This is a genomic window from Streptomyces sp. Ru73 (assembly GCF_002920575.1).
Lineage (GTDB): Bacteria > Actinomycetota > Actinomycetes > Streptomycetales > Streptomycetaceae > Streptomyces.
This window is the reverse complement of sequence record NZ_PQSQ01000003.1, coordinates 114599-172269: the sequence shown is the minus strand read 5'-3', so window position 1 is coordinate 172269 and position 57671 is coordinate 114599. Positions and strand designations below refer to the sequence as shown.

Genomic DNA, 57671 nt, shown 5'->3' with positions numbered 1-57671 from the left:
GCGGAGGTGACCACGGCCCAGCGGTCGGCGGGGAGGGAATCCAGCAGCTCACGGGTGCCGGGCAGCAGCACCACGCCGTCGGCGTCCTGGGTCTCCAGCTCCTCGATGCGGGCCAGCGCCTCGGGGACCCGCTCGGCGGGCAGCAGGTCGGCGACGATGTCGGCGGCGGGCCGGCCGTGCAGCTCGACCTGCGCGAATGCCTCGGTGACCCGGTACTCCTCGGCCCAGCGGGTCCAGCAGCGGTGCACCGAGTCCATGGAGGAGACGAGGGTGCCGTCGTTGTCGAACAGGAGGGCGTCAACCGAGAGCTTCATGGTCGCCGAGGGTACGGGGTGCGGCGGCGGGCACGCGGAGCAGGGCGCCGGGCCGGGGCCCTGCGGGATGCCGGGCCGGGGCCGCGCGCGGGCGCGCAGCGGGCGGCCATTAAAGTCGGGGGCATGCCCCACAGCCCCACCGCGCGCAGCCGCGCCGCCGTGCGGAGGTCCCGGTGATCGACGCGCTGACGGTCGCGGTCGGCGTGACCGCCCTCGTTCTCGCCGCCTGGTGCGGCTTCGCCGCGTACCGCGACGAACCGACCAAGGACTGGCACTTCATCGGGATGGCCGTCGTCTCGCTGCTCGCCCTCGTGCAGCTGGTGATCGCCTTCGTGAAGCTGGCCGGCGGTGCGCAGCCCGACGACGGTACGGCGATCTTCCTCGCCTACCTGTTCGGCGCCGCGGCCTGCGTGCCCGCCGCCGGGTTCCTGTCGCTCTCGGAGCGGACCCGCTGGGGCTCGCTGACCGTCGCGGCCGGCGGCGTGGTGCTGGCCGTACTGGAAGTGCGGCTGTTCGACATCTGGGGAGGCGGCCATGGCTGAGCCCACCACGACCACCACGGAGCCCGCGCCCGCCAAGGGCGAGCGCCTGTCGCTGGGCTCGGGTCCGGGGCGGCTGCTGGTCTGGCTCTACGGCGTCTTCACCGTCGGCGCCGGCTCGCGGGCCGCGGTCCAGCTGATCGCCCAGTACGACCGGGCACCGCTGTCGTACATCCTGTCCGCGGTCTCCGCCGTGGTGTATGCGGTCATCCTCTTCTCGCTGGTGCGCGGCGGGGAGAAGGCGCGCAGGGTGGGCCAGTTCTGCTGCTGCCTGGAGCTGCTGGGCGTGCTCGGCGTCGGCGCCTGGACGCTGCTGGAGCCGTCCGCCTTCCCGGACGCCACGGTCTGGTCCGGGTTCGGCTACGGCTACCTCTTCATCCCGGTCCTCCTGCCGGTCACCGGGCTGCTGTGGCTGCGCCGCGGCCGCCGCGCCGGCTGACACCCTCCGCTCACGGCCGCGGGCCCCGCACGTGCCGGTGCACGTACGGGGCCCGCGGCGCGTGTACGGGGAGGCTCAGGCGCTCGCGACGTACTCCCCCGGGCTCCGCCCGGGAGGTGTCCCCAGCGCCGTCGCGTCCTTCTCCAGCGTGATCAGGCTGAGCCGGCGGCTGACCTCTTCGGTGCCGACCTGCGCGTACCCGCGGCTGCGGTACAGCCGGAGGTTGCCCTCGCTGCGGTGGCCGGTGAAGAGGCGGAAGCGGGTCACGCCGTGGTCGGCGGCCAGCCGCTCCTCGACGGCGGCCAGCAGCCGGCTGCCGAGTCCGTGCCGCTGCATGCGCGGATGCACGATCAGCTTGTCGATGCTGCCCACGCCGTCCGCGTCGACGGACCCGCGCACGGAGCCGACGACCTCGTCGCCGAGGCGGGCGACCATCACGCACCCGCCGCGCATCTCGGCACGCAACTCATCGAACGTCTGCGTGAGCGGCTCGATGGAGTAGTCGTCGTACAGCGCGGCCTCGGACTGGTAGCACAGGTACTGCAGCTTGAGGATCTGCTCGGCGTCGTTGTCGGTCGCCGCAGAGATGGTCACGCTCATGCCCATGCGTGCTGGCCTCCCCTTTTCGGTTCGGTGAGCCCGGACGCCATGAGGGTGTGGTGCGGCGGCCGGACGGATCTGCCCTGACTTGATGGCACCACGGGATGCGCGGCGCCGCCATGGCGGGGTCAACGCTCCTTTCCCCGGAGTTCAGGAACCCCAACCTCCGCCGTCAGCATTCTGCGCAGACACGCCAGACAACGGGAACGGAGCGGCCCCATGCTCCCCTGTGACATTCCCAACTCAGATGAGATTTCACGGTAGGTCGGATCCGTCCCGGACAACAGGGCGCGTACCAACGCGGGGCACCGTCCCGGCAGTTGCCCGGCCACGCCGAGCAGCGCGCGGCGCCGTTCGGCGTCCAGGACCAGCGGTTCGGCGACCGCGCCGGCCCGCGGCTGGGCGCCGGTCGGGTCATAGGGGATCTCGTGGCGGGACCGCCGCAGCGCGCCGCGGACCTCGGCGCGCACGGCGCGGCGCAGCCAGCGCGCGGGATCGGCCGGCGGACCGGCCATTCGGGTGTACCGGAGCAGGCGCGCCCACACGTCCTGCTCGATGTCCTCGGCGTCGGCCCCGGCGGCGGGCGCCTCGGCCGCCGCCTCGGCGGCGAGGAGCGGGCGCAGCGCGGCGATCAGGGCGCGGTCGCGGTCCGTCATGCCCGCGCTGACAGCGCCGGGCGGTGGCGTGGTTCCGCGCGGTCAACGCGGTGGCGGCGCGCCTCGGTGCACGCCGCGGCACGGGCGGCGCGCGGGTGCGGGGTCACCACCCCGTACCCGCGCGCCGCCGTGGCTTCCGGGCCGGTCAGCCCTTGCGGAACTCGGCCGCGACCAGCAGCGCGGTGTCCGGGTTGTCGGAGAAGAGGCCGTCGATGCCGGTCGCGAAGAGCGCCTTGAAGTAGGCGAGGGAGTCGCCGTACGCGTTCGGGTCGCTGCCCTTGCGCAGGTCCACCGGCAGGAAGGTGTTCTCGTTGCGGACCGTGTACGGGTGCAGGACCAGGCCCGCGTCGTGCGCGTCCTTGACCACCGAGGAGGGCTTGCCGAGCTTGCCGTCCGACGTGCGCGGGATGATCACGGTGAGGTCCGGGCCGATGCCCTGCGCGAAGGAGGCGATCCAGCGCAGCCCCTCGGGCTTCACCAGGTCGGCGACGGTGCGCTTGTCACCGGCCTCCTTGAAGTCCCACGGCTGGTCCTTGAGCGTGCCGAGCAGGACGACCTTCGGGCAGTCGACGAGCTTGTCCAGCCGCTGGATGCTGCTCGGCTCGAAGGACTGCAGGAAGTTCGGGGAGTCCTTCTTGTGCCGGCCGTACTGGCGCAGCAGCCGGGCCAGCCGCTCCTCCAGGCCCAGGCCCAGCTTGCGGAAGTAGGTGGGGTGCTTGGTCTCGATGTGCAGCCAGATGCGGCGGCCGCGCTTGCGGCCCTCGCGCTCGGCCCACTGCAGCACCTCCTCGAACTCCGGCACCTGCCAGCGGCCGTCGTAGAGGGTGTTGTGCTGCCGGGTCTGCGGGATGCGCTCCTTGGCGCGCAGCGTCTTGAGCTCGGCGAGCGTGAAGTCCTCGGTGAACCAGCCGGTGAGCTTCACGCCGTCGACCGTCTTGGTGGTCTTGCGGCCGGCGAACTCCGGGTGGTCGGCGACGTCGGTGGTGGCGGTGATGTCGTTCTCGTGACGGCAGACCAGATGGCCGTCCTTGGTGGGGACGAGGTCCTGCTCGATGACGTCGGCGCCCATGTCCAGCGCGAGCTGATAGGAGCCGAAGGTGTGCTCGGGGCGGTAGCCGCTCGCGCCGCGGTGGCCGACGACCAGCGGGACGGGCAGTTCACCGCCGCCGTGGCCGCCGTGTCCGCGCCCGGCCGCGAGCGCCGTGCCGGCACCGCCGCCGAGCACCGCCGCTCCGGCGCCGAGGGCCGCCACGCTCAGTACGGTCCGCCGCCCGGGTCGCTGCGCCTTGTCCATGTCCCCGACTCCTCGTGGTTCTGTGATGTCCGGCACCTGCCGGTGCCGGGCCGATGTTAGGCCCGTACAGCTTTCCGGTGGGAGACATCCGACCGAACACACGGGTGAACGTGAGTGACGTACGGGAACCTCTGTTTTCTCCGGAGGCACACCTGCCCCATGCGGGGAGCGTTGCACTGTGCGGCATTCCACAGCTCTGAAGTGGTCTTTTCCGGCCAATGACGAACATTCGTACGCATCATCGGTCCCGCAGGCGGTGTAGCCGCGGCCCCTGCGTTCGCCGCATGTCAGGGCGGTTAACCACCTGTGACCCACGGAAAGGGCGTGTCAACTCTGCGTATCGGTCCCATGAAGCCCGATGTGCGATCGAGGCTGAGCCGCGAGTATCGTCCTCACCTGCAGACTCCTGCACTGACCAGTCAACCCGGAGGACCCGTTGTCCCGCTTGCTGCTGAAGGCGATTCTCGGATTCGTCATGCGTGTCCTGTTCCGCCCGAAGGTCGAGGGACTCGAGGGCATCCCGGGCAGCGGACCGGTGATCCTGGCCGGCAACCACGTCACCTTCATCGACTCGCTCTTCCTGTCGCTGATCGTGGAGCAGAAGACCAAGCGCCAGGTGAACTTCATCGCCAAGGACGAGTACGTGAAGGGCAAGGGCGTCAAGGGCCGCCTGATGGCCTGGTTCTTCACGACCGCCGGCATGATCCCGGTCGACCGGGACGGCGGGCACGGCGGCGTCGCGGCGCTGATGACCGGCCGCCGCGTCCTGGAGGAGGGCAAGGTCTTCGGCATCTACCCCGAGGGCACCCGCTCCCCCGACGGCCGGCTGTACCGGGGCCGTACCGGCATCGCCCGGCTCACGCTGATGACCGGCGCTCCGGTCGTCCCGTTCGCGCTGATCGGCACCGACAAGGTCCAGCCCGGCGGCAAGGGCATCCCGCGCGTCGCGCCGGTCACCTGCCGCTTCGGTGAGCCCCTGGACTTCAGCCGGTACGAGGGCATGGACCGCGACCGCTACGTCCTGCGCGCCGTCACCGACGAGGTGATGAGCGAGGTCATGCGCCTCTCGGGCCAGGAGTACGTCGACGTGTACGCCACCAAGGCCAAGGCCGCCTGACGCACCGCCGGTTTCCCGGGCCCCTGTCGCACGCTGCGGCAGGGGCCCGTTGCTCTGTCACCGGCCGCCCGGCGGGGTGGCCTTGGCCGGCGGGTGCCCGGCGGGGCCGTCTTCGTCAGTGGCCGCCCAGCGGGGCGCGGCGCGCGAGCACCTTGCGGTGGCTGATGCGCCAGCCGTCGGCGGCGCGGACGACGGTGTCCTCGTACGTCACCGACCCCGTGGTGCCGTCCGCGTTGACGCCCAGTCCCTTGGACAGCGCGTGCACCCCGCCGCCGTCGGGCAGTTCGACGAGGACGACGTTGGTGACGTGGTGGCCGACCGGAATGGCCTCGCCCAGCGCGCGGGCCGCCTCGCGGATCGCGGTCACGCCCTTGAGCGGCGGCTGCCCGAAGTCGGTGACGTCGTAGACCACGTCCTCGGTGAACAGCTCACCCAGCCGGTGCAGCTCCCCCGCGTCGAACAGATGCCCGTGCAGCGAGAGCAGTTCGGCGATGGCGGCGCGGTCCTCGGCGGCCAGTGCCATGAGGTCCTCCTACGGAAGCGCGGCAAGTCCCGACAGGGCGCAGGCTACCGGCGAAGGCACCCGCACCGGCCGCGAGGCGCGCGCACTGGCCGCGAGGCGCGCGGCCCTGTGGCGCGCGCCGGCTGCGAGGCGTGCCCCGGCCGTAAGGCACGCGCCGACTGTGAAGCGCGCCGTTCCGCCGGCCGGGCCGCCGCGCGGGCTCAGTGGCCGCCCTCCAGCCGCTGGCCGCGCAGCAGGAACCACGCGGCGGCCGCTGCGGCCAGCGAGATGACGCCGCCGAACACGGCGGCCGCCTCCATGCCGTCGGTGAAGGCGCGCTGCGCGGCGTGCAGCAGCGCCTCCCCCGCGCCGTGCGGCAGGCCGTCCGCCGTCTCCACCGCACCGCCCAGCGACTCGCGGGCCGCACCCACCGCGCCGGCCGGCACCCCCTCGGGCGCCGTGAAGTTGCGGTAGACGCCGGTGACGACGGAGCCGAGCAGCGCGATGCCCAGTGCGGAGCCCAGTTCGTACGCCGTCTCGGAGACCGCCGAGGCGGCGCCCGCCTGCTCCTTGGGGACGCTGGAGAGGATCACGTCGGCGGTGACGGTGAAGGAGAAGCCGGCGCCGACACCGACCACGAAGAGGATGGTGCCGAGCACGGGGGTCGCGGTGGTCGCGGTCACCCAGACGCACACGCCGAGGCCCAGCCCCACCAGCACCAGCCCACCGGACACCACGGCCCGCACCGACGACCGGCGCGCGACGTGTCCCGCGGCCAGCCCGGCGCCCATCGCACCCACCGCGGCGGGCAGTTCGACCAGCCCCGCGTTGAGCGGCGACCGGCCCTGCACCATCTGCAGGAACTGGGACAGGAAGAACAGCAGCCCGGCCAGGCCGAGGATGGTCAGCAGGTCGGCCAGTACGGCACCGGAGAAGCCGCGGTTGCCGAAGAGCTTCATGTCCAGCAGCGGCGTGGGCAGCCGCAGCTGGCGGCGCGCGAAGCCGACCAGCGCGAGCACGCCGACGACGCCCGCGACGGCGGCCCCGGCGCCGATGCCGTGCGCGGCCGTCTCCTTCACCGCGTAGACCACGCCGATCATGCCGACCAGCGACAGCCCGACGCTGACCAGGTCCCAGGGGCCCGGCTGCGGATTGCGGGACTCGGGCAGCACCTTGCTGCCGACGGCGACCAGTACGACCATCACCGGCAGGTTGATCAGGAAGACCGAGCCCCACCAGAAGTGGCCGAGCAGGAAGCCGCCCAGCACCGGGCCGACCGCGGTACCGGCAGAGGCGGCGGCGCCCCAGATGCCCACCGCCAGGCTGCGCTCGCGGGGGTCGTGGAAGAGGTTGCGGATCAGCGCCAGGGTGGACGGCATCAGCGTCGCACCGGCCACGCCCTGCAGCGCCCGCGCCGCGATCATCATCTCGGGCGTGGTCGCGTACGCCGCGAGCGCCGACATCCCGCCGAACACCACCGAGCCGGTGAGCAGCAGCTTCTTGCGTCCGATCCGGTCGCCGAGGCTGCCCATCGACACCAGCAGACCGGCGATGACGAAGGAGTAGACGTCGCCGATCCACAGCAGCTGGGTGCCCGACGGGCGCAGGTCCTCGCTGAGGAACGGCGCCGCCAGGCCCAGCACGGTGGCGTCGACGCCGACCAGCAGCACCGCGAGGACCAGCACGCCGAGCGCGAGCCAGCGCCCGGGGCGCGGCTGCTCCGCCGCCCTGTCCTGCGCCGTTCCCACGGCCGTCGCGCCGCTCATCGCGTGCTCTCCCTTCGTACGCCGCCGAGCAGCAGCTCGGCGATGGAGTGGTTGCGGTCGGCGCGGGCCAGCCGGCCCTCGTGCACCGACCAGGCGCCCGCGCAGATCAGCCCGTACAGCGCCTCGGTGAGCCAGGCGGGGGTGAGGTCGATACGGAAGGCGCCGTCTTCCTGGCCGCGCCGGAACAGGGCGTGTATGCGGGCGTCGAGCTCCGTCCAGCCCTCGTTGATCTGCTCGCCCTCGAAGAGCTGGTTCTCCGTGTAGAGGAACGCCAGTACGCCGGCGACCGGCTCGAGCTCCACGATCAGCCGGCGCAGCGCGGCCTCCGCGCCGTCCTCCGCCAGCCGGGCGGCGTCCAGCGCCCGCGCGGTCTCCGCGATGCCCAGCTCCTCCAGCGCCCGGATGAGCGCGTCCCGGCCCGCGAAGTGGCGGTGCAGCGTCGCCCGGCTGATCCCGGCGGCCCGCGCGATGTCGTCCATCGAGGCGGTGCTCTTCCGGGTGAGCAGCGCGGCGGCTTCCTTCAGTACGCGTTCTCGGTCCACGGCCATGAGACAGAGTGTACGCGGATGAGACATCAATGTCTCATCGAGGGCGCTTGCGTCTCAGTACCCCGGGAGGGGCGCGACAGCGATCAGGGCATGGTGCGTCTCCGGGCCCCGGCGGCGCCGGAACCGGCGGCCATCACGGCCGCCGGGCGTCCCGGCGTCACATGCGCGGCAGCTGGCCCACCGGCCCCGACGCGGTCGGGAAGCGCAGCAAGGCCGGGCTGACCTCGCCCGTCGGGCCCTGGGAGATCTGCTGGAGGCTGGCCGAGAGATCCGCCTCCAGCCCGCCGGGGAGCTTGACCCGTATCAGCAGCGGCAACAGGAAGCCCAGCACGATCAGCCCGGCGAACACCGGGGTGAGCGTGCTGACCATCACCGGCGTGACGCGGTCGCCCCACAGGAACTCACCCCACACCGCGGCCAGCACGACCACCGAGACCAGCACCAGGACCGCGCTGCCGAGTCGGCCGCCGCGCGCCACCGCCGCCTCCTGCTCCAGCACCCGCAGCGCGCGTCCCGCCTCCGTCTGCCGCGCACCACCCAGCTTCCGGCACCGCTTGAAGTGGGCCAGGGCGCGCATCCTGTGCAGGGCCCGCAGCCGCACGTCCCCGCTGTCGGCGGCCAAGCGCTGCTCCGCCAGCCCGGCCACGAAACTCGCCTCCGGGTCGTCGGCGCGGAGCCGGAGCGCCTCCGCGGCCTCCTCCACCGCGTCCTCGTACAGCAGCGGCCGCTGGGTGACGTCTCCGCTGTGCACCAGCAGCCGGGCCAGCGCGAGACGGAGCTGATGCCCCTCGGCGCCGTCCGGGTGGTGCTCCAGCGCCGCGCGCAGCACGTCCTCCGCGTCGCCCAGCGCACCGGAGGTCTTCACCAGCGCGAGGGCGAGCCCCAGGGCCGCCCGGGCGCTGCCCGGCTCCAGGCTCAGCGCCCGGCGGAACTCCCCCGCCGCGCGCGCCGCGTCCTGCGCCGCCTCCTCCGGCAGGCCCGCACCGTCCGCCTGCTGGAGGTATACGCCGCCCAGCTCGATCCGGGCGTGCACACTGCGCGGGTCCAGTTCCACGGCCCGCTCCAGCTCGGCGCGCGCCTCGTCGTGGCGGGCCAGGCTCGCCAGCACCGCACCAAGGTCGGCGCGCCAGGCGTCGTACGGGGCGGCGGCGACGGCGCGCCGGAAGTGCTGCTCGGCCTCGGCGGGCCGCCCGGCGCGGAAGGCCGCCATTCCGCGGCCGGCGTGGGCCATCCCCGCCTCCTCGCCCGACGCGTCCGCCAGCACTGCCCGGCACAGCCCGTCCGCCTCCCGCTCATTGGCCTCGCCGCCTTGGCGCAAGAGCGCCCAGGCGCGCAGGATCTGCACGGTCCGCGCGTCGTCGGCTGCCGTCCCCACGGCCTGGGCCTCCGCGTACCGCACGGCGGCCTCCGCATACCGCTCCCGGCCCATCTCGACCCAGCCCAGCAGGCCCAGGCACCGTGCTCGCTCCTCGGCGCCACGGGCCTGCGCGAACAGGTCACGGGCCAGCCCTTCGGCTTCTTCCATCCGCCCGAGGTCCACGAGGACGCAGATCAGTTCATCGGCGAGCGTCAGCTCGGCGGGATCCCGCCGCCAGGCTGCGCGCACCAGCTCCTCCGCCTCGTCGAGGCAGCCCAGCGAGCGCAGCGCCCCGGAAAGCCCGACCACCGGCGAAGTGTCGTACGGAGCCAGCCGCAGGGCGCGTTCCCATTCCACGCGCGCCTCCTCGAACCGGTGCTCCGCGTCGAGCGCCACCGCCAGCAGCGAGACCGCCTCGCGCCAGGCCGGTCTGCGTGCCAAGCACTCCCGGGCCTGGCGAGTGGCCTCCTCCTGACGGCCGAGCGCACGCAGCACGACGGCCCTGCTGCGCAGCGCCCACAGATCGTCGGGATCGAGCCGGAGCGCTTCGTCCAAGCACGCCAGCGCCTCGGCGTCGCGGTTGCGCTGGGCGAACTGCCAGGCTCGCTCCACCCGCAGGTCGACGGAGTCCGGGTGCAGCCGCAGCGCCTCGCGCACGGCGGCTGCCGCCTCGTCCCAGCGCTCCAGTCGGCGCAGCGCCGTGGCCCGGGCCAGCAGCGACTCCTCCTCGAAGGGGTCGGCCGTGCAGGCGCGTTCGGCCCAGGCCAGCCGCTGCTCGCCTTCGCCGCGGCTCGCGTGCAGCAGGGCGATCTGACGGTGAACACCGGCGTCGTCGGGCAGCTCGCGCAGCGCGTCGCGCACCGCCCGGTCGGCGTCCTCCCAGCGGCGCAGGTCATTGAGGACGGCGATGCGCCGGCAGTGTGCCCACGAATACTGCGGCTCCACACGCACCGCCTCGTCCAGGGCGGCGACCCCCTCGTCGTACTCACCCACGGCCACCGCCAGCTGCCCGGCCTGAATGTGCAGTACACCAGCGTCGGGGAGCTCGCGCAGGCCGTCGCGGACGAGGGCGCGCGCCTCATCCCAGCGCCCCAGCCCCGTGAGGCAGTCCGCGGCCCTGGCCCGGGCGAAGTCCCAGTCGGGGGCCAACCTCGCCGCCTCCAGGAATTCGTCCAGGGCCTCCTCGGGGCGCTTGACGTCAGCCAGTACCTCTGCGAGCCCCAGCCGGCACCTGGCGCTGTCCGGGAAGCGGGACACAGCGTCACGGGCGGCAGTCTCCGCCTCCTCCCAACGCCGCAGATCCGACAGCGTGCGCCGGTGGCCGAGATGGGCCCCATGGTGATCGGGGCTACGGGCGAGCACGGCCTCCGTGTGACCGAGCGCCTCCTCCGCCAGGCCTCGGCCGCGCAACGCGTCGGCGGTCGTCAGCCGCACTGCCGATACCGTGGGCCACATGGCGCAGGCCCGCCGCCCCGCCTCCACGGCCTCGTCCCAGCGGCCCAGTGCGCACAGGGCGTCCACCCGCTCGCACAGAGCGTGGACGTTGCCCGGCTCCAGGGCCAGGATGCGGTCGGCGCAGTCCAGGGCTTGGGCATGCCGGCCGGTGTTCTGCCAGGCCCGCAGCGCGGCTCGAAGCGCCGCCTCGTCCCGCGGCTGGTCCGCGACCAGCCGGGTCGCGGCCTCGTCGGCTTCCTGTGCGCGGCCCAGTTCGCACAGGGACTTCAGCCGTACGGAGTGGGCCTGGGTCTCCTTGGGGTCGGCCTGGAGCGCGCGTTCGGCCTGGGCGAGAGCCGCGCCGTACTCCTTGCGGTCGCTGAACACATAGGCCGGCTGGGCCAGCAAAAGCCCGCTTCCAGGGCGATGGCGCAGCGCGTCCTCAATGAGGGCCTGAGCCTCCGCATCGCGGTCGCAGTACCGGAGCCCGTCGAACAGGTCGACGAGCTGGGTCAGCCCGTACGGTCGTCTCTCCGCCGCCCTGCGGTACAGCTCAAGGGCCTCGTCGTCCTTGTCCTGGGCGCTGAGGAGGTCGGCGAGCCGGCCGATCGCCCGTAGGTCGTACGGGTCGGCGTCCATCCAGCGACGCGCCGTCTCCTCCGCGTCCTCGTACCGCTCCAGGCACTGGAGCAGCAGGCTGCGCGTGTGCAGCGCCTTGGCGAACAGCGGGTCCTGCTCCAGCGCCGTGTCGAGGGCCGCCAGCGCGTCGTCCGGCCGCCCGAGCGCGAACAGGAGTCGGCCGAGTCTGGTCCAGGCAGTGGCGAGCGCGGGTCGGCGCGCGCACAGGTCGCGGGCGGCCGCCTCCGCCTCGTCCCAGCGCGCCGCCTCGCACAGCACGTCGACGCGCACGCCCAGCAATTGGTGGGCGTCCGGTACGCGTGCGAGGCCACGATCACAGACGGCGAGCGCAGCCTCCGGGTCGCGCTTTACGAGCAGCTCCGCGAGCGCTCCCGCGCGGCACGGGTCGTCCGGGCACCGGGCGGCCGATTCCCGGGCGGCGTCCTCGGCCTCCTCGGGGCGCTCCAGCTCCAGCAGGACCGCGCTTCTGCTCGCGGCTGCGTCGAAGCAGCGGGGGTGCCGTGCCAGCACCTCTTCGCAGCGGGCCAGGATGCGCTCGCGCAGCGCGACGGCGTCGGCCTGGCGCCCCTGTGCCTCTGCGAGGTCGGCGGCCTCCGCCAGCAAGGGGACGTTGTACGGACGGGCCCGCGCTGCGGCTTCGGCGGACTCACGCGCCTCGTCCCAGCGCGCGGTGAGCCGCAGGATCCGCGTACGGGCCGCGAGGGCGTCCGCGTGCGTGGGGGCCAGGTCCAGCGCCTGGTCGGCCAGCGCGATGATCCGCTCGGCGTCGGTACAGCCGGCGTCGGTGAGCACAGTCGCGCACAGGGCCAGCAGCCCGGGGTCATCAGGATGTCCGGCCGCCGCCTGCAGCGCCCGCTCCTGTATGTCCGCGCGGCGCCCGAGCCGCTCCAGGGCGATGAGCTCCCAGGCAGCGGCCGATGCGTCACCGGTGCCGGCGGTCGCCGCCCGCCCCAAGCACTCAGCCGCCTCCGCGTCGCGGTACCGGCTCAGGTGCAGCCGGCCGAGGGCGACGGGCAGTTCGCGCGCTTCGGGGAAGAGCCGGCCGGCTCGCTCGGCTTCCTCGTGGGCCTCGTCGTACCGGTACAGCAGATCGAGGCAGGCGATACGCCAGGCATGCGGGGTCTCGCCGCCCGTGCCGGCCGCAATCAGCCGGTCGCAGATGGCCAGCGCCTCCTCCTCCCGGCCCTGCTGCAGGCGCAGGCGCACCAGCTCCGCCCACGCCCCGTGGTCGGCGGGGCGCACGGCCAGGTGACGGGAGATCAGCTCCTCGGCGGCCGTGAACTCCCAGTCGTGCCGCAACCGGCGCAGCTCCTGCCGGTCGAGCGGTCCCAGCCGGCGGTGCGCGGTCCGCGCACCCGGCACCGTCGCGCCGTCAGGTGCCCTCCCTGCAGCCGGTGTTACGGTCGGCAGTCCCATGTGTCCCCCCGCAATGCGCCACGTCGTGCGCACACGGTAGCGGGACCCTCCGACAACGGCAGTCCGTCCGCCGGTCCGGGCGGTGCCGGACCGGCGGGCGGGCGGGTGTCACTGCTTCGCCGTGGCCCACGCCTGCTGCGTAGCCAGGTCCGCCTTGACCTCGGCGAGCTGGACGGCGACCGCCGAGGGCGCGGTGCCGCCGCGGCCGCTGCGGGAGGCGAGCGCGCCGGGGACGTTCAGGACGGTGCGCACCTCGGGCGTCAGATGCTCGGAGATCTTGGCGAACTGCTCGTCGGTGAGGTCGTCCAGCTCCTTGCCCTCGGCCTCGGCGACCTTGACGCACTCGCCCGCGACCTCGTGTGCGACCCGGAACGGCACGCCCTGCTTGACCAGCCACTCCGCGATGTCCGTCGCCAGCGAGAAGCCGGCCGGGGCCAGCTCCTCCATGCGCTCGCGGTTGACGGTCAGCGTGGCCATCATGCCGGTGAAGGCGGGCAGCAGGATCTCCAGCTGGTCGCAGGAGTCGAAGACCGGCTCCTTGTCCTCCTGGAGGTCCCGGTTGTACGCGAGCGGCAGCGCCTTGAGGGTCGCCATAAGGCCCGTCAGGTTGCCGATGAGGCGGCCCGACTTGCCCCGCGCCAGCTCGGCGATGTCCGGGTTCTTCTTCTGCGGCATGATCGAGGAGCCGGTGGAGAAGGCGTCGTGCAGGGTCACGAAGGAGAACTCCTTCGTGTTCCAGATGATGACCTCCTCGGCGATCCGGGAGAGGTCCACGCCGATCATCGCGGTGATGAAGGCGAACTCCGCCACGAAGTCGCGGGACGCCGTGCCGTCGATGGAGTTGCCGGCGGAGCCGTGCTCGAAGCCGAGGTCCTTGGCGACGGCCTCAGGGTCGAGGCCCAGCGACGAACCCGCCAGCGCGCCCGAGCCGTACGGCGAGACGGCCGTGCGGTCGTCCCACTGGCGCAGCCGCTCCGCGTTCCGGGACAGGGCCTGAACGTGCGCGAGGACGTGGTGCGCGAAGAGCACCGGCTGGGCGTGCTGGAGGTGCGTACGGCCGGGCATCGCCACGTCCGGGTGCGCCTCGGCCAGCCCGATCAGCGCTTCCTGGAGCTCGGCGAGCAGCCCGCCGATGATCCGCGCGTGATCGCGCAGGTACATCCGGAAGAGCGTGGCCACCTGGTCGTTGCGGGACCGCCCGGCCCGCAGCTTGCCGCCGAGGTCGGGGCCGAGCCGCTCCAGCAGCCCGCGCTCCAGTGCGGTGTGCACGTCCTCGTCGGCGATGGTGCCGGTGAACGAGCCGTCGGCGACGTCCCGTTCGAGCTGGTCGAGCCCGGCGATCATGCGCGTCAGCTCGTCGTCCGTGAGCAGCCCGGCCTTGTTCAGCACGCGCGCGTGGGCTCGCGAACCGGCGATGTCGTACGGGGCCAGCCGCCAGTCGAAGTGGACGGAGGCGGACAGCTTGGCCAGCGCCTCGGCGGGGCCGTCCGCGAACCGGCCGCCCCAGAGGCGCACATCACCGCTGTTGCCGTTGCTCACTTGCTTCGCTCCTCAAAGCTGATGTCTTGTACTGCCGCCTCCCCGCCGGCGGGCGGGGAGGCGGCAGTGCGGTTCGGTCGTTACCGGTCGGGCGGGTCGGGCCGGGCTATGCCCGCAGGTCCCGCCGCGCCGCGATCTTGCTCGACATGCCGAAGATCTCGATGAAGCCCTTCGACAGGGACTGGTCGAAGGTGTCACCCGTGTCGTACGTCGCCAGGTTGAAGTCGTACAGCGACTGGCCGGAGCGGCGGCCCGTGACGACCGCGCGGCCGCCGTGCAGGGTCATCCGGATGTCACCCGAGACGGCCTGGTTGGCCTCGGCGATGAAGCCGTCGAGGGCGCGCTTGAGCGGCGAGAACCACAGGCCGTCGTAGACCAGCTCGCCCCAGCGCTGCTCGACCTGCCGCTTGTAACGGGCCAGCTCGCGCTCGACGGTGACGCTCTCCAGCTCCTGGTGGGCGGTGATCAGGGCGATCGCGCCGGGGGCCTCGTAGACCTCGCGGGACTTGATGCCGACCAGCCGGTCCTCGACCATGTCGATCCGGCCGACGCCCTGCGCACCGGCCCGCTCGTTCAGCTGCTGGATGGCCTGCAGGACCGTCACGGGCTTGCCGTCGATGGCGACCGGCACGCCCGCCTCGAAGGTGATCACGACCTCGTCGGCCTCGCGCGGCGCGGCCGGATCGGCGGTGTACTCGTATACGTCCTCGATCGGCGCGTTCCAGATGTCCTCCAGGAAGCCGGTCTCCACGGCCCGCCCGAAGACGTTCTGGTCGATGGAGTACGGCGACTTCTTGGTCGTCGCGATCGGCAGATCCTTCTCCTCGCAGAAGGCGATCGCCCTGTCCCGCGTCATCGCGTAGTCCCGGACGGGCGCGATGCAGGTCAGGTCGGGCGCGAGGGAGGAGATGCCGGCCTCGAAGCGCACCTGGTCGTTGCCCTTGCCGGTGCAGCCGTGCGCCACGGTCGTCGCGCCGTGCTTCTTCGCGGCGGCGACCAGGTGCTTGACGATCGCGGGCCGGGAGAGCGCGGAGACCAGCGGGTACTTGTCCATGTACAGCGCATTGGCCTTGATCGCCGGGAGGCAGTACTCGTCGGCGAACTCGTCCTTGGCGTCCGCGACCTCGGCCTCGACCGCACCGCAGGCGAGCGCCCGCTTGCGGATGACGTCCAGGTCCTCGCCGCCCTGGCCGACGTCCACCGCGACGGCGATGACCTCGGCGCCCGTCTCCTCGGCGATCCAGCCGATGCAGACAGAGGTGTCCAGACCGCCCGAATAGGCGAGTACGACGCGCTCGGTCACGGGGTGCTCCTTACGATGCATACGCTGATGGGCATAACTATGCAGTACTCCGTATGCTTCGTCAACAATGCAGGTCAGCGGTGGTGCATAAGCAGCTCGGCAGGGCCGCACAAGCCCGTACGGGACGCCTCAGGAGCCGTGGCGCAGCACATCCTTCAGCACCGTCGCATGGCTGAGGTCCAGCTCCTTGGTCGCCGTCAGCAGGGTGACCGGCCCGCCCCCCCGCCAGCTCCCGCAGCCGCTCCAGCGCACCGCTCCCCGGCTCGTCGGCCAGTTCGGCCCGGTACCGCTCGGCGAACTCCTCGTACGCCTCCGCCCGGTGCCCGTACCACTTGCGCAGCTCGTTCGAGGGCGCGACGTCCTTCAGCCACTCGTCCAGCCGCGCCGCCTCCTTCGACAGCCCGCGCGGCCACAGCCGGTCCACCAGCACGCGAGCCCCGTCGTCAGGGTCCACCGCGTCGTACACACGCCGCATTCGTACCGTTACGCGCTTGCTCATGGCCGCATTGAAACACCCCGCACGCCGCCCCGCCCGCACCCCGGACCGCGCCCCGTCACCCCCCGGTTTTGGATTCCGGGCCCCGGACAGGTATTTTTCTTCTGCACGCACCGCCCGGGCCCGGCCCGGAAGCGGCGCAGAGCACCGGGACGTGGCGCAGCTTGGTAGCGCACTTGACTGGGGGTCAAGGGGTCGCAGGTTCAAATCCTGTCGTCCCGACGGTGTTTTCGCAGCTCAGGGGCCACTTTCGAGTGGCCCCTGAGGCGTTTCCGGGGATGTTTCGAGATGCTCCGGCGAATGAGCCGGTCAGCCGCGTACGCGGATGAGGCCCCACACCCCTTCCGACAGTGCCCAGCGCAGCACGCCGCTGCGGTAGGCGTAGTCGCCGGGACCGCCGGCCGTCAGGTCCAGGGTGCGGACGCTGCCGGGGCTGAGCGCGCCGAGGGCACCGACCCGCGGCTGCCGCAGGTGTTCCTCCATCGGCCAGGTCGCACCGTGCACATGAAAGCTGTGGTTGCGCGGCTTGTCCGTGCCGAACACGACGTGCAGCCGGACCCGGTCGCCCGTCCGGCACTCCAGCACCGGTGTCGGGGGCCGCGGATCGGCCAGGGACGGCCGGGACGGCACCAGGTGGGCGCTGCGGTAGTTGATTCCCTTCTGTCCGGCGTCCTCCGGATCGTTCGCCAGGTCGCGCACCGGCTGGTCGGGGTCGCCGTCGTGGTAGTGCCGCATGCCGTCCTGCACGATCAGGACCAGCTCGTGCACCGGCGGCCCGTCCGGGCGGCGCAGCAGGGTCCGCGCCCCGGTCCACCGCTCGGGCGTCACCCCGGGCGGCTCGACGATCAGCGCGCCGACCAGCCCGCGGTGGCGGTGGGTGCGCAGGTCGGCGCGGTCCTGGAGGAGGACGGCGCCGGGCGTGTCGGCGTACCAGCGGTACACGATCTCGTCGCCCGGGCCGACCGTGCCGTCGGGGTTGCGCCCGATGTGCGCCCCGTCGCCGGTCCGTACGTCGTAGCGGACCAGGCCGCCCGCGTGCAGCGACACCCGCTGGGAGATCTCCCGGGTCGCGGGGTCGTCCTTGGCGGGCAGCGGCGGGTCGAACGGGGTGGGCGTCAGCGGCACCGTCAGCTCGTTGCGGAGCCGGACCTCCACCCACTCGCCGACGCGGCAGCGGATGATCAGCGGTTCGCCGTCCGGCTGGCCGTCGGTGCGGTACTCCACGCCGAACGGGTCCGACCGCTGATCGCTGTAGTGGATCTCCGCGCTCCGGGCGCGTACCCGGTAGCGCCGGGCCTGGGAGGCGCGGAACGGCGGCAGTGGGTCGGCGGTGCGGCGGCCGGGCAGCGGGGGCAGGTCCGGCTGTTCCTCCTCGTGCAGCCGGAAGAGTCCCCAGCACCCCATCCAGGTGTCGTCGATGCCGGCGAAGTGCCACAGGTAGTCGCCGGGCCCGCGGTACTCGTCGAGGTGGAAGCTGAACGCCTCGGAGATGCCCAGCGTCTGGTGGTCGCGCAGCGGTGATGCGGGGTCGTCGCGCCAGGCCCGCCAGCGCATGCCGTGCACCATCAGGCCGTGCTGCTCCTCGTGGGAGCCCTGGTACAGGCGCAGCCGGACCGGCTCACCGGGGTAGCCGCGGAGCACCGGCGTGCCGGGGTCGCCGTGCTTGTCGCTGGAGAACCAGTCGGCCGGTTCGTCCCCCCTCTCGTGCAGCGGCTCGCAGCGGTAGCCGACGGCCATCGCGCCGTGGTCCTCCAGCTGGCCGGGGAAGTCCGGCGGGTTGATCGGGTCGTCGCGGCCGTCCTTGCGCTCGAAGAGCGGGACGAAGTCGGCGACGCCCAGGACCTGTTCGCGGAAGGCCGTGCCGTCCGGGAGCCGCACCACCGCCTGGTTGGCGTTGCGCACCTCGCGTCCGTGGTCGTGCGGGTCGACCCACACGGCGCCCTCCGGTTCGGCGATCATGCTGCCGAACAGGCCGTGCCGTTGCCGCTCGTTGGCGAGCAGATGGTCGTGGAAGAAGACGACACCGAACTCCTCGTCGCAGTACCAGCGGTACATCCAGGAGTTGTAGCGGGCGAAGTCCTCCGCGCCCTGGTCGGTGGTGGTCGTACCGGAGAGGTAGTTCCAGCCCACGCTGGCGCCGTCCGACACCAGCGGATCGAACTTGACGAGGTGTACGTGCAGGCCGCACTCGGGCTGGAAGGGCAGGACCTGGTCGAAGGCGGTCTCCTCCTGGCAGCCGACCGGCAGCGCGTTGGTCAGCGTGAACTCCAGTACCTCGCCCTTGCGCCCGCGGATCGCGATCGGCTGGACCTGCCGGTGGCCCTCGGCGAGCTGCCGCCGGAATTCCTCGACGCCGCCGGCCTCGTCGATCTCCTCCTTGAGCGCGAAGAGGACGCCACGGGGGTCGTACCACCGGCTGCCGTGCCCGGCCTCCCCGCCCGGGTGGCCGTTGCCGCCGTCGAAGTACGTGACCGGCGCCTCCAGCACCACCAGGTGGTAGCGGCGCACCGGCGGCGTGGCACCGGCGGGCGTCACCCTGGTGAACGCCTCGCCCGGCTGCGGGTCGTCGACGAACGCCGCGCGCTCCAGCTCTGTGGGCTCGCGCCCCATGCCCTCCGGCATGTGCGGCGTGCGTGGCGGGCGGGGTGACTTCTGCGGGAACTCACCGGGGATGAAGGCGGGGAAGCCGGGCCGCTCGGTGGTCGGCGGCTGCGGCTGGTCCGGGTTGCCGGGCAGCGGCCGCAGTGCCGCGATCGGTGTGCCGTCGGGGTAGCGCCCCGAGCCGTCCTGCAGCTTGTCGAAGATCCGCCAGATCCCCCACATTCCGGAGTGGAAGTGCGGATAGAGGTGGCAGTGGAAGATCGCGTCGCCGGTCGCGCGCTGGACCGAGCCCGCGGTCGTCTCGATGGTGAAGGCCTGCTGCGGGCCGATGGAGATGGAGTCTATCAGCGGCGAGTCGTCGTTGCCGGGGACCGCCCGCCACTGGTGCAGGTGCAGATGGAAGACGTGGGTCTCCTTGACGCCGGCGTGCAGCAGCCGGATCCGCGTACGGTCCCCGCGGTAGGCGCGCAGCAGCGGGGTCGACGGGTCGCCGAACAGCCAGGAGCTGTGGTGCTGCTCCTCGCCGACGATCTGGTCGCGCACCGGGTCCAGCTCCCCGTCGGCGAGCATCCGCTCGTACGCGAACGCGCGCCAGCCCATCGGCTCGGTGCGGTAGCTCATCAGCATCATCGAGGCGGCGTGCGCGTCGTCGTGCCCACCGCCGTGCTCCGGGTCCTGGTCGCCGAAGATGTCCGGCGCCAGCCGTTCGCCGCCCGCTGCGACGGAGTGGGTGTGCGGACGCGGCAGGTCGCAGTGGTACCGCGGGTGCGGCGGCAGGACCGGGTTGTGGTTGTGCGTCTCGTCGTGCATGAAGATCGCGTACTCGCGGAAGCTCGGTGCGCCGGGCACGTGGACGTCGGCGTACAGGCCGGAGGCGAGCGGCCCGCCGGTGACCGGGTCGGTCCAGGTCGCGCCGCGCGGCTCGACGATCAGCGCGCCGAAGAGGCCGTGCGCGTTCGAGCCGTGTTCGGCGCCGCGCAGGTCGGCGAGGTCGCCGAAGAAGAACGTGCCTTCCTCGTCGCACCGCCAGACGTAGGTGCGGCGGCCGCCGTCCGGCTCGGCGGCCGAGTCCGGGTTTCTGCCGACCTTGCCGCCGTCCGCGTCAAGGACGTCGTAACCGACGCCCTGGGCGTGGATGCCGGCGCGCTGCGGCAGTTCGTTGCGGAACCGCACCACGACCTTGTCGCCCACGGTGGCGCGCAGGACGAGCGGCCTGACCAGCGGGTGGGGCTTCGGGAGCCGGTCCGGCTCCTCGAGCGGATTCGGGAACGGGTCGGGGAACTGCTCCCGGACCCTGCGCAGCTCGGGCTCGTCCGCCGCGAGCGCGTAGATCATGCCGTCCGGATCGTGGTCCCCCCACGTGTCGTAGACGATCGGAACTGTCAGCGCCACCACATCGTATGTCCGTAATGCCATGAGGCATCCCCCTGTGACGTGAAGTGCCATATGGAATATGACATGGGGGTAGACGTCCCCTCTCTTCACGCGGGTTGCTCACGGACGGACGGCACCGGGAGCCCCGGAAGCACGACGGCGCACCGTGGCGCGGTCCCCCTCGTTGCGACAAGCCCCCTGCGCAACGGGGTGAGCGGTTCCCCGCCCCTGGACCGCGCCGGCGCGCCCCTCGTCCCTCTCCCCTACTCCCCCGGTTCCCGGTCAGCCCGGTGCAGGGTGGTCGTGGCGCCCGGGAGGTGGTGGGCGGGGTCGCGGCGGCCTACCGTGCCGTGGCCGAGTACGCCGTGGTCGTAGGCGGTCTCGGCGTGGATGGTGAGGTCCAGGCCGGTGCGTTCGTGGTCGGGGGCCGCGCGGAAGCCCATGAGCTTGTCGATGGCCTTGCCGAGGGCGTAGGTGACGAGGAAGGCGTAGGCGCCGGTCGCGAGGACGGCGACGAGCTGCTTGACCAGCTGGCCGGCGCCGCCGCCGGAGAGCAGGCCGGCCGGGCCGTCGGTCATGTCGGAGGTGGCGAAGAAGCCGATGAGCAGGGTGCCGAGGACGCCGGCGACGAAGTGGACGCCCACCACGTCCAGCGAGTCGTCGTAGCCGAAGCGGAACTTCCAGTTGACCGCGTACGAGCAGACCACGCCCGCGATCAGGCCGATGGCGAGGGCGCCCCAGATGCCGACCGAGCCGCAGGACGGGGTGATCGCGACCAGGCCCGCGACCGCGCCGGAGGCCGCGCCGAGGGTGGTGGCGTGCGAGTCCCTGCGCTTCTCCACCAGCAGCCAGCCGAGCAGGCCGGTGCAGCCCGCCGCCTGGGTGTTCAGCAGGACCATGGCGGCCTTGCCGTCGGCGGCGAGCGCCGACCCCGCGTTGAAGCCGAACCAGCCGAACCACAGCAGCCCGGCGCCCAGGACGACCAGCGGCAGGCTGTGCGGCCGCATGGCCTCCTTGCCGAAGCCGAGGCGCGGCCCGAGGACGAGGGCGAGGGCCAGGCCCGAGGCGCCGCAGTTCACCTCGACGACGGTGCCGCCCGCGAAGTCCAGCGCGCCCAGCTGGTCCAGGATCCAGCCGCCGGGCGCGAAGACCCAGTGGGCGACCGGCACGTAGACCAGCAGCGTCCAGAGTGCGGTGAAGGCCACCCATGCGCCGAAGCGGGCGCGGTCCGCGATGGCGCCGCTGATCAGGGAGACGGTGAGGATCGCGAAGGTGAGCTGGAAGGCGGCGAAGAGGGCCGTCGGGACGTGCCCGGTGACGCTCTTCGGGCCGATGCCGTGCATGCCGAGGTGGTCCAGGCCGCCGATCAGCCCCGCGCCGGTGTCCGGCCCGAAGGCCAGGCTGTATCCGATCGCCAGCCAGACGACGGTGACGACGGCGATGGCGGTGAAGCTCATCATCAGCATGTTCAGCACGCTCTTGGCGCGCACCATGCCGCCGTAGAAGAGGGCCAGCCCGGGTGTCATCAGCAGCACCAGCGCGGTCGCGGCCAGCAGCCAGGCGGTGTCCCCGGAGTCGATTCCGGCAGGCATGTGCGTCAACCTTCCCGCCCGGCGGTGGTGGCAGGGGGCGTCGCCGGGCCAGGGAAGAGAGTGACCCGCCGCAATTTCCGGTATCGAACATCGACGTTTCGGCGACGTTTCGCGTTACCGCGGAGTTTCCCCCGCCCGGCGCGGCACGGCCGCCCGGCGCGGCACGGCCGGACGGTGCCGACTGCGGCCGCCCGCGCCACACGCGCCACGCACGCCGCCCGTGACGCACGCGTCACGTGTGCCGCGTACGTCACGGACGGCCGGGGCGCGTCAGGTGCCGGCGTCGTCCCGCAGTTCCCGGCGGAGGATCTTCCCGGTGGCCGTCTTCGGCAGATCATCCAGGAAGGATATGGAACGCGGGTATTTGTACGCGGCCATCTGCTCCCTGCAGTACCCGATCAGCTCCTCCTCCGTCACCGTCTCGCCCCGTTTGAGGGACACGAACGCCTTCACGCTCTCGCCCCGGTACGCGTCCGGCACGCCGACCACCGCCGCCTCCCGGACCGCCGGATGCCCGTACAGGACGTCCTCGACCTCGCGCGGCCACACCTTGTACCCGGCCGCGTTGATCATGTCCTTCTTGCGGTCCACCAGGTAGAACCAGCCGTCGGCGTCCATGAAGCCGACGTCCCCGGTGCGCAGCTCGCCGCCGGGCAGCGCGGCGGCCGTGGCCTCGGGCTTGTTCCAGTACCCGGGCACCACCTGCGGCCCCGACGTGGCGATCTCGCCGATCTCGCCGACCGGCACCTCCGCGCCCTCCTCGTCGAGAATCCGCACGACCGTGTTGAAGACCGGCACGCCCACCGACAGGGCACCCGACTCCGGGTCGACGGGGGCCTGGGCGCCGAGCGGCACGGCGTGCGAGGGCGAGTTGGTCTCCGTCAGCCCGTAGATGTTGTGGATGTACCGGCCCGTCGCCTTCTCGAACTGCTCGTTGACCGCCGGTGCGATGGGCGCGCCGCCGGAGTAGACAACGCGGAGCGAGGCGAAGTCCTCGCGGGTGGCGTCCGGCGCGCCGGCCAGGCTGATGAAGACGGTGATGGCGCCGACCGTGAACGTCGGCCGGTGCTCGCGCAGCGCGTCCAGCACGACGCCCGGGTGGAAGCGGTGCGCGAGGACCAGCGGGCAGGGCAGCAGCAGGGCGAGCGCGAGATGCCCGATCAGCCCCGTGATGTGGAACAGCGGCGCCACACCCAGGATGCTGTCCTCGCTGGTCAGCCGCATCCACTCCCGGTACGTACAGGCGTTGAACAGCATCGTGCCGTGCGTGTTCAGCGCGCCCTTGGGCTCGCCCGTGGTGCCGGAGGTGTAGGTGAGTACGGCGATGTCGCCCGGGGCCGGCGTCGCGGGTGCGGGGGCCCGGCCCGCGTACTGCCCGACGAGGGTGCGGAGGTCGAGGGTGCCGCGCGGCCGGTTCCGCCGCACGCCGTCGAAGAGCCGGGGGTCGTCGCGGGTCTGCCAATCCAGCGGCGAGCAGGTGACGACGGTGGCGACCTGCGTGGTGCCGCCGCCGACGACGCCCTTGGCCACGCTCTCGTACAGCTCGTCCAGGCAGAGCAGCGCGCTCGCGCCGGAGTCGGTGAGCAGGTACGTCAGCTCGCGGGCCTTGTTCATCGGGTTGACGGCGACGGCGGCGCCGCCGGCCTTCCAGGCGGCGAGCAGGCCGATGACGAAGGCGGGGTCGTTCTGGACGTACAGCGCGAGCCGGTCGCCCGGCGCGAAACCGCGCTCGGCGAGCGCCAGGGCGAGCGCGTCGGAGGCGTCGTCGAGGTCGGCGAGGGTGAGGACGCCGTCGAAGTACCGGATCGCCTCGGTGCCGGGGCTGCGCTCGGCCGAGGCCCGGAAGGCGTGCAGGAGGGTGGGGTGCTCGGGCGTGATGTCGGCCGGGGTTCCCTCGGCGTACCGCGCCAGCCAGGGGCGCTCCCGGTACGCGCTCACTTGATCACCACGGGGTTGACGGGGGCGCCGGTCGCGCGGTGCACCTTCAGCGGCGCCGCGGTGTAGAGGAAGGTGTACCGGCCGTCGGCCGCGCAGCTGTCCGCGAGCTTCTCCAGGTCGCAGATCTCGGTGAGGGCGATCCCGAGGTTGCGCATCAGGGCGCAGTGCAGCGGCAGTGCGAAGCCGGTCTCGGGCTCGACGGTCCGCTCGTTGGCGATGGTGTCCGTGACGAGGTTCGGGATCTCCTGCTCCTGGAACCAGCGCACCAGCTCGGGGCTGTACGTGAGCCCCGGCTCGCAGAAGTCCTCGTAGAACGCGTCCCCCTGCTCGTGGAAGAGCTGCAGGAAGTTGGTCCTGATCAGCAGGATGTCGTGCGGCTCGATGGCGGCGCCCTGGGCGGCGGCGCACGCCTCCAGGTCCTCGTGGGTGAAGGTCTCCCCCTTCTCCAGCGCCTTCTTGCCGCGGAAGCGGGCCATGTCGAGGAGGATGCCGCGCCCGGCGACGCCCCGCTCGGCGATCGGCGCCACGCTCGCCCTGTCCAGTCCGCCGACGGTGGTCCGGGCGTCGTACCCGTTCCAGATCTTGCCGCCGTACCAGACGTGGCCGAGGGCGTCGTACTGCGTGGAGCCCTGCAGGAAGGCGTCGATCTTGTCATCGGCGTAGTGCAGGCCGCCGGGGAAGGCGGGCGCGTCGGCGCCGTCCCAGGTCGACTCGTCCATGATCATGGTCCGCTCGGCGGGCGACCGCCCCGGCCACACCGGATCCCCCTTCGGGTCCCCGATCAGCCGCTGGAGGGTGAAGACCTCACCCGAGGAGATGTGGGCGACGCCGCGCAGCACTTCCGACGCGTCGAGGTAGTTCAGCGCGCCCACTTCGTCGTCCGGGCCCCACTTCCCCCAGTTGCTGGGGGCGTCGCGGAGCAGTTCGTCCATGGTCGTGATGTCGGTCATCGCTCGCACCTTCCTCACTCACGGAGCACGCAGGGGGTACCGGCGGCCGGCGTCGGCCGGAACCGGTACCGACCAACCGCTCGGGCTGGCAGTGCGCTGGCCACTGTGAATCACCCTCCAACTCAGCGTCAACGGGTGCGCAGTAGGGTTTTCGCGGAAACTCCTCTGCTGTTCAGCTAGCCTGAACACATGACGCGTGAGCCGTACGGAGGCCCCGCAGGGGAGCCCGACGGGGCCGTACCGGAGTCCGGCGGGGACGTACCGAGGCCCTGCGGGGGCGTGCCGGAGCCCTGCGGGGATGGGGACGGAGGCGGGGACAGGGCCGAGGGCGGGGGCGTGGGCCCGGCCGTCCGGCACGTCCGTCAGGCCCAGCGGCTCTCGCTCCGCGAGCTGGCGCGGCGGCTGGAGGTGAGCCCGGGGACGCTGAGCGCCATCGAGAACGGCAAGGTCGACGTCACGGTCGGCCGCCTCCATCGCATCGCCGACGCACTCGGCACGACGGCCGGCCGCCTCCTGCTCCACGAGGAGCGTACGGACACCGCGGCCCCCGCCCACCGCGCACCGGCGGCGGCCGCGGGCCCGGACTGGCGGGCCTTCGGCCCGATGCGCCTCGACCCCGTCCTCTCGGCGGCCATCGGCCTGTTCGTGGAGACCGGTTACCACGGCGCGACCGTACGCGAGATCGCTGCGCGCGCCGGGATGAGCGTGCCGGGCGTGTACCACCACTACCCCAGCAAGCAGCACCTGCTGGTCGCGACGCTCGACCTCACCATGGACGAACTGCTGTGGCGGGTACGGGCGGCCCGCCGGGAGGGCGCCACCCCGGCGCGCCGCACCGCGCTCGTCGTGGAGGCGCTGGCCCTCTTCCACACGCACCGCCGCGAGCTGGCGTTCATCGGCGCCAGCGAGATGCGCAGCCTGCACCGCGCCAACCGGCGGCGGATCGCCGGCCTGCGCAACGGCGTCCAGCACATGCTGGACGCCGAGATCGAGGACGCGGTGCGCGAGGGCACGTTCACCACCCGGCATCCGCGCCACGCGGCCCGCGCGATCGCCACGATGTGCACGTCCCTCCCCCAGTGGTTCCGCCCCGACGGCCCGTCCACGCCGGAGCACATCGCATCCGAATACGCGGAGTTCGCGCTGGCGTTGTTGGGATGCGTGGGACGCGCGGGGTCCGGGAAACGGTCAAGCTGAGCCGCACCGCGCTCGCCTTCGAAAATGCCCGTGTCAATTGACGACTTCGGAGAGTAACGAGCGGGGCGGCGCGGCTAGCCTCGCCGAATGACGAACGGGACGGGCGAACGGCCCGCCATCTGGGCCGGCTACGGCAAGCTCCTGAAACTCTTCCGCGAGCGGGCCGGCCTGACCCAGCAGCAACTGGCGGAAGCGGTGGGCTACTCGTACGAGCTGGTGGCGTCCGTCGAGCAGGGTCGGCGTCCAGCGAAAAACGTATTCACGGAGGCCGTGGAGGACGTGCTGGAGGCGGCAGGCGCGCTACGGACGCTGCAGCCGCAGGTCGAACTCGCCAAGTTCCCTGAATTCTTCAAGGACTTCGCCCTGTTGGAAGCCGAGGCGTTGAGCCGCTTCTCGTACGACCCGCTGCTCATTCCTGGGCTTCTCCAGACCGAGGAATACGCACGGAACCTGCTCGGCGTCTACTACCCGCCTCTGGACGACGAGACAGTGGAGCAGAGCCTCGCCGTGCGGCTCCGACGGCAGGCCCTATTGAAACGGGAGAAGCCGCCGCTCGCCCTTGTGTTCATCCTCGAAGAGGCTGCGCTACGACGCATGGTGGGGACGGCATCCACGATGAAAGCCCAGATGGCGCATCTGCTCACCTGTGGGCAGCTACGGAATGTCGCGATCCAGGTCATGCCGACCGACCTTGCCGCACACGCCGGTCTCGACGGCGGCACCTGTGTCCTGCTGGAGACTTCGGCTCACCGACAGGCCGTCTACCTGGAAGCCCACAGCGTAGGCACCATGGTTTTTGACGCCGATCGGGTCAGCCAATTCTCTTTGCGCTATGGCATGCTGCGCACGCAGGCTCTCGGTCCGGTGGAGTCCGCACACCTCATCGAGCGTGTGGCAGGGGAAATATGAGCGCTGAACTTACGTGGTTCAAGAGCAGCCACAGCGGTCCGAGCGGCGGGGACTGCGTGGAGGTCGCTCTGCCGACCGCCGCCGATACCGTCCACGTGCGCGACTCGAAAGCGATACGTGGGCCCGAGGTGCGGGTGTCGGGTGCCTCGTGGCGGGCGTTCATCGCGTATGCGAAGGGCGATCAGGCCCGCTGACGGTTGCTTGTACGGCGGTGGCCAGGGCCAGGGCTGTGATGTCGGAGCCCGAGCAGCCGCGGGAGAGGTCGTGGAGGGGGGCGGCCAGGCCCTGGAGGAGGGGGCCGATGGCGGTCGCGCCGCCCACCCGCTGGGCGATCTTGTAGCCGATGTTGCCGGCGGCCAGGCCCGGGAAGATGAAGGTGTTGGCGTGCCCGGCGATCCGCGAGGCGGGGGCCTTGGCGCGGCCGATGGCCGGTACGGAGGCCGCGTCGTACTGGAGGTCGCCGTCGGCCTCCAGGTCCGGTGCGGCCGCACGCAGCAGACGTACCGCGTCGCGTACCCGGTCGACCTGGTGGTGCCGCGCGCTGCCCTTCGTACTGAAGGAGAGCAGCGCTACGCGCGGCCGCTCACCGGTGAGCTGGCGGTACGTGGTGGCCGTTGCGCGGGCGATGTCGGCGAGTTCGGCGGAGGTGGGGTCGACGACGACGGCGCAGTCGCCGTAGCCGAGGGCGCGGCCGTCGGGCAGCACCATCAGGAAGCTGCTGGAGAGCGTCCGGATGCCGGGGGCGAGACCGACGACGTAGAGGCCGGCGCGCAGCACGTCCGCGGTGGGCCGGTCACTGCCCGCTACACAGCCGTCCACGTCGCCGAGGCGGAGCGCGGTGGCGGTGAGGAAGAGGGGGTCGGCGGCGAGTTCGCGGCGGTCGTGGGTGGTGAGGCGGCGGCGCGCGGCCAGTGCCTCGCCGAGCGCGTCCGTGCAGCGGGGGTCGGCGGCGAGCGCGGCCGGGTCGAGGATGTCGAGCGCTTCCGGGTCTTCGGGGAGCTTGAGGTCGAGGTCGGCGGCGAGTTCGCGGACGCGGGTGGGGTCGCCGGTGAGGACGGGGGTGACGGCGCCCTGCTCGGCGAGGCGCGCTGCGGCCCAGAGGGTACGGGGGTCGGTGCCTTCTGCTAGTGCGATGCGGGGTTTTCTGGGGGCGGTGCGGAGGTGGTCCGACCAGGTGGTGATGAGGGCGCGGGCTGGGTCTGTCGGCATGGCGCGGCTCCGTGGGTGGCTGGGGTGGGCTGGTCCGGCTGCCCGCCGGTCGGGGTTCCGCTGTGCCCCCTCCCCCGAGCTCTTAAGGAGCAGGGGGGACCCCCATCGCCCCGCGGAACGATTGCCCACAGCGGGGGGGATGCGGTTGCGGTGGGGGCTCCGCTCAGCGGGGGCTCAGGGGCGCGGGGAACTGCGCGAACGGCCACGACGGTGGCACGGCCGCCGACGGCGAAGCGGGGGCAGCCCGGAGGGCGCACCCCGACGGCCAAGCAGGGCCAGCCCGGAGGGCGCACCCCGACGCGGGGGCGGGGCAGCGTCGAGGGCTCAGGTGGGCCCCGACCGTGCCGCTCCCCGGGAGGGGAACCCGCCGGGCCCGCGCGCGTTGAGGGGCACGCGCGGGTCCGGCCGGGTGCGGCCACCGCCGCCCCCGTCAGGGCAGACGGGCGGCGGAGGCCGCGGCCGGCGGCGGGCGCCGTCCGCGCGGCGCCCGCCGGGCGGCCGTACCGGGCGCGGGCCGGGGCCCCGACCGGTACGTACTCGGGTGCGGATCAGACGTAGTCCTGGTACTTCTCCAGATACCGCACCGGCTTCTGAAGCGCGTCGCGGCGGAAGGGGTCGCCCAGTTCACGCGTGCACATGATCTCGATGACCGTGGTGCGGCCCTCGTTCATCTGCGCGTCCACCGCCCGCTGCAGTGCCGGGCCGACGTCCTCCAGCTTTTCGACGACGATGCCGTCCGCGCCCATCGCCTGGGCGATGCCCGCGAAGGACTCGCTCTCCAGCTCGCCCGCGACGAAGCGGCGGTTGTAGAAGTCGACCTGGTTCTTCTTCTCCGCGCCCCACTGGCGGTTGTGGAAGACCACCGCGGTGACCGGGATGTCGTGGCGTACGGCGGTCATGATCTCGCCCATGCTCATGCCCCAGGCGCCGTCGCCCGCGTACGCGATCGCCGGGCGGTCCATCGCGGCGGCCTTCGCGCCGATGATGGTCGGCAGCGCGTACCCGCAGTTGCCGAAGGACATCGGCGCGAAGAAGGAACGCGGCTCCTCGAAGCGCAGGTAGCTGTGGGCGACGGAGTTGATGTTGCCGATGTCGGTGGAGACCATCACCCGCGGCGGCATGGCCTTCTCCAGCTCGCGCAGGACCTGCCGCGGGTGCAGCCAGTTGCCGTCCTCCTGCTCCTGCTCGGCGATCATGTCGAGGGAGTAGGGGTCCGTCTCGTGGGTCCAGGCGGAGAGTTCCTCTTCCCACGCGTCCTTCTCGGCCTTCGTGCGCGCGGCGCGCTCCTCGCGGGTGGCGTCGCAGGCGAGGGTACGGCCGGCCAGCCGGTCGGTGAGCGCCACGGCAGCGGCCTTCGCGTCGCCGCAGATGCCGACGGTGATCTTCTTGACCAGGCCGAGCATCTTGTGGTCCGCGTCGATCTGGATGATCTTCGCGTTCTTGGGCCAGTAGTCCATGCCGTGCTGCGGCAGCGTGCCGAAGGGGCCGAGCCGCGTACCGAGCGCGACCACCACGTCCGCCTGGGAGATGAGCTTCATGGCGGCCTTGGAGCCCTGGTAGCCGAGCGGGCCGCACCACTGCGGGTGGCTGGCGGGGAAGCTGTCGTTGTGCTGGTAGCTGTTGACGACCGGCGCGCCCAGGCGTTCGGCGAGCGCCTTGCACTCCTCGACGCCGTCGGCCATCACGACGCCGCCGCCGGAGATGATCACCGGGAACTCGGCGGTGGCGAGCAGTTCGGCGGCCTCGGCGAGGCTCTTCTCGCCGCCGGGGCCGCGGTCCAGGCGCTGCGGGTCGGGGATCTCGGTCTCGATCTCGCCGTAGAAGTAGTCGCGCGGGATGTTCAGCTGGGTGGGGCCGATCTCGGAGAGGGCCCGGTCGAAGGCGCGGGCCGTGTACTCGGCCATCCGCTTCGGGTTGTTCACGTGCGCCTGGTACTTGGTGAACTCCTGGAACATCGGCAGCTGGTTGGCCTCCTGGAAGCCGCCGAGCCCGGTGCCCATCGTGCCCGCCTCGGGCGTGATCATCACGACCGGGCTGTGTGCCCAGTAAGCGGCGGCTATCGCGGTGACGCAGTTGCTGATGCCGGGACCGTTCTGGCCGATGACGACGCCGTGCCGGCCGCTGACCCGGGCGTATCCGTCGGCCATGTGCGCCGCGCCCTGCTCGTGCACGACCGGGACCAGGCGGATGCCGGCCGGCGCGAAGATGTCCATGGCGTCCATGAACGCCGAGCCCATGATGCCGAAGATGTCGGTCACCCCGTTGGCGACGAGGGTCTCGACGAACGCCTCCGAGGGGGTCATCTTCTGCTGCCCGCTGACGACGGTACGGCCGTCGGCCGTCTGCTTCTCGCTCATGGTTCCACTCCTTCTTCGACACACCGGGAGGCCGCTGCGACACACCGGGAGGCACGGGAGGCGCCATGTGTGACCCACACCAGAGGGCCAGGGCGCAAATAATCGGTACGCGGCGTTCCTGAAATCAGGATCTGGCTGGACCATAAGGGGGCCTGTCGATGCCGTCAACGATGCATTCAGAAAAACGAGACGGTGATAGCTTGTTTCTGGAATTCAGCCCGGTTGAGGGCTGGTAGACGCACAGCCCTGGAGGTACCGTGGTCCCGCCACGCGAGCCCGATCCCGGCGCGGTGAACGGCGACACGCCGACCATGCGCCTCTTCTCCCTGCTCGAACTGATCGCCGCCAAGGACCAGTTGGTCTCGCTGCAGGGCCTGGTCGAGGAGACCGGGCTGCCCAAGCCGACGCTGCACCGCATGCTCCAGCAGCTGGAGAGCGCCGGGCTGCTGATCCGGCAGAGCGACGGCCGGCACTACGGCACCGGCCACCGGCTGCGCAGACTCGCGGAGAACCTCCTGCTCAACGCCACGCACCACGGCGCGCGCCACACCGTCCTGCGCGGCCTGGTCGAGGAGCTGGGCGAGAGCTGCAACATCACCACGCTCTCCGGCAACGAGGTGGTCTACCTGGACCGGGTGGAGACCCCGGAGCCGCTGCGCTTCTACCTCCGCCCCGGTTCCCGGGTACCGACGCACTGCTCGGCCAGCGGGAAGATGATCCTTTCCCAGATGAGCCCGGCGCAGCGCCGCAAGCTGCTCGCGCACGCCCCGCTCAAGCAGTACACCCCGAAGACCATCACCGATCTCGACGCCCTCGAAGAGGAGTTCAAGCGCATCCGGCGGGACGGCTTCGCGCTGGACGACGAGGAGTTCCTGCCGGGGCTGGTGTGCGTCGCGGTCCTGGTGCCGACCGGTGACGGCGGGCGCTCCAACCTGTGCGTCGCGGTCCAGGCGCCGGTCATGCGGCTGACCGCCGACAAGGCGCTGTCACTGCTGCCGGCGCTGCAGCGCGCGGCCGGAGCGATCAGCCGGATCGAGGCGGAGGGCACGCCGGAGGACGCGCCCGGGGAGAGCGCGGCGTCCTGAGAGCCGGTGCGCGGGCAGCGCCCGCGCACCCCGACGGAAGGAGTTTCCCGCACATGACGACCGCCACGCCCCCGCCCGACGCCGCGGGCCCCGACACCACCGTCGCCGTCAAGGACGTCTTCGGCATCGACTCCCCGCTCACCATCCGCGCGTTCCGCGAGCCCACCACGTACGTGCCGGAGGCGGACCCCGCGTACCGCTTCCAGCCCGACGTCACCCTGGCCCTGCTCGCCGGGTTCGCGCGCAACCGGCGCGTGCTGGTCCAGGGCCTGCACGGCACCGGCAAGTCCAGCCACGTCGAGCAGGTGGCCGCGCGGCTCAACTGGCCCTGCATACGCGTCAACCTGGACGGCCACCTGAGCCGGCTGGACCTGATCGGCAGGGACGCGGTGGTGCTGCGCGACGGGCAGCAGGTCACGGAGTTCCGGGAGGGCATCGTGCCGTGGGCGCTGCGGCGGCCGATGGCGCTGGTGCTGGACGAGTACGACGCGGGGCGGCCCGACGTGATGTTCGTGCTGCAGCGGATGCTGGAGAGCGACGGGAAGCTGACCCTGCTGGACCGGAACGAGGTCGTGGCGCCGCACCCGGCCTTCCGGCTCTTCGCCACCGCCAACACGGTGGGCCTGGGCAACCTCAACGGGCTGTACCACGGCGCCCAGCGGCTCAACCACGCGCAGATCGACCGCTGGCACATCGTCGCCGCGCTGGACCACCTCCCGGCGGCTGAGGAGGCGGCGATCGTACGGTCCCGGGTCCCGGCGTACGGGGACGAGCGCGGGCGCGCGATGGTGGACGCGATGGTCGCGGTCGCCGCGCTGACCCGCGAGGGGTTCCGCGCGGGCGACCTGTCGACACTGATGTCGCCGCGTACGGTCATCACCTGGGCCGAGAACACCGAGCTGTTCGGCGACCCGGCGCCCGCCTTCCGGCTGTCCTTCCTCAACAAGTGCGACGAGGCCGAACGCCCGCTGGTCGCCGAGTACTTCCAGCGCTGCTTCGACCGCGAGCTGCCCGAGTCCCACCGGCTGACCGCGACGGCCGGCGCGGCCACCGCGGCCGGGGAGCCGGCGGCATGACGGCCCGGAGCGCCGGGAACACCGCACACGCCCCGGCCACCGGCACCCGGCAGGCCACGGCGCGCCGCCGGCAGCAGGCGGAGGAGCTGTGCGCGGCGGCGGTACGGGCGCTGGGCGCCGACCCCGAAGTGCACTTCCGCGGCGGCCGCCCGTACCGGGGGCGGCGCCCGCTCCCGGTGCACGCGCCGCACGCCCGGGTCTCCCCCGAGGACGGTGACTTCGCGTCCCGGCGCGGCGCCGCCGACGCCGTGGCGCTGCGGCTGCGCGGCTCGGACGCCCGGCTGCACGCCGAGGTGTGCCCCACGGACGATCCGGCGGCGCGGCTGGTCTTCGAGCTGCTGGAGCAGTTCCGTACGGAGGCGGGGGCGCCCGCGCCGCTGACCGGCGTGCGCGCCAACCTGCGCCACCGGTTCACCCGCTGGTCCGAGGAGTGCGCGCGGTCCGGCCTCACCGAGACGGCGCGCGGCCTGCTGCTGTTCACCGTCGCGCACGTCGCCCGCTCCCGGATCACCGGCGAGCCGGTGCCGGCGCACGCGGAGGACCTCATCGAGGCCACCCGCGCCGCGCTCGCCCCGCTCACCGGCCACGACCTGGCCGCTCTCCGCCGCCACCGCGCCGACCAGCGGGCCTTCGCACCGTACGCGCTCTCCCTGGCCCGCACGGTCGCCGCCCTGCTCGCGTCGGCGGACCCAGGCCCCGGCACCGAGGCCGGGGACCCGCCCGACGAGGACGACGTCTCCTCCTTCGCCGCCCTCCTCGCCCTCGACTCCGACGAGCCCGCCGAGGAGACCCCCACCGCGGTCTCGGGCCGCAGCCGGGTCCTGGACGGTGACCCCGGCGGCTACCGCGTCTTCACCACGGCCTACGACCGCGAGGGCCCGGCCGCCGCTTCCGTACGCCCCGAGCTGCTGCGCGAGTACCGCGCCCGGCTCGACCGCCGCATCGCCGACCAGGGCGTCAACGTGCCGCGGCTCGCCCGCGAGCTGCAGCTGCTGCTCGCGACCCCGGCCCGGGACGGCTGGGACGGCGGCCAGGAAGCCGGCCACATCGACGGCCGCCGCCTCCCCCAGCTGATCACCTCACCCGCCGAACGGCGCCTGTTCCGTACCGAACGCACCACGCCGGTGGCCGACGCGCTGGTCACCTTCCTCCTCGACTGCTCGGGCTCGATGAAGGAGCACGCCGAGTCCGTGGCGATGCTGGTGGACGTGCTGGCCCGCGCCCTGGACCAGGCCGGCGCCGCGTGCGAGGTCCTCGGCTTCACCACCGGCGCGTGGAACGGCGGCCGGGCCCGCCGCGACTGGCTGCGGGCCGGCCGCCCGCCCCACCCCGGCCGCCTCAACGAACGCCGCCACCTGGTCTTCAAGGACGCCGCCACCCCCTGGCGCCGCGCCCGCCGCGGCATCGCGGCCCTCCTCAAACCCGACCTCTACCGCGAGGGCATCGACGGCGAGGCAGTGGAATGGGCCCGCGCCCGCGCCGCGTCACGCCCCGCATCCCGCAAGATCCTCTTCGTCGTCTCCGACGGCAGCCCGATGGACACCGCCACCCACCTCGCCAACGACCGCCACTACCTCGACCACCACCTGCGCGAAGCAGTGACGAGCCGGCACGACGACACCGAGATCCACGGCCTGGGCGTATCCCTCGACCTGAGCCCCTACTACCGCCGCTCCCGCATCCTGAACCTCACCCAGGACACGGGAAACGGGATGTTCCGGGAGGTGCTGGGGCTGATCAGCGGCTGAGCAGCCGACCGTTATCCTGCCCGGCATGGAATGGAAGGACCGGGCCGTCGGCGCCGTCATCGGCTCGGCGGTGGGTGACGCCCTGGGTGCGCCCTTCGAGTTCGGCCCCGCGGGAGCCTTCTCCGCCCGGTTCCCCTCGCCCGGAACGGGCGGCGAGATGTGCGGCGGTGGCGGCTGGGATCCCGGCGAGGCCACCGACGACACGCAGATGGCCGTTCTCGTCGCGGAGTCGCTGCTGGAGCGGGGCGGCCTGGACCTGCCGGACGTGTTCGCGCGGTTCCAGCGGTGGGCGGCCGGCGAGCCCAAGGACATCGGGCTGCAGACCGAGGACGTACTGACCAATGGCATGGCCTGGGACCGGGCCGCCGCACATCACTTCGAGGTCAATCAGCGCGCCGCCGGCAATGGTTCGCTGATGCGGGCGACCACCTCCGCCGTCCACTTCGCACGGGCCGGGCAGCAGGCGACCATGGATGCCGCCCGCCGCATCGCCGCCCTCACCCACGGGGACCGTGCGGCCTGGGAAGGCACCGCACTCTTCCACGAACTCCTGCGCGTTGCGCTGGACGGCGCCGACCCGCTGGCCGCTCTCCCGGCGGCCCTCCGCCTCGTACACCCCGACCACCGCCGGCGGTATGCGGCCGTTCTGGCCGCGGAATGGCACCCCGACCACGCCACCGAGTTCAACGGTGCCGTCTGGCCGTGCCTGGGCTCTGCGGTGTGGGCGGTGCGTACGACGGCCGACTACGAGGGCGCCGTACGTGCGGCGATCGACCTCGGCGGGGACACGGACACCGTCGCAGCCGTCACCGGAGGCCTTGCGGGTGCTCTGTACGGGCCCGCGGCGATCCCCGACCGCTGGACCGTGCCCCTGCACGTGCCGCTGCCGGGCTTCGGCGGGCGCGTGCTGCGGATGCCGGAACTGCTCGATCTGGCACACCGCCTCGGCACCTGACCGGCCGGGTGGTCTCACCGCGTCATGGCGTCTTCCACCAGCCGCCCCAGAATCCGGATCCCCGGGTCGATCGCCGAGAGTTGGGGGGCCGCGAAGCCGATGCGGAAGTGGTTGAGGGGTGGGGTGTCGGTGCCCTGGGCGAGGTAGTAGATGTCGCCGCGTTCGATGAGGACGCCGTGTCGCTGGGCGCTGTCGACGAGGCGGCGGCAGTCCAGTTCCTCGGGGCCCGTCATCCAGAGGCTGACGCCGCCCGGGGACGGCGTGGTGTGCCAGGGAAGGTAGGTGTTGACGGCCGTGCAGGCCGCTTCCCACTTGCGCATGAGCTGGCCGCGGTAGCGGCGGACGGCGCGGTGGTACTCGCCGGACTGGATGAGCAGGGCGAGGGCGCGCTGGGTGTGGCCCGAGGGGTGGCGGACGGAGTAGCGGCGCAGGTCGCGGAGTTCGCGTACCAGTTCCTTGGCGCCGACCAGGTAGCCCAGGCGCAGGCCGGGGGCGAGGAACTTGGAGAACGTGCCGAGGTAGACGACCTGGTCGGTGGTGTCCAGGCCCTTCAGGGCCGGCGTCGGGCTGCCCTGGTAGCGGAACTCGCTGTCGTAGTCGTCCTCGACGATGACCGTGCCGCTCTCCCGGACCAGGGAGAGCAGTTCGCGGCGGCGGCCGATGCCGAGGGTGACGTTGGTGGGGTGGTGATGGCTCGGCGTGACGTGCAGCAGGTCGACGCCGGCGAGGGTGGCGGGCGGGGTGAGCCCGGCGGCCGTGACGGGCAGCGGCATCAGGCGGGCGCCGGCGCGGACGAAGATGTGCCGCGCGTCGAGGTAGCCGGGGTCCTCGACGGCGACGACCGAGCCGGTGGCGAGGAGGGCGCGGGTGAGCAGGTCGAGGCCCTGCTGCGAGCCGACCGTGATCAGGACCTCCTCGGGCGTGGCCTCGACGCCGCGGGCCGGGAGCAGCCGGCTGCACACCATCTCGGCCAGCAGCGGATCGTCGAAGGCGATGGAGTCCTGGAGGCTGTAGCGGGCGTGCGGCTGGTAGAGCGCCTCGTTGAGCGCACGGGACCAGTCGCGGGCGGGGAAAGCGCGCAGGTCGACCTGGCCGGCGAGGAAGGGGTACGGGTACTCCGCCCAGTCGGCGCGCTTCTCGATGTGCGGGAGGGTGTCCTCGGGGTGGCCGCGCAGCCGTGCGCTCCAGTCGAAGGGCTCGTGCGCCGGGCGCTGTTCGGCGGCGCAGTACGGCCGCATGTCGCGGTTGACGAAGATGCCCTGCCGCACCCGGCTCTCGACGAAGCCCTCGGCGACCAGCTCCTGGTACGCGGCGTTCACGGTGTTGCGGGAAAGGCCCAGCTCACGGGCGAGTTCACGGGACGAGGGGAGCCTGCTGCTGGCGTCGATGGTGCCGACCGCTATGCCGTGCTCGATCGCCTTGCGGATCTGCCGGTACAGCGGTTCGGCCGAGTCCCGGTCGATGTCGATCAGTGTGCGGGGAATACCGGCCTCCTGCGATGGCGGATGGCGGGGGAAGGTGCTGCACCGGGTCGTACGGGCGGAGGGTGGGACCGGCGCGCGGGGCAGCACTGCCCCCATCGGATTGACCGGATTCGCCTTGTCGCGGGGTGCCAGCTGACGGGATCGTAACCGCGTCCGGGCCGCCGCCCAAGAGGTCGGACGCGAAAGATTGCCCGGCCGGGCCCCGTGCGGCACGTCCGGCCCTGGACCCATCAGAAGCCGGATAACTGGCGCTTACGCCCGGACCAGTTGGCCGCGCACGCTAACGCCACGACGCGTGACGACGGAGCGCCGCCGCCCCGGACACCGAGAGCCGCCGGGCGCCCAGCCGCGCCCGCACCCAACCGATGGGAGTTCTACGTGAAGATCGGAATCCCGCGCGAGATCAAGAACCACGAGTACCGGGTGGCCATCACCCCCTCGGGCGTCCACGAGCTGGTCTGCCACGGCCACACCGTGTACATCGAGCGGGGCGCCGGCGCCGGCTCCTCGATCCCGGACGGCGAGTACACCGCGGCCGGCGCCACCGTCCTGCCGGACGCCGACCAGGTCTGGGCCGCCGCCGACATGATCCTCAAGGTCAAGGAGCCCATCGCCGAGGAGTACCACCGCATGCGCGAGGGGCAGCTGCTCTTCACGTACCTGCACCTGGCCGCCTCCAAGGAGTGCACGCAGGCGATGCTGGAGTCGGGCATCACCGGCGTCGCGTACGAGACCGTGCAGCCCGCCGACGGCTCGCTGCCGCTGCTCTTCCCGATGTCGGAGGTCGCGGGCCGGCTGGCGCCGCAGGTCGGCGCGTACCACCTGATGCGCGCGGCGGGCGGCCGCGGCGTGCTGATGGGCGGCGTGTCCGGCACCTCCCCCGCCAAGGTCGTGGTCGTCGGCGCCGGCGTCTCCGGCATGAACGCGGTGGCCGTGGCCACCGGCATGTGGGCCGACGTCACGCTGCTGGACCTGAACATCGAGAAGCTGCGCGCCGCCGACCGGATGTACCAGGGCCGCATCCGCACCGTCGCCTCCAACGCCTTCGAGCTGGAGCGCGCCGTCCTCGAGGCCGACCTGGTCATCGGCGCGGTGCTGGTGCCCGGCGCCCGCGCCCCCAAGCTGATCAGCAACGACCTGGTCTCGCGGATGAAGGAGGGCTCGGTCCTCGTCGACATCGCCATCGACCAGGGCGGCTGCTTCGAGGACTCCCGGCCGACCACGCACGCCGACCCGACGTACCGGGTCCACGACTCGGTCTTCTACTGCGTCGCCAACATGCCGGGCGCGGTCCCCAACACCTCCACGTACGCGCTGACCAACGTCACCCTGCCCTACGTCCTGGCCATCGCCGACAACGGTCTCGCGGCCGCCGCCGAGGCCGACCCCGCCGTCAAGCGCGGCATCAACGTGGTGGGCGGCCAGCTCACCTACCGGCCGGTGGCCGAGGCGCACGACCTGAAGTACGTCGACGTGGACGAGGTCCTCGTCTGACACCCGCGCCGGGCCCGCCCGACCGCCGCGGCGCGGGCCCGCCGCCGCACCGCCGTCCCTCCCCCGCTCCCCCTCCGGAAGGATCACCGTGAGCACCGACCACTCCCTGCGCGCCAAGGCCCAGGCCCACCTCGGCCAGCACTTCACCCGCAACGACGTCTGGCAGGACCGGAACCTCCCGGTCTTCGTCCGCAGCGAGGGCTGCCACCTCTACGACGAGCAGGGGCGCCGCTTCCTGGACGGCCTGGCCGGACTGTTCTGCGTCAACATGGGACACGGCCGCGGTGACATCGTGGCCGCCGCCGCCAAGCAGATGGAGACGCTGCCGTACTCCACCAACTGGGGCGCAGCGCACCCGCCGGCCGTGGAGGCGGCGAGCCTGATAGCGGACCTGGCGCCCGGCGACCTCGGCGTCACCTGGTTCGTCAACTCCGGTTCGGAGGCCGTGGAGACGGCCATCAAGTTCGCCCGGCAGTACCACCGGAGCCAGGGCGCACCACAGCGTACGAAGATCATCAGCCGGCACATGGCGTACCACGGGGTGACGCTCGGCGCCCTGTCGGTGACCGGCCTGCCGAAGATCCGCGAGCCGTTCCAGCCGCTGCTGCCCGGCATCCGGCACGTGCCCAACACCCTGGGATTCACCGGCGACTGCGGCCCGGCGGACGAGCTGGAGTGCGTACGCGCCATCGAGCGGGCCATCGTCGAGGAGGGCCCGGAGACGGTCGCGGCGGTCTTCGCCGAGCCGGTGCAGAACGGCCGCGGCGCGCTGGTCCCGCCGGACGGCTACTGGCGCGAGCTGCGCCGCATCTGCGACACGTACGGCGTGCTGCTGGTCGCGGACGAGGTGATCTGCTCGTTCGGGCGGCTGGGCGAGTGGTTCGGCAGCGGGTACTTCGGCGTCGTACCGGACATGATCACCTTTGCCAAGGGGTCGACCTCGGGGTACGCGCCGCTGGGCGGCATGATCGCCCGGGAGCCGCTGGTGCGCGGGCTGTACGAGTCGCCGCAGGGCGGGACGTTCACGCACGGTGCGACCTGGGGCGGCCACCCGGTCTCCACGGCGGTCGCGGTCGCCAACATCACCGCGATGCGGGACGAGAACGTCCTCGGCAACGTCCGCACGCTCGGCCCCGAGCTGCGGGCCGGACTGGAGGGCATCAAGGAGCGCTACCGCGTCGTGAAGGACGTACGCGGCATGGGCTTCTTCTACGCGGTCGAGCTGATGGCCGACAACGAGACCGGCCGGGAGCTGACCGAGGCGGAGTCGCAGAAGGTGCTGCGCGAGGTGCTGCCGAGCGCCTTCCGGCGCACCGGGGTCATCCTGCGGCCGGACGACCGGGGTGCGACGATGCTGATGATCTCACCGCCGCTGGTGGCCGACCGCGAGGTGCTCGCGGAGCTGCTGTCGGGCGTGGACGTGATGATCGCCGACGTACAGCGGGCGATCCTGGGCTGAGCCCCGTACCGCGCGGCGGGGGCGGGGGCCTCACGGAGGCTTCCCCCCTCGCGCGGACGCGGACGCGCGAACCCCCCCCCGTCCTTCGCGACGCCGGGGCTGCGCATACGGGGCCACTCGAACACGCCCGCACCCCCACCGGGGGGTTACCCAGCGGAGCAGGGGATTACCCGGGGGAGGCGGCGCGGACCCCCGTCCTTCGCGACGCCGGCGCTGCGCATACGGGGCCACTCGAACACGCCCGCACCCCCACCGGGGGATTACCCAGCGGAGCAGCGGCTTACCCGGGGGAGGCGGCGCGGACACGCCCGCCCCCCGGTGCACCCGGCATGCCCGCGTGCGCGTGCGTCCGCGTGCCTGAAACGATCATCGTGCAATGCCGGTGCAACACGCGCGTCATGTGCGCGTTCTAGGCTCCCCTCTGGTACCGCTGTATCGCTGGTTTCTGGCGCTTTCTCCGGAGTTCACCGGGCGGCCATCATCCCCGACAATGCCGATTACCCAAGGAAATGGGGTCCCCGTGGGAGAGAAAACGTCAGAGGCCACCGAAAGCGCAGGTCTGCGGAGCGAACTCAAACAGCGTCATATGCGGCTCATCGCCCTCGGCGGAGTCATCGGTGCCGGGCTCTTCGTGGGCAGCGGCGTGGTCATCGAGGACGCCGGGCCGGCCGCGATCATCTCGTTCCTGCTGGCCGGCGGGCTGGTCATCCTCGTCATGCGGATGCTCGGCGAAATGGCGGTGGCCCGCCCGTCGGTCGGTTCCTTCTACGCCTATGCGCGGCTCGCCCTGGGCAATTGGGGCGGATTCACCATCGGCTGGCTCTACTGGTATTTTTGGGTGAATGTGGTGGCGCTGGAGGCGGTCGCCGGAGCGAGCCAACTCCACGTCTGGCTGCCGGGAATTCCGCTGTGGGTCATCAGCCTCTGCCTGATGGTCATCCTCACCGCGGTCAACATGTTCTCGGTAAAATCGTTCGGCGAGTTCGAGTACTGGTTCTCCTCCATCAAGGTCGCCGCCATCACCGTATTTCTCGTCCTCGGCCTGGTATTCGTCCTGGGAATGTGGCCGGGCGCGCACCACGCGGACGTCTCGAACCTCACCGCGCACCACGGTTTCGCGCCGCACGGCATCGGCCCGGTGCTCGCGGCCGTCATCCCCGCCGTCGGCTTCTTCACCGGCGCCGAGATCGCCGCGCTGGCCGCCTCCGAGTCCAGTGAGCCGCGCCGGAACGTCGCCAAGGCCACCAACTCCGTCGTCCTGCGCGTCCTGCTCTTCTACGTCGGCTCGATCTTCCTGGTCATCGCGATCGTGCCGTGGAACAACCCGGACGTGGCCGACGGCCCGTACGTCGCGGCGCTGCAGCAGATCGGCATTCCCGCCGCCGGCACCCTGATGCGGGTCCTGGTCCTGGTCGCCGTGCTGTCCTCGCTGAACGCGGGGCTCTACAGCGCCTCCCGCATCGTCTTCGCGCTCACCGGGAACGGTGACGCGCCGCGCGGCCTGACCAAGCTCAGCAAGCGGGGCGTGCCGCGCCGCGCGATCCTCCTCGCGACCACCCTCGGCTACGTCTCGGTGATCATCGCGTATGTGTCGCCGGACGCGGTGTTCTCGTTCATCGTGCACTCCTACGGCGCGGTGGCCCTCTTCGTGTACCTGCTCGTCGCCCTCTCCCAGCTGAGGCTGCGCCGCCGTCTGGAGCGTGAGGACCCGGGCGCCCTCCAGCTGAAGATGTGGTGGTACCCGTACCTGAGCTGGTTCACGGTGGCGGCGATGGCGGTCGTGATCGTGACGATGGCGGTGCTCCCCTCCACCCGCCAGGACTTCGCGGCCAGCGCCGTCACGCTCGTGGTGGTGCTCGGGGCGTACGGCGTGCGCGCGTACCGCAGGCGCGGGCGGCCCGGAGCGGCCGCCGGGGCACCGGTCGCGGCGGCCGCCGGCGTACGGGGGACGGGCGCCACGGCGGTGACGGCGCTGGAGGCGGAGGCGGAGGCGTCCCGGCCGGAGGTGCCCCGGCCGTGAGGCGGCGCGCGGGCCGTACGGGAGACGGCCCGCGCGCCGGTGACGGCCGCCGGTCAGACCACCGCGCCCGTGTCGTCCCGGTGCCGCTCCCCCGCCCGGCGGCGCGGCCCGGTCAGCGGCTTCGTGGAGCCGCTGCGGGTCACCGGCCGGGGCGGCGGTGCCGCACTGCGCGCCTCCAGCGCGATGGCCAGCGGCATCGCCGTGAACAGCGAGGAGTACGTGCCGACGCCGATGCCGATCAGCAGTGCCACGGCGAAGTCGGTGAGCGTGTCGCCGCCCAGGAAGGCCAGCGCGGCCAGGATCAGGACGGCGCCGATGCCGGTGTTCACCGTGCGCGGCAGGGTCTGCAGGATCGCGGAGTTGGCGATCCGGTCGAAGCGTGCCCGGCGGTTGGCGCCCCACAGTTCGCGTACCCGGTCGAAGACCACGACGGAGTCGTTGACGGAGTACCCGATGACGGTGAGCAGCGCGGCGAGGAACACCCCGTCGACGGGCTTGCCGAGCCAGGCGAAGACGCCGACCAGGATCAGTACGTCGTGGGCCATGGCGGCCACCGCCGAGGCGCCGAAGGTCCAGCGGAAGCGGACCGCGAGGTAGCCGAGCTGGGCCAGCAGCGCGACGCCGAGGGCGATGAGCGCGTTGCGGCGCAGTTCGTCGCCGAGGCTCGGCCCGATGAGTTCGTCGCGCACCTTCTCGGTCTTGCCGCCGAGTGCGGCGACGGTCTTGCGTACCTCCCCTTCCTGGGCCGCGGTCAGCTTCTCGGTGCGTACGGTGAGGTCGCCGTCACCGGAGGAATTGACGACGGCGCGCGGGAAGCCGGCGTCGGCGAGTGCCGTGCGGGCGGCGCCGGGGTCCACCGGCTGGGCGGTGCGGTACTCGACGGAGCGGCCGCCGGTGAACTCCACGCCGAAGTCGAGGCCCCGCAGTCCGATGCCGGCGGCGGCCACGGCGAGGACGAGTGCGGAGGCGGCGAGCCAGCGGCGCCGGTGGCGCATGAGGTCGGGGGCGCGGTGGGTGAGCCAGGTGCGGACCCGGCCCTCGTTCGCCAGCCCGGTGATGCGGGGTGCGGACCGTACGAGGTCGCGGCCGACGGCGAATTCGGCGAGGACGCGGGTGACGACCAGCGCGCTGATCATCGAGGCGAGGACGCCGATGGAGAGGGTGACGCCGAAGCCGCGGACGGGTCCTGAGGCGAAGAAGAAGAGCAGACCTGCGGCGAGCAGGGTGGTGATGTTGGAGTCGGCGACGGCGCTGAAGGCGTTGCGGAAGCCGGCGGTGAGGGCGGTGCGCAGGCTCGGCCGCGCGCCGTCGTCCGTGCCGCCGCGCCGCTTCTTCTTGTGGCCCGTAGCCGCGTACTCCTCCCTGGCCCGTTCGAAGACCAGGACGTTGGCGTCCACGGCCATGCCGATGGCGAGCACGAAGCCGGCCAGGCCCGGGAGGGTGAGCGTGGCGCCGAGCGCCAGCAGCGCGGCGTAGGAGATCAGTGCGTAGCAGGCCAGGGCGATCGCGGCGAGGGCGCCGAGCAGCCGGTAGACGACGACGATGAAGAGCGCGGTGAGGGAGATGCCGATGACCGCGGCCGCGGCGCTGGCCTGGATGGCGTCGGCGCCGAGCGTCGGCCCGACGGTCCGCTGTTCGACGAGCTCGACGGGTACGGGCAGTGCGCCGCCCTTGATGAGCAGTGCGAGGTCCTGGGCCTCCTGCTGGGTGAAGCTGCCGGTGATCTGGGTGGCGCCGCCGGTGATGCCGGTGCCGCAGGCCACCGACTCGTTGACCTGCGGTGAGGAGATGACCTTGTCGTCCAGGACGATGGCGGCGCGGCGGGCGGGGTCGCCGACCGGCTTGCAGGCGGCCTCGCCGGTCAGCTTCGCCCACGCCTTCTGGCCGCTGCCGCGCAGGTCGACGGAGACGTACCAGCCGCTGCCGCGCTCGGCGTCGAAGCCGGCCTCGGCGCCGTCGACCTGTTCGCCGGTGAGCGCGGCCGGGCCGACCCGCAGGGGCTGCCCGGACTCGTCGCGCAGGGTGCGTTCGTTCCGGGGGCCCTGCTGCTCGGTGCCGGCGGGTTCGGTGCCGCGTACGGGGTGGAAGGTGAGCTGGGCGGTGCGGCCGAGGACCCGGGCGGCCTCGCGCGGGTCCTGGACGCCGGGGAGTTCGACGACGATGCGGTTCTCGCCGGAGCGGGCGAGGTTCGGTTCGGAGACGCCGAGGCCGTCGACGCGGCGGCGCAGGACTTCGAGGGTGCGTTCGGTGGCCTGACGGTCGGCCTTGGCGGTGGGCGAGTCGCGGGTCTCCAGGACGAGCTGGGTGCCGCCGCGCAGGTCGAGTCCGAGGCGTGGGGACTGGGTCAGGCCGAGGTAGAGCGACAGGGCGAGGACGGCGAGCGCGAGGAGCGCGCGCAGCCTCGAGGCGCGGTTCATGGGTGGGGCCTCCAACAGGCGGTGCCGCGCGGCCGGCCGGGGGCGGGCGCGGCGCAGATCCGTGCGGTACGCGCGGGCGTACGGGCACGGCGGGGAACACCGCGGCCGGTGCGTGCGGGCGCGGCGGGAAGCACGGCGGACGCCCGCGCGGCCGGTGGCCGGGGCGTGCCGTGGTGGGAGTGGTCAGCCGTTGGAGGGCGGGGCGCGGGCCGGCCGGAGGCCGGCGGAGAACTGCTGCCGGCCGGTGGTGTCGGGGTGTCCCGGCAGCCAGGAGGCGGGCTGCGTCCGGGGGACGTGGCGGCCGGCCGGGCCGAGTCCGGGTGCCGGGTGGGCGACGTGCTGTTCGGCCGGTCCGGTGCGGCCGCCGGTGCGGAGGACGGCGTGCAGGCTCGCGTGGTGGGCCGAGCCGTCGTGCGCGTGCGGCGCTTCGGCCGGGGCGGTGGCGGCGTACGGCGTGCCGTCCGCGTACGGGGCCGCCGTGGTGGCCGCCGCGGTGGGCGTCAGCCCGCCGAGGACGAGCGCGAGGGCCGTGAGCAGTGCCCGCAGGGCGGCCGCCGGCCGCATACGCCGGTCCATGCTGCTACCTCCTCCCCGGCTCGCCGTCCGGGTGGCGGCGCGGTCGCCGCTCCCGGACGGGTGTCCGCACACTCTGCCATGCCCGGACGGTTTTGCGGAGGCGGCCGGGTCAGGCGGCTCCGGCCTTGGCCATGACGTCCGTCATCACGGCGGTGACGGTGTCGTGGACCGCTCCCCAGGACGCCTCGGTCTCGGGGGTCCAGGCGTCCCCCGCGAAGTGGGCGAGCGCCGCCACCAGGCTGGCGCCGACGGCGGGGAAGTGCTCGGGGCGTGCGCCGTACCCGGCGTGCCGGGCGCCGAGCCCCTGGAGGATGCGGACCAGCGTGTCGGTGTCCTCCACGTTGGCCACCAGTGCGCCGATGGCGTTCCAGAGGCGGTCCTCCTGCTCCTCCAGGTGCCGGGCGAAGAGCGGCCGCACCTCCGGGTGGTGCGCGAAGAGGTGCGCGTAGAAGTACTTCGTCACCGCGGTCCCGTGGGGCTCGACGGCGGCGTAACTGCTTTTGATGAGCGCGGGGTCGAAGGTCATGGACGGGACGGTAGGAAGCCCGCGTTTCGGCTGTTCCGCGCCTCCGGTGACGCCGTGGAAAGCGCTCCCTCACACCCTTCGGCCACCCCTTGTGAGGAGTGAGCGAGGCCGGCGCTCCCTGCCAACTCCGTTGTGCGGGGCGGATACTGAGGCCCATGGGAAAGGTCTACGAACGCATCGACGGCAGGCTGCGCACGTTCATCGAAGCGCAGAAGATCTTCTTCACGGCGACCGCGCCGCTGTCCGGGGACGGCACGGTCAATCTCTCCCCCAAGGGGCTGAGCGGGTCCTTCGCGGTCCTCGACGAGCACACCGTGGCGTACCTCGATTTCGCGGGCAGCAACGCCGAGACCATCGCGCATCTGCGCGAGAACGGCCGGATCACGCTGATGTGGTGCGCCTTCGAGGGCCCGCCGAACATCGTGCGGGTGCACGGCCGCGGCGAGCCGGTCTTCCGCGACGACCCGCGGTGGACGGAACTGCTCGGGCACTTCCCCGGCATCGACGGCTCGGCGCACGGGCTGCGCGCGGTCATCGTGGTCACCGCGGAGCTGATCCGGGACACCTGCGGCTACGGCGTGCCGTTCATGACGTACGACGAGGACCGGCCGCTGCACCGCTCGCGCTTCGAGCGGGAGACGGACGAGAGCCTGGACGCGTACTTCCACAAGAAGGAGCACGTCGCGCGGAGCATCGACGGGCTGCCTGGGCTGCCCCTGCCGCTGCCGCCGCTGCCGGCCTCCTAGACGCGTGCGGCCCGCCCCCTGGCGGGGAGCGGGCCGGGTGCGTACCGGGTCAGCCGGACTTCTGGGCCAGCCGCAGCAGGTGGTCGGCGAGCGCCTGGCCGCCGTCCGGGTCGCGGCTGATGAGCAGCAGCGTGTCGTCCCCGGCGATGGTGCCGAGGATGACGTGCAGCTCGGCCTGGTCGATGGCCGAGGCGAGGAACTGCGCCGCGCCCGGCGGCGTACGGAGCACCACCAGGTTCGCCGACGCCTCGGCGGAGATCAGCAGCTCGCCGGAGAGGCGCCGCATCCGCTCCTCCTTGGCCGACTCGCCGAGCGGCGCCTTGGGGGTGCGGAAGCCGCCCTCGCTGGGCACCGCGTAGATCAGCTCGCCGTTGGTGTTGCGGATCTTCACCGCGCCCAGCTCGTCCAGGTCCCGGGAGAGCGTCGCCTGGGTGACGCTCAGCCCGTCGTCGGCCAGCAGCTTGGCCAGCTGGCTCTGGGACCTGACCGGCTCGCGGTTGAGGATGTCCACGATCCGGCGGTGCCGGGCGGTCCGGGTCTGCGGTACGGCGGGGCCGTGCAGCGAATCGTTGTCCTGCGCCTCGGTCATCGTCTCTGTCAGTCTCCGGATCGTCGTTCCCCGTCGGCCGCTTCCCGGGCCGCGTCGAGGACGCCGGGGAGCTTCCCGAGGAACGTGTCCACTTCAGCGTCCGAGACGATCAGCGGCGGCGCGAGCCGGACCACGTCCGGCGCGACGGCGTTCACCAGGAGACCCGCGTCCTGAGCGGCCTGCTGCACCTTCGGTGCGTGCGGCCCGGTCAAGACGATACCCAGCAGCAGGCCCGCGCCGCGGACCGAGCCGACCAGGGGGTGTCCCAGCGCCTCGATCCCGTCCCGCAGCCGCTCCCCGGCCCGCTTCACGTGGTCCAGCAGCCCGTCCGCCTCGATGGTGTCCAGGACGGCCAGTGCGGCGGCGCAGACGACGGGGTTGCCGCTGAAGGTGGAGCCGTGCGCGCCGGGCGTGAGCAGCTCGGCGGCCTTGCCGTACGCGAGGGTCGCGCCGATCGGCAGTCCGCCGCCCAGGCCCTTGGCGAGCGTGACGATGTCCGCCTCGACGCCCTGGGACTGGGCCTCCAGCCAGTGCCCGGTGCGGCCGATGCCGGTCTGGATCTCGTCCAGGACGAGCAGGGTGCCGGTGGCGGCGGTGATCTCGCGCGCGGCGTGCAGGTAGCCGGCCGGGGGCACGACGACGCCGTTCTCGCCCTGGACGGGCTCCAGGATGACGAAGGCGGTGTCGGTGGTGACGGCGGCCTTCAGGGCCTCGGTGTCGCCGTACGGGACGTACGTGACGTCGCCGGGCAGCGGCCGGAAGGGGTCCTGCTTGCCGGGCTGGCCCGTCAGCGCGAGGGAGCCCATGGTGCGGCCGTGGAAGCCGCCGACGGTGGAGACGATGTGGGTGCGGCCGGTCAGCCGGCCGATCTTGAAGGCGGCCTCGTTGGCCTCAGCGCCGGAGTTGGAGAAGTACACCCGGCCCGGGCGGCCGCCGGCGATCCGCAGCAGCCGCTCGGCGAGCGCCACGGTGGGCTCGGCGACGAAGAAGTTCGAGACGTGGCCGAGGGTGGCGACCTGGTCGGAGACCGCGCGGACGACGGCGGGGTGGGCGTGGCCCAGTGCGTTGACCGCGATGCCGCCGAGGAAGTCCAGGTACTCCTTGCCGTCGGCGTCCCAGACGCGGACGCCCTCGCCGCGCACCAGCGGGATGCGGGGCGTGCCGAAGTTGTCCATCATGGCGCCCTGCCAGCGCCGGGTGAGGTCCGTGTTGGCCGTGCCGTCCGTCATGCCCCTGCCCCCTCGTCGGTCGTTGCGTCCTTGGCGTCCGGCAGGACCATCGTGCCGATGCCCTCGTCGGTGAAGATCTCCAGCAGGATGGAGTGCTGGACCCGCCCGTCGATGACGCGGGCGGTGTGCACGCCGTTGCGTACGGCATGCAGGCAGCCGCGCATCTTCGGCACCATGCCGCTGGCCAGCTCCGGCAGCAGCTTCTCCAGCTCGGTGGCGGTGAGCCGGGAGATCACCTCGTCGCTGTTCGGCCAGTCCTCGTAGAGGCCCTCGACGTCGGTGAGGACCATCAGTGTCTCGGCGTTCAGCGCGGCGGCCAGCGCGGCGGCCGCGGTGTCGGCGTTCACGTTGTACACGTGGCCGTCGTCGGCGCTCCGGGCGACCGAGGAGATCACCGGGATGCGGCCGTCGTCCAGCAGCGCCTGGACGGCGCCCGGGTCGATGGCGGAGATCTCGCCGACCCGGCCGATGTCGACCAGCTCGCCGTCGATGTCGGCGTAGTGCTTGGTGGCGGTCATCAGGTGGGCGTCCTCGCCGGTCATGCCGACGGCGAGCGGCCCGTGCTGGTTGAGCAGCCCGACCAGCTCCCGCTGGACCTGCCCGGCCAGCACCATCCGTACGACGTCCATGGCCTCGGGCGTGGTGACCCGCAGCCCGCCCTTGAACTCCGACTCGATGCCGAGCGCGTCGAGCTGCTTGCTGATCTGCGGGCCGCCGCCGTGCACGACGACGGGGCGCAGTCCGGCGTGCCGGAGGAAGACGACGTCCTGCGCGAAGGCGGCCTTCAGCTCCTCGTCGACCATGGCGTTGCCGCCGAACTTGATGACGACGGTCTTGCCGTGGTGCCGGGTGAGCCAGGGCAGCGCCTCGATGAGGATGCGGGCCTTGGGCAGCGCGGTGTGCTTGCGGGTGGCCCCCGAGCCTGCGGGGGTGGACTGCTCGCTCATGAGGAGTACGCGCTGTTCTCGTGGACGTAGTCGGCGGTGAGGTCGTTGGCCCAGATGACGGCCGACTCGGACCCGGCGGACAGGTCGGCGGTGATGCGGACCTCCCGGTAGCGCATGTCGACCAGGTCGCGGTCCTCCCCCACCGAGCCGTTCTTGCAGACCCAGACATCGTTGATGGCGACGTTCAGCCGGTCCGGCTCGAACGCGGCCGAGGTGGTGCCGATCGCGGACAGGACCCGCCCCCAGTTCGGGTCCTCGCCGTGGATGGCGCACTTCAGGAGGTTGTTCCGGGCGATGGACCGGCCGACCTCGACGGCGTCGTCCTCGCTGGCCGCGTTGATCACCTCGATGCGGATGTCCTTGCTGGCGCCCTCGGCGTCGCCGATGAGCTGCCGCGCGAGGTCGTCGCAGACCTCGCGGACGGCCTCGGCGAACTCCGCCGCCTCCGGGACCACGCCGGACGCGCCCGAGGCGAGCAGCAGCACGGTGTCGTTGGTGGACATGCAGCCGTCGGAGTCGACCCGGTCGAAGGTCGTCCGGGTCGCGGACCGCAGCGCCTTGTCCAGCTCCTCGGCCGGCACGTCGGCGTCGGTGGTGAGCACGACGAGCATCGTGGCCAGGCCCGGCGCGAGCATGCCCGCGCCCTTGGCCATGCCGCCGACGACCCAGCCGTTCCGCTCCGTGACGGCGGTCTTGTGGACGCTGTCCGTGGTCTTGATCGCGATGGCGGCCTTCTCGCCGCCGTGCGGGCTCAGCTCACCGGCGGCCTTCTCGACGCCGCTCAGCACCTTGTCCATCGGCAGCAGCTCGCCGATCAGGCCGGTCGAGCAGACCGCGACCTCCCCGGCGTTCCGGCCGAGCACCTCGGCGACCTTCTCGGCCGTGGCGTGGGTGTCCTGGAAGCCCTTCGGCCCGGTGCAGGCGTTCGCCCCGCCGGAGTTCAGCACGACGGCGCCGACCTGCCCGGCCTTGAGCACCTGCTGGGACCAGAGGACCGGCGCCGCCTTGACGCGGTTGGCGGTGAAGACGCCGGCGGCGGCCAGTCGCGGACCGGTGTTCACCACGAGGGCGAGGTCCGCGTTCCCGTTCTCCTTGATCCCGGCGGCGATGCCCGCCGCCGTGAATCCCTTGGCTGCCGTAACGCTCACGGCGCGACTCCGATCGTGGAAAGTCCCGTGTCCTCGGGGAGTCCGAGGGCGATGTTCATGCTCTGTACGGCGCCTCCGGCCGTACCCTTCGCGAGGTTGTCGATCGCGCAGATCACGATGATCCGGCCCGCTGCCGCGTCGTACGCGACCTGGAGCTGTGCCGCGTTCGACCCGTACACGGCGGCGGTGGCCGGCCACTGGCCCTCGGGCAGCAGGTGCACGAAGGGCTCGTCGCCGAACGCCTTCTCGTAGGCGGCCCGCAGGTCCTCGGCCGTCAGCCCCGGCTTCGCCTTGGCCGTGCAGGTGGCGAGGATGCCGCGGGGCATGGGCGCGAGGGTCGGCGTGAAGGACACGCTGACCGGCTCGCCGGCCGCCGCGCTGAGATTCTGGATCATCTCGGGGGTGTGCCGGTGCACGCCGCCCACGCCGTACGGGCTCATCGAGCCCATGACCTCGGAGCCGAGCAGGTGCGGCTTGGCGGCCTTGCCCGCGCCCGAGGTGCCGGACGCCGCGACGATCACGGCCTCCGGCTCGGCCAGCCCCGCCGCGTACGCCGGGAACAGCGCGAGCGAGACGGCGGTGGGATAACACCCCGGGACGGCGATGCGCTTGGACCCCTCCAGCGCCGCGCGCGCCCCGGGAAGCTCGGGGAGGCCGTACGGCCAGGTGCCGGCGTGCGGCGAGCCGTAGTACTTCTCCCAGTCGGCCGCGTCCTTCAGCCGGAAGTCGGCGCCGCAGTCCACGACCAGCACGTCCGGGCCCAGCTCCTCGGCCACGGCCGCCGACTGCCCGTGCGGCAGCGCGAGGAAGACGACGTCGTGCCCGGCCAGCGCCTCGGTGGTGGTCTCCGCGAGCACCCGGTCCGCCAGCGGCGTCAGGTGCGGCTGGAGCGCGCCGAGCCGCTGTCCCGCGTTGGAGTTCCCGGTCAGCGCGCCGATCTCGACCTCGGGGTGCGCCAGCAGCAGACGCAGGACTTCCCCGCCCGCGTATCCGCTGGCCCCGGCCACCGCCGCTCGTACAGTCATCGAACCCTCCTCGTCGATGGCATGACTATACGGACGACAGCAGTTTTATGCAACGTCATGCATGAGGATGCGGGGACGGGGGCGACGGCGCCGGTGCGGCTGCCGCACGCCGCGCGGTTCCGGCACCGGGCCCCGGTCCGCTCCCCCGGCCGGCAGCCGGCCCGCTTCACACGACTGACAAGAAGCCGTCACATGCGGACGGAATGGGGCCGGGGCGGGGGCGGTTCTCGGGAGCATGACTGTGGGAGCAGCAATCGACGCGACCGGTTACGACAACCAGATCGACGCCAGTGTGCGGCTGGCCGAGGAGGCCGCGGCCGCCGGACTGCGGTCCGTGTGGTTCGGGCAGACCTTCGGCGCCGACTCGCCGCAGCTCGCGGCGATCGCCGGGCGCGCGGCCCCCGGCCTCCAGGTGGGCACGTCCGCGATCCCCGTCTTCGGACGCCATCCGCTGACCGTCGCGAGCCAGGCCCTGACCGCGCAGGCGGCCACCCACGGCCGCTACCACCTCGGGCTCGCCCTCGGCACCAAGCTGCTGACCGAGGGCGGCTTCGGCCTCCCCTTCGAACGGCCCGTCGCGCGCCTGCGGGAGTTCCTCACCGCGCTGCGGCAGCTCACCGAGACCGGCAGCGCCGACTTCCGCGGCGAGCTGCTCACCGCGGCCACCCCGATCCCCGCACGGGTGCCGGGCGCGGACACCGGCGTACCGCTGCTCGTCGCCGCGATGGGCCCGCAGGCGCTGCGGGCGAGCGGGGAGCTGGCGGACGGCATCCTCCCGTACCTCGCCGGGCCGCGCGCCCTGGCCGAGCACATCGTCCCGGCCGTCACCGCGGCGGCGGAGGCCGCCGGACGGCCCGCGCCCCGCATCGTGGCGCTCGTGCACGGGGTGGTCACCGACGACGCCGACGCGGTGCGCGAGACGGCCGCCGAACGGCTCGCGTTCTACGAGCAGATCCCCTCCTACGCCCGGGTCATCGAGCTCTCCGGCGCCAAGCGGGCGGCAGACGTGGCCGTGATCGGCGACGAGCGCACGGTCGCCGCGGAGGTACGGCGCTACCGCGACGCCGGCGCGACCGAGGTGGTCTTCGCGGGCACGGAGCTCACCGGGGACGCCGGCCGGCGCCGCACGTGGCAGCTCCTGGGGGAGCTGGCGACGGGCTGAGGGGCCGCACCGGTGCCATGGGGGCTGAGCCGACGGGTCCGGTGGCAGGGGGCTGAGGTGCCGCGCCCGGTGGCCGGCGGGCCACCGGCCACCGGGTGCGGTCAGCGGGTCAGACCCCGAAGGCGGCCGGGTACTGGATCGTCCCGCCCGGTACCGGCCGGGACGGGTCCAGCGGGAGGGCCATCATCGCCTCGTCCGGCACCTCGAACGGCGCCCTGATGCCCCAGCGGCAGGCGGGCGCGAAGCCGAACCTGGGGTAGTAACCGGGGTGCCCCAGGACCACCACCAGGTCCTCCCCCGCCTCCCGGGCGGCGTCGAGCCCCGCCTCGACCACCGCCGAACCGGCGCCCCGGCCCTGGTGCCCGGGCAGCACGGCGACGGGCGCGAGCGCCAGCGCGGGATGCCCGCCGACGTGGCAGCGGGTGAGCAGCGCGTGCCCGGCGAGCGTGCCGTCGGGGGCCTCCGCCACCAGCGACAGGCCGTCGAGCCAGGCCCCCGGATCCTCGCGCAGCGCGTCGACCAGGTCGGCCTCAGCGGCGCTGGGGAAGGCGGCGAGGTGCACCGCGCGGACGGCCGCTGCGTCCCCGGCGGCCTCGGGACGGACGGCCCAGCGCGTGGAGCCGGTACGGGTCATGGAGGTTCCGTTCTCGGTCGGGGAAGAGGGCTCGGCGGGCACAGGTGCGTCGGCAGGGGCGGGTACAGCGGCGGAAGCGGGCGCCTCGGCGGGGGCGGGCGCATGGGCGGGGGCGAGTGCCCCGGTCCGGTCGGGCGCCTCCGTTCGGGGGCGCAGGACGTACGCCGTGTACTGGTACTCGCCGCCGTGGTCCCGCCGCAGGGCGATCTCCTCGCGGGCCGCGGCGACGGCCCGGTCCATGCCGGGCCGGGCGAGGTCCGCGGCCGCGATCCGTTCGGCGAGCGGGTCGTAGTACTCGGCCCACCAGTCGCCGTCCGGCTGCGGCAGCCGCGCGTCGACCCGGTACCCGGCGGCCTCGGCGAGCGCGGTGTTCCCCGCGGCCGTACGCAGCGGGTACGCGGCGTTCCAGAAGGCCGGCGCCCGCGGGGACGGGTCCGGGACGGACCACTCGGGCTCGGTGACGACCAGCGCACCGCCCGGTGCCACGAGCCGGCGCCAGCTCCGCAGCGCGGCCTCGAAGCCCATGACGTACGCCGAACCCTCCGACCAGACCAGGTCGAAGGCGTGGTCGGGAAACGGCAGCCGGTCCATGGAGCAGCGCACCGCGGTGATCAGCGCACCGAGCCCGCGGCGGGCAGCGGCGGCGGTCAGCTCGTCGAGGAAGGGCCGGTGCAGGTCGACGCAGGTGACGTGGGCGCCGGTTTCGGCGGCCAGCAGCAGCGCGGAGCGGCCGGGGCCGCAGCCCACGTCCAGGACGCGCGGGTGCGCCGGCAGCGGCCCGGCCCGCCGGAACAGCCGCCGGGTGGTGGCGGCCGAGCCGGGCCCCTGCCGGGGCAGCCCGTGGTGCAGCGCGAAGAACGCCTCGGTGAGGGCGTCGGAGGAGGGCCCGGCAGCAGCCGGGACGGAGGAGGAAGAAGCGGAAGAGGAGAAGGACGAGGAAGACGAATCGGAAGCGGATGAAGCGGAAGACATCGTGGAAACCCCTGTGATCAGGGTCCCGGCACGCACGCGGGCGCGCCCGGCGGCACCGTGAGGGTGACGCGGGTCAGACCGGGACCCGGGAAGTGAGGATGGCCCGGGCGCCGCGCACAGCGGCGGCCTCCACGACAGTCATCGACTCACCTCCTCGTCCCTCGGTCCGGTCACGGAACCGATCCCTCGGTCCGGTCGCCCGGGCCGGTCCTTCGGTCCGGACGGCGACGGTAGCACGCGGGCCGGCGCCCCGGCCGGATGCGGCTTGCGGCGGGGCACCGGGCGCGCGGGCGGCCGTCAGGGGGCCGGGGTGAAGACCAGGGTCGCGTTGTGGCCGCCGAAACCGAAGGAGTTGGTCAGCGCGGCCCGTACGGCGGTGCGGCGGGTGCCGCCGGTGACGACGTCGAGCTTCACCTCCGGGTCGAGGGTGTCGACGTTCAGCGTGGCGGGCACGACGCCGTCCCGTACCGCGAGGATCGTGGCGAGCGCACCGAGGGAGCCCGCGGCGCCGAAGAGATGACCGGTCATCGACTTGGTCGCGGTGACGGCCGGGTGGGTGCCCACCGCCTCGGTGACCGACTGCGCCTCGACCAGGTCGCCCTTGGGCGTGGAGGTGGCGTGGGCGTGCACGAGCCCGATGTCCTGGGGCGCGAGCCCGGCGTCGGACAGCGCCCGGCGCATGGCGCGCACCTGGCCCTCGGGGTGGCCCGCCGTGATGTGGAAGGCGTCCGAGGTGACGCCGGCCCCCGCGAGCGTGGCGTGCGCGCGGGCGGTGCGGGCCGCGGCGAATCCGGCGCGTTCCAGTACGACCACGGCGGCGCCCTCGCCGATGACGAACCCGTCGCGGTCCACGTCGAACGGGCGGGACGCCAGCGACGGCTCGTCGTTGCGCGTGGAGTGCGCCTTGGCCTGCGCGAAGCCCGCCATCGTCAGCGGGCAGACGCATGCCTCGGCGCCGCCCGCGACGACCACGTCGGCGCGGCCGAGCCGGATCAGGTCCAGGCCCATGGCGATCGCCTCGGCGCCGGAGGCGCAGGCGCTGACCGGGGTGTGCGCGCCGCCGCGCGCGCCGAGTTCGATGCTGACCCAGGCTGCGGGGCCGTTGGCCATCAGCATCGGGACGGTGTGCGGTGAGACCCGCCGTACGCCGGAGGTCTCCAGGACGTCGTCCTGGCCCAGCATGGTCAGCGCGCCGCCGGTGCCCGTGCCGATCACCACGGCCAGCCGCTCGGGGTCGACGCCTGGCGCGCCCGCGTCGGCCCATGCCTCGCGCGCGGCGACCAGCGCGACCTGCTGGCAGCGGTCCATCCGGCGGGCCTGCACCCGGTCCAGCGCCGTCGTCGGTTCCACCGCGAGCCGGCCGGCGATCCGGCCGGGCAGCGAGGCCGCCCACTCCTCCTCGATCGGGCCGATGCCGGACCGGCCGGCCAGCATCGCGTTCCAGGTCGACGCGGCGTCGCCGCCGAGCGGGGTCGTGGCTCCCAGGCCGGTGACCAGAACGTTGTCGGTATCCACACTCATGGACGAGCCCCCTTTGTAGTGGTGAGACAACCCGCTGGACGGCCGATCGAGTTGGCAGCCGGGCGGGCCGTCGGGTTGTCTACCACTCTGCCAAGGGATTGATCGCCCCACAGGTAACGTGATCAACCGAGTCCCGCGGACGGGACTTGTAAGGTTCCGCCATACGCGGGGACAAGACCGGCACCTGCCGCGAGGGGCCGCCGGGTGCCGGTGGGAGAGACTGACCGGGACGTGTCGGCCGGTGACAGGAGGGGCGGAAGATGAAGCTGCGGTGTGCGGTGCTCGACGACTACCAGGGGGTCGCGCTGTCCATGGCGGACTGGTCCACGGTCGCCGGGGACGTCGAGGTGCGGGCGGTGCGCGAGTACTTCGGGGACCGCGACCGGCTGGTCGAGGAGATCGGGGACTGCGAGATCCTGGTCGCGATGCGGGAGCGGACGCCGTTCCCCGAGGAGCTGTTCGCGCGGCTGCCGCGGCTGCGGCTGCTGATCACCTCCGGGATGCGCAACGCCTCGATCGACCTGACGGCCGCGGCCCGGCACGGCGTGACGGTGTGCGGTACGGACAGCAACACCGAGCCGCCGGTCGAGCTGACCTGGGCGCTGCTGCTGGGCCTCGCCCGCGGCATCGTGCGGGAGAACACCGCGCTGCGCGAGGGCGGCCCGTGGCAGAGCACGGTGGGCGCGGACCTGTACGGGCGGCGGCTCGGGCTGCTGGGCCTGGGCAAGATCGGCACGCGGGTCGCGGCGGTCGGGCGGGCCTTCGGCATGGACGTGACGGCCTGGAGCCGGAACCTCACGGACGAGCGGGCGGAGGCGGCGGGGGCGCGGCGCGCGGCCTCCCTCGAAGAGCTGCTGGAGAGCAGCGACTTCGTCTCCGTGCACCTGGTGCTCGGGGAGCGCACGCGGGGGCTGATCGGCGAGGCGGAGCTGAAGCGGATGCGGCCGACGGCGTACCTCGTCAACACCTCGCGGGCCGCGCTCGTCGACCAGGACGCGCTCGCGACGGCGCTGCGCGAGGGCTGGATCGCGGGCGCCGCCACCGACGTGTTCGACCAGGAGCCCCTGCCGGCGGACCACCCGTACCGCTCCCTGCCGAACCTCCTGGCCACCCCGCACCTGGGCTACGTGACCCGCCGCAACTACGAGGTCTACTTCCAGCAGGCGGTGGAAGACATCACGGCATTCCTCGCGGGCACACCGGTACGGCAGCTGGGCTGAGGCCGCACGGCGGCCTCACGGCCCGCCTCCTCCTGACAGGCGCCGGACATGCGGGTCGCGGGGGCTCAGGAGGAGAGGACCAGGGTCCAGGAGTGGGGGTGGCCGTGGAGGGTGGTGACGGAGAGGGGGAGGACGTCCAGGTGCCAGTAGGCGTGGGGCGGGACGCGGAGGGCGTAGATGACGGCCGCGCGGATGACGCCGGGCTCGGCAACGGCGAGGGCGGTGCCGTCGTCGCCGACCGGGCGGGTGTCCAGCCAGCCGCCGACGCGGGAGATGAAGGCCAGCAGGGACTCGCCGCCGTGCGGGGCCGCGCGGGGGTCGGCGAGCCAGGCGTCGACGGCCTGCGGCTCGGCGGCCGCCACCTCGCGCAGCGTGCGCCCGCGCCACCGGCCCATGTCGCAGTCGCGCAGCGCGGGCTGGACCAGTGGGGTGAAGCCGAGCAGTTCACCGGTCTCGCGGCTGCGGGCCGAGGGCGAGCAGTAGCGCAGCTCGGCGGCGGCCAGCGGGCTGAGGGCCGGGGCGACCCGCTCGACCTCGTGCCACCCCGGCGCGTCGAGCGGCCGGTCGTCGTCGAAGCGGGCTTCGAGCAACGAGGAGCTCCGCCCGGCAGCGACCAGCGTGAGGCGAACAGTCATTCGGTGATGGTAAGAGCGCCGGCGCCGCCGTGAACCCTCAACTCACATATTTACGGGGCATGTTCGGAATCTACGCCCGGAGCGTGACCTTCCGCCCCGGGGGCCGGGCCGGCGGCAGGGGCCGCGCCGGTCTCGGGTGCGGCGGGCGCGGTGCGGTCCTCGGTGCCGTACGTCATCCACGTGCCGGTGTCGGTGACCCGACGGAACCCGGCGCGTTCGTACACGCCGTGCGCGTCGGCCGTGGCGAGCATGATCCGGCGCAGCCCGCAGGGCGCGAGGTGGTCGCGGACGGCGCGGGCCAGCGCGCCGCCCAGTCCCCTGCCGCGCGCGGCGCGGTCGATGTAGACGTCGCAGAGCCAGGCGAAGGTGGTGTGGTCGGTGACCACCCTGGCGTACCCGACCTGGCGGCCGGACGCCGTCTCGTAGACCCCGAAGTTCAGCGAGCCGTCCATCGCCCGGTCCTGGCGCTCCCTGGGCCTGCCCGCCGCCCAGTACGTGTCGGTGGCCAGCCAGTGGTGGACCAGGTCGCGGTCCAGGCGGGCGGGGTCGGTGGAGATGGTGTAGCCGTCGGGCGCCGGCAGTTCCCGGGCGGGTGTGCGGATCATGCCGGGAGCCTGGCAGACGGCCCCGACGGCGTCGAACGGTTTCCCGCCCGCCCGCCTGGGCACCGCTCGCGGCACGCGGGGCGCCGCGCGCACGGACCGCCCGCGCGGGCCCCGCGGACCGCGCACGGGCCGGGCACGCGGCGGGGCCCGGCGGGTGTGCCGCCGGGCCCCTCGGTAGCGGTCGCGGTCGCGGTCAGTCGGCCGCCAGGTCCCGGTGGCGTACCTCGCAGTCGGGTCCGGGCGACATGATCGATTCGTGGCCGTCCTCGAAGCGGACGCGGTACGGCGGGGTCCCGCTCTCCCCGAGCACTT

Annotated in this window: 47 protein-coding genes and 1 tRNA gene (2 of these 48 running past the window's edge); 17 read left to right on the top strand and 31 right to left on the bottom strand. The window is 72.9% G+C overall.

Features of this window, described 5'->3' with window-relative positions; genetic code table 11:
- On the bottom strand, positions 1–314 hold the 5' end (the start) of the coding sequence (locus C3486_RS02630) for an HAD-IA family hydrolase (RefSeq protein ID WP_103830876.1). It extends 328 nt beyond the left edge of the window; only the first 314 of its 642 coding nucleotides appear in the window; it begins with the start codon at positions 312–314; the stop codon falls past the left edge of the window.
- 173 nt (positions 315–487) lie between these two features.
- Between C3486_RS02630 and C3486_RS02625 the strand changes: the two genes are divergently transcribed.
- Together C3486_RS02625 and C3486_RS02620 are read left to right on the top strand one after the other, a co-directional pair.
- Positions 488–856 carry a hypothetical protein gene (locus tag C3486_RS02625; RefSeq protein WP_103830875.1) on the top strand — a complete coding sequence of 123 codons (369 nt, stop codon included), beginning with the start codon at positions 488–490 and terminating at the stop codon, positions 854–856.
- Positions 849–1292 (top strand): hypothetical protein, encoded by a 444-nt coding sequence (locus tag C3486_RS02620; protein ID WP_103830874.1) that lies wholly within the window; start codon positions 849–851, stop codon positions 1290–1292. The genes C3486_RS02625 and C3486_RS02620 overlap by 8 nt, the downstream gene beginning before the upstream one ends.
- Positions 1293–1367: 75 nt before the next feature.
- Here the strand turns inward: C3486_RS02620 and C3486_RS02615 are convergent, their stop codons facing one another.
- From C3486_RS02615 to C3486_RS02605, 3 genes are all read right to left on the bottom strand, one after another.
- A complete protein-coding gene (locus tag C3486_RS02615; RefSeq protein ID WP_103830873.1) occupies positions 1368–1898 on the bottom strand; it encodes a GNAT family N-acetyltransferase in 531 nt (176 codons plus the stop codon).
- Positions 1899–2020: 122 nt separating this feature from the next.
- Complete coding sequence (locus tag C3486_RS02610) at positions 2021–2548, bottom strand: sigma-70 family RNA polymerase sigma factor (protein ID WP_103830872.1); 528 nt, start codon at positions 2546–2548, stop codon at positions 2021–2023.
- A 145-nt stretch (positions 2549–2693) separates the two neighbouring features.
- Positions 2694–3842 carry a glycerophosphodiester phosphodiesterase gene (locus tag C3486_RS02605; protein ID WP_103830871.1) on the bottom strand — a complete coding sequence of 383 codons (1149 nt, stop codon included), beginning with the start codon at positions 3840–3842 and terminating at the stop codon, positions 2694–2696.
- A gap of 436 nt (positions 3843–4278) precedes the next feature.
- Here C3486_RS02605 and C3486_RS02600 point away from each other — a divergent pair, with 436 nt between their 5' ends.
- Entirely contained in the window at positions 4279–4959 is a 681-nt protein-coding gene (locus C3486_RS02600) for a 1-acyl-sn-glycerol-3-phosphate acyltransferase (protein WP_103830870.1), read from the top strand.
- Between the two features lie 115 nt (positions 4960–5074).
- On the opposite strand, the gene C3486_RS02595 is transcribed toward C3486_RS02600, so the two are convergent.
- The 7 genes from C3486_RS02595 to C3486_RS02565 form a co-directional block, all read right to left on the bottom strand.
- The gene (locus C3486_RS02595; protein ID WP_103830869.1) at positions 5075–5482 is read right to left on the bottom strand and encodes a nuclear transport factor 2 family protein; all 408 of its coding nucleotides are present in this window, start codon (positions 5480–5482) and stop codon (positions 5075–5077) included.
- Positions 5483–5682: 200 nt separating this feature from the next.
- On the bottom strand, positions 5683–7227 hold the full coding sequence (locus C3486_RS02590; protein WP_103830868.1) for an MFS transporter: 1545 nt from the start codon (positions 7225–7227) through the stop codon (positions 5683–5685).
- Complete coding sequence (locus C3486_RS02585) at positions 7224–7775, bottom strand: TetR/AcrR family transcriptional regulator (protein ID WP_103830867.1); 552 nt, start codon at positions 7773–7775, stop codon at positions 7224–7226. The genes C3486_RS02590 and C3486_RS02585 overlap by 4 nt, the downstream gene beginning before the upstream one ends.
- 157 nt (positions 7776–7932) lie before the next feature.
- The gene (locus C3486_RS02580; protein WP_103830866.1) at positions 7933–12567 is read right to left on the bottom strand and encodes a tetratricopeptide repeat protein; all 4635 of its coding nucleotides are present in this window, start codon (positions 12565–12567) and stop codon (positions 7933–7935) included.
- 162 nt (positions 12568–12729) lie between these two features.
- The gene (argH, locus tag C3486_RS02575; RefSeq protein ID WP_103830865.1) at positions 12730–14160 is read right to left on the bottom strand and encodes an argininosuccinate lyase; all 1431 of its coding nucleotides are present in this window, start codon (positions 14158–14160) and stop codon (positions 12730–12732) included.
- 106 nt (positions 14161–14266) lie between these two features.
- Positions 14267–15463, bottom strand: a complete 1197-nt coding sequence (locus C3486_RS02570) for an argininosuccinate synthase (RefSeq protein WP_103830864.1) — start codon at positions 15461–15463, stop codon at positions 14267–14269.
- Positions 15464–15524: 61 nt separating this feature from the next.
- Positions 15525–15962 (bottom strand): DUF488 domain-containing protein, encoded by a 438-nt coding sequence (locus C3486_RS02565; protein ID WP_258052549.1) that lies wholly within the window; start codon positions 15960–15962, stop codon positions 15525–15527.
- 145 nt (positions 15963–16107) lie between these two features.
- On the opposite strand from C3486_RS02565, the gene C3486_RS02560 reads away from it, so the two are divergent.
- Positions 16108–16181, top strand: a tRNA-Pro gene (locus C3486_RS02560).
- An 87-nt stretch (positions 16182–16268) separates the two neighbouring features.
- On the opposite strand, the gene C3486_RS02555 is transcribed toward C3486_RS02560, so the two are convergent.
- From C3486_RS02555 to C3486_RS02540, 4 genes are all read right to left on the bottom strand, one after another.
- Positions 16269–19976: a multicopper oxidase domain-containing protein gene (locus tag C3486_RS02555; protein ID WP_258052548.1), complete on the bottom strand. Its 3708-nt coding sequence runs from the start codon at positions 19974–19976 to the stop codon at positions 16269–16271.
- A 221-nt stretch (positions 19977–20197) separates the two neighbouring features.
- Entirely contained in the window at positions 20198–21526 is a 1329-nt protein-coding gene (locus C3486_RS02550; RefSeq protein ID WP_103830862.1) for an ammonium transporter, read from the bottom strand.
- Positions 21527–21796: 270 nt separating this feature from the next.
- Positions 21797–23464 (bottom strand): AMP-binding protein, encoded by a 1668-nt coding sequence (locus C3486_RS02545; protein ID WP_103830861.1) that lies wholly within the window; start codon positions 23462–23464, stop codon positions 21797–21799.
- Positions 23461–24414, bottom strand: a complete 954-nt coding sequence (locus tag C3486_RS02540) for a cyclase family protein (RefSeq protein ID WP_103830860.1) — start codon at positions 24412–24414, stop codon at positions 23461–23463. The genes C3486_RS02545 and C3486_RS02540 overlap by 4 nt, the downstream gene beginning before the upstream one ends.
- A 336-nt stretch (positions 24415–24750) precedes the next feature.
- Here C3486_RS02540 and C3486_RS02535 point away from each other — a divergent pair, with 336 nt between their 5' ends.
- From C3486_RS02535 to C3486_RS02525, 3 genes are all read left to right on the top strand, one after another.
- On the top strand, positions 24751–25611 hold the full coding sequence (locus C3486_RS02535) for a TetR family transcriptional regulator (protein ID WP_258052547.1): 861 nt from the start codon (positions 24751–24753) through the stop codon (positions 25609–25611).
- 87 nt (positions 25612–25698) lie between these two features.
- Positions 25699–26520 carry a helix-turn-helix transcriptional regulator gene (locus tag C3486_RS02530; RefSeq protein WP_103830858.1) on the top strand — a complete coding sequence of 274 codons (822 nt, stop codon included), beginning with the start codon at positions 25699–25701 and terminating at the stop codon, positions 26518–26520.
- Complete coding sequence (locus C3486_RS02525) at positions 26517–26714, top strand: DUF397 domain-containing protein (RefSeq protein WP_103830857.1); 198 nt, start codon at positions 26517–26519, stop codon at positions 26712–26714. Before C3486_RS02530 ends, C3486_RS02525 begins: the two co-directional genes overlap by 4 nt.
- On the opposite strand, the gene C3486_RS02520 is transcribed toward C3486_RS02525, so the two are convergent.
- A complete protein-coding gene (locus tag C3486_RS02520; protein WP_103830856.1) occupies positions 26680–27729 on the bottom strand; it encodes a phosphotransacetylase in 1050 nt (349 codons plus the stop codon). The two genes, C3486_RS02525 and C3486_RS02520, sit on opposite strands and share 35 nt — an antisense overlap.
- A 548-nt stretch (positions 27730–28277) precedes the next feature.
- Positions 28278–30086 (bottom strand): sulfoacetaldehyde acetyltransferase, encoded by a 1809-nt coding sequence (gene xsc, locus C3486_RS02515; protein ID WP_103830855.1) that lies wholly within the window; start codon positions 30084–30086, stop codon positions 28278–28280.
- Positions 30087–30343: 257 nt separating this feature from the next.
- Here xsc and C3486_RS02510 point away from each other — a divergent pair, with 257 nt between their 5' ends.
- Genes C3486_RS02510 through C3486_RS02495 form a run of 4 tightly spaced genes read left to right on the top strand, consistent with a single transcriptional unit; the run spans position 30344 to position 34950 of the window.
- Entirely contained in the window at positions 30344–31171 is an 828-nt protein-coding gene (locus tag C3486_RS02510) for an IclR family transcriptional regulator (protein ID WP_258052546.1), read from the top strand.
- Positions 31172–31224: 53 nt separating this feature from the next.
- Positions 31225–32247, top strand: coding sequence for an AAA family ATPase (locus C3486_RS02505; protein ID WP_103830854.1), 1023 nt, complete (start codon positions 31225–31227; stop codon positions 32245–32247).
- Entirely contained in the window at positions 32244–33995 is a 1752-nt protein-coding gene (locus C3486_RS02500) for a cobalt chelatase (RefSeq protein WP_103830853.1), read from the top strand. Before C3486_RS02505 ends, C3486_RS02500 begins: the two co-directional genes overlap by 4 nt.
- A gap of 25 nt (positions 33996–34020) precedes the next feature.
- Positions 34021–34950, top strand: a complete 930-nt coding sequence (locus C3486_RS02495) for an ADP-ribosylglycohydrolase family protein (protein ID WP_103830852.1) — start codon at positions 34021–34023, stop codon at positions 34948–34950.
- A 14-nt stretch (positions 34951–34964) separates the two neighbouring features.
- On the opposite strand, the gene C3486_RS02490 is transcribed toward C3486_RS02495, so the two are convergent.
- Positions 34965–36530, bottom strand: coding sequence for a PLP-dependent aminotransferase family protein (locus C3486_RS02490; RefSeq protein ID WP_219822172.1), 1566 nt, complete (start codon positions 36528–36530; stop codon positions 34965–34967).
- Between the two features lie 282 nt (positions 36531–36812).
- On the opposite strand from C3486_RS02490, the gene ald reads away from it, so the two are divergent.
- From ald to C3486_RS02475, 3 genes are all read left to right on the top strand, one after another.
- Positions 36813–37928 (top strand): alanine dehydrogenase, encoded by a 1116-nt coding sequence (gene ald / locus C3486_RS02485; RefSeq protein ID WP_103830851.1) that lies wholly within the window; start codon positions 36813–36815, stop codon positions 37926–37928.
- Positions 37929–38016: 88 nt separating this feature from the next.
- Positions 38017–39387: an aspartate aminotransferase family protein gene (locus tag C3486_RS02480; RefSeq protein ID WP_103830850.1), complete on the top strand. Its 1371-nt coding sequence runs from the start codon at positions 38017–38019 to the stop codon at positions 39385–39387.
- A 586-nt stretch (positions 39388–39973) separates the two neighbouring features.
- Positions 39974–41407 carry an amino acid permease gene (locus tag C3486_RS02475; protein ID WP_103830849.1) on the top strand — a complete coding sequence of 478 codons (1434 nt, stop codon included), beginning with the start codon at positions 39974–39976 and terminating at the stop codon, positions 41405–41407.
- A 53-nt stretch (positions 41408–41460) separates the two neighbouring features.
- Here the strand turns inward: C3486_RS02475 and secD are convergent, their stop codons facing one another.
- The 3 genes from secD to C3486_RS02460 form a co-directional block, all read right to left on the bottom strand.
- Positions 41461–43824, bottom strand: a complete 2364-nt coding sequence (gene secD / locus C3486_RS02470) for a protein translocase subunit SecD (protein ID WP_103830848.1) — start codon at positions 43822–43824, stop codon at positions 41461–41463.
- A gap of 183 nt (positions 43825–44007) precedes the next feature.
- On the bottom strand, positions 44008–44400 hold the full coding sequence (locus tag C3486_RS02465) for a hypothetical protein (RefSeq protein WP_103830847.1): 393 nt from the start codon (positions 44398–44400) through the stop codon (positions 44008–44010).
- Between the two features lie 109 nt (positions 44401–44509).
- Positions 44510–44926, bottom strand: a complete 417-nt coding sequence (locus tag C3486_RS02460) for a globin domain-containing protein (RefSeq protein WP_103830846.1) — start codon at positions 44924–44926, stop codon at positions 44510–44512.
- Between the two features lie 155 nt (positions 44927–45081).
- Between C3486_RS02460 and C3486_RS02455 the strand changes: the two genes are divergently transcribed.
- Positions 45082–45672 (top strand): pyridoxamine 5'-phosphate oxidase family protein, encoded by a 591-nt coding sequence (locus tag C3486_RS02455; protein WP_103830845.1) that lies wholly within the window; start codon positions 45082–45084, stop codon positions 45670–45672.
- A 49-nt stretch (positions 45673–45721) separates the two neighbouring features.
- Here C3486_RS02455 and C3486_RS02450 read toward each other — a convergent pair whose 3' ends face one another.
- Genes C3486_RS02450 through argC form a run of 5 tightly spaced genes read right to left on the bottom strand, consistent with a single transcriptional unit; the run spans position 45722 to position 50610 of the window.
- A complete protein-coding gene (locus C3486_RS02450) occupies positions 45722–46261 on the bottom strand; it encodes an arginine repressor (protein WP_103830844.1) in 540 nt (179 codons plus the stop codon).
- Positions 46262–46269: 8 nt separating this feature from the next.
- A complete protein-coding gene (locus C3486_RS02445; protein WP_103830843.1) occupies positions 46270–47490 on the bottom strand; it encodes an acetylornithine transaminase in 1221 nt (406 codons plus the stop codon).
- Entirely contained in the window at positions 47487–48437 is a 951-nt protein-coding gene (gene argB, locus C3486_RS02440; protein ID WP_103830842.1) for an acetylglutamate kinase, read from the bottom strand. The genes C3486_RS02445 and argB overlap by 4 nt, the downstream gene beginning before the upstream one ends.
- Positions 48434–49585 (bottom strand): bifunctional glutamate N-acetyltransferase/amino-acid acetyltransferase ArgJ, encoded by a 1152-nt coding sequence (gene argJ, locus C3486_RS02435; protein ID WP_103830841.1) that lies wholly within the window; start codon positions 49583–49585, stop codon positions 48434–48436. The genes argB and argJ overlap by 4 nt, the downstream gene beginning before the upstream one ends.
- On the bottom strand, positions 49582–50610 hold the full coding sequence (argC, locus tag C3486_RS02430) for an N-acetyl-gamma-glutamyl-phosphate reductase (protein ID WP_103830840.1): 1029 nt from the start codon (positions 50608–50610) through the stop codon (positions 49582–49584). The genes argJ and argC overlap by 4 nt, the downstream gene beginning before the upstream one ends.
- Before the next feature lie 235 nt (positions 50611–50845).
- Here argC and C3486_RS02425 point away from each other — a divergent pair, with 235 nt between their 5' ends.
- Positions 50846–51772, top strand: a complete 927-nt coding sequence (locus tag C3486_RS02425; RefSeq protein ID WP_103830839.1) for a TIGR03564 family F420-dependent LLM class oxidoreductase — start codon at positions 50846–50848, stop codon at positions 51770–51772.
- A 109-nt stretch (positions 51773–51881) separates the two neighbouring features.
- Here the strand turns inward: C3486_RS02425 and C3486_RS02420 are convergent, their stop codons facing one another.
- Together C3486_RS02420 and C3486_RS02415 are read right to left on the bottom strand one after the other, a co-directional pair.
- A complete protein-coding gene (locus C3486_RS02420; protein WP_103830838.1) occupies positions 51882–53378 on the bottom strand; it encodes a bifunctional class I SAM-dependent methyltransferase/N-acetyltransferase in 1497 nt (498 codons plus the stop codon).
- Between the two features lie 297 nt (positions 53379–53675).
- Complete coding sequence (locus tag C3486_RS02415; RefSeq protein WP_181138414.1) at positions 53676–54899, bottom strand: beta-ketoacyl synthase; 1224 nt, start codon at positions 54897–54899, stop codon at positions 53676–53678.
- A 260-nt stretch (positions 54900–55159) separates the two neighbouring features.
- On the opposite strand from C3486_RS02415, the gene C3486_RS02410 reads away from it, so the two are divergent.
- Positions 55160–56119 (top strand): D-2-hydroxyacid dehydrogenase family protein, encoded by a 960-nt coding sequence (locus C3486_RS02410; RefSeq protein WP_103830836.1) that lies wholly within the window; start codon positions 55160–55162, stop codon positions 56117–56119.
- Positions 56120–56184: 65 nt separating this feature from the next.
- On the opposite strand, the gene C3486_RS02405 is transcribed toward C3486_RS02410, so the two are convergent.
- From C3486_RS02405 to C3486_RS02395, 3 genes are all read right to left on the bottom strand, one after another.
- Positions 56185–56754 carry a histidine phosphatase family protein gene (locus tag C3486_RS02405; RefSeq protein ID WP_103830835.1) on the bottom strand — a complete coding sequence of 190 codons (570 nt, stop codon included), beginning with the start codon at positions 56752–56754 and terminating at the stop codon, positions 56185–56187.
- 50 nt (positions 56755–56804) lie between these two features.
- Positions 56805–57359 (bottom strand): GNAT family N-acetyltransferase, encoded by a 555-nt coding sequence (locus C3486_RS02400; protein ID WP_103830834.1) that lies wholly within the window; start codon positions 57357–57359, stop codon positions 56805–56807.
- A gap of 193 nt (positions 57360–57552) precedes the next feature.
- Positions 57553–57671, bottom strand: the 3' portion of a protein-coding gene (locus C3486_RS02395) for a DUF1918 domain-containing protein (protein WP_103830833.1). 79 nt of this gene lie beyond the right edge of the window; 119 of the gene's 198 nt are visible here — the last part of the coding sequence; its start codon lies off the right edge, out of view; its stop codon occupies positions 57553–57555.

Coding starts and splice junctions, on each gene's coding strand:
- C3486_RS02620 (WP_103830874.1), top strand. CDS start 849: ATGGCTGAGCCCACCACGACCACCACGGAGCCCGCGCCCGCCAAGGGC.
- C3486_RS02615 (WP_103830873.1), bottom strand. CDS start 1,898: ATGGGCATGAGCGTGACCATCTCTGCGGCGACCGACAACGACGCCGAG.
- C3486_RS02610 (WP_103830872.1), bottom strand. CDS start 2,548: ATGACGGACCGCGACCGCGCCCTGATCGCCGCGCTGCGCCCGCTCCTC.
- C3486_RS02605 (WP_103830871.1), bottom strand. CDS start 3,842: ATGGACAAGGCGCAGCGACCCGGGCGGCGGACCGTACTGAGCGTGGCG.
- C3486_RS02595 (WP_103830869.1), bottom strand. CDS start 5,482: ATGGCACTGGCCGCCGAGGACCGCGCCGCCATCGCCGAACTGCTCTCG.
- C3486_RS02590 (WP_103830868.1), bottom strand. CDS start 7,227: ATGAGCGGCGCGACGGCCGTGGGAACGGCGCAGGACAGGGCGGCGGAG.
- C3486_RS02585 (WP_103830867.1), bottom strand. CDS start 7,775: ATGGCCGTGGACCGAGAACGCGTACTGAAGGAAGCCGCCGCGCTGCTC.
- C3486_RS02565 (WP_258052549.1), bottom strand. CDS start 15,962: ATGAGCAAGCGCGTAACGGTACGAATGCGGCGTGTGTACGACGCGGTG.
- C3486_RS02555 (WP_258052548.1), bottom strand. CDS start 19,976: ATGGCATTACGGACATACGATGTGGTGGCGCTGACAGTTCCGATCGTC.
- C3486_RS02550 (WP_103830862.1), bottom strand. CDS start 21,526: ATGCCTGCCGGAATCGACTCCGGGGACACCGCCTGGCTGCTGGCCGCG.
- C3486_RS02540 (WP_103830860.1), bottom strand. CDS start 24,414: ATGACCGACATCACGACCATGGACGAACTGCTCCGCGACGCCCCCAGC.
- C3486_RS02530 (WP_103830858.1), top strand. CDS start 25,699: ATGACGAACGGGACGGGCGAACGGCCCGCCATCTGGGCCGGCTACGGC.
- C3486_RS02525 (WP_103830857.1), top strand. CDS start 26,517: ATGAGCGCTGAACTTACGTGGTTCAAGAGCAGCCACAGCGGTCCGAGC.
- C3486_RS02520 (WP_103830856.1), bottom strand. CDS start 27,729: ATGCCGACAGACCCAGCCCGCGCCCTCATCACCACCTGGTCGGACCAC.
- xsc (WP_103830855.1), bottom strand. CDS start 30,086: ATGAGCGAGAAGCAGACGGCCGACGGCCGTACCGTCGTCAGCGGGCAG.
- C3486_RS02505 (WP_103830854.1), top strand. CDS start 31,225: ATGACGACCGCCACGCCCCCGCCCGACGCCGCGGGCCCCGACACCACC.
- C3486_RS02500 (WP_103830853.1), top strand. CDS start 32,244: ATGACGGCCCGGAGCGCCGGGAACACCGCACACGCCCCGGCCACCGGC.
- C3486_RS02495 (WP_103830852.1), top strand. CDS start 34,021: ATGGAATGGAAGGACCGGGCCGTCGGCGCCGTCATCGGCTCGGCGGTG.
- C3486_RS02490 (WP_219822172.1), bottom strand. CDS start 36,530: ATGGGGGCAGTGCTGCCCCGCGCGCCGGTCCCACCCTCCGCCCGTACG.
- C3486_RS02475 (WP_103830849.1), top strand. CDS start 39,974: ATGCGGCTCATCGCCCTCGGCGGAGTCATCGGTGCCGGGCTCTTCGTG.
- secD (WP_103830848.1), bottom strand. CDS start 43,824: ATGAACCGCGCCTCGAGGCTGCGCGCGCTCCTCGCGCTCGCCGTCCTC.
- C3486_RS02465 (WP_103830847.1), bottom strand. CDS start 44,400: ATGGACCGGCGTATGCGGCCGGCGGCCGCCCTGCGGGCACTGCTCACG.
- C3486_RS02460 (WP_103830846.1), bottom strand. CDS start 44,926: ATGACCTTCGACCCCGCGCTCATCAAAAGCAGTTACGCCGCCGTCGAG.
- C3486_RS02455 (WP_103830845.1), top strand. CDS start 45,082: ATGGGAAAGGTCTACGAACGCATCGACGGCAGGCTGCGCACGTTCATC.
- C3486_RS02450 (WP_103830844.1), bottom strand. CDS start 46,261: ATGACCGAGGCGCAGGACAACGATTCGCTGCACGGCCCCGCCGTACCG.
- C3486_RS02445 (WP_103830843.1), bottom strand. CDS start 47,490: ATGACGGACGGCACGGCCAACACGGACCTCACCCGGCGCTGGCAGGGC.
- argB (WP_103830842.1), bottom strand. CDS start 48,437: ATGAGCGAGCAGTCCACCCCCGCAGGCTCGGGGGCCACCCGCAAGCAC.
- argC (WP_103830840.1), bottom strand. CDS start 50,610: ATGACTGTACGAGCGGCGGTGGCCGGGGCCAGCGGATACGCGGGCGGG.
- C3486_RS02425 (WP_103830839.1), top strand. CDS start 50,846: ATGACTGTGGGAGCAGCAATCGACGCGACCGGTTACGACAACCAGATC.
- C3486_RS02420 (WP_103830838.1), bottom strand. CDS start 53,378: ATGTCTTCCGCTTCATCCGCTTCCGATTCGTCTTCCTCGTCCTTCTCC.
- C3486_RS02415 (WP_181138414.1), bottom strand. CDS start 54,899: ATGAGTGTGGATACCGACAACGTTCTGGTCACCGGCCTGGGAGCCACG.
- C3486_RS02410 (WP_103830836.1), top strand. CDS start 55,160: ATGAAGCTGCGGTGTGCGGTGCTCGACGACTACCAGGGGGTCGCGCTG.
- C3486_RS02405 (WP_103830835.1), bottom strand. CDS start 56,754: ATGACTGTTCGCCTCACGCTGGTCGCTGCCGGGCGGAGCTCCTCGTTG.
- C3486_RS02400 (WP_103830834.1), bottom strand. CDS start 57,359: ATGATCCGCACACCCGCCCGGGAACTGCCGGCGCCCGACGGCTACACC.